The following is a 44,333-nucleotide window of genomic DNA, read 5'->3' as shown; positions in this document are numbered from 1 at the left end:
AGTGCCGGCAAGGCCGGATCCTTCAACCCGGCATCCAGTGCACGGCGCGCCTGCTGCTGCGCCTCCGCCGACCGGCCCAGTTTCTGCAACGCATAGATCTGCAGCAGGCGCAGCCGCACCACGTCCGGGCGCAACCGGACAGCTTCGCTGGACTGCTGGTAAGCCGCTTGATAGTCGCCGCGCTCGTAAGCGGCGAAGGCCTGCTCGGCGATGCGGTATGCAGCGCCGGACAACGGCAGCGGCGCATCGGCCTGCGCCAGCACCGGCGCGGCGGCCGTGGCCAGTGCCACGGCAATGACGGTGGACAGCAGCGTGGTCTTCATGCGGGCAAGGCTCCGGGAGGCGGCGACTGCAGCGCGGCCGCACGCCGGCGCTGCTCCTGCATGGCCTGGGCCACGGCCTCTTCGGTAGTGATGCCCTGCTTGACCAGGTAATCGCCAATGCGGCCATCGCGCTGCGGCTTGTACGCATCCAGTGCGATCTCGAAGCGCGCGTGGTCGATCAGGCGCATCTCCACCAGCAGGTCGCCCAGCAAGGGCACGTTGTCCAGCTGCCAGTGCTGGTCGCCGCCGATCAGGCGCAGGCCAGCGTTGATTTCGCTTTCGCGGGCGATGCTCTGTTCGATGTGTGCGCTGCGGGTTTCCTGCTTCAGCAATGCCAGCGCGTCTTCGGGCAATGGGCTGGCCACGGCCAGCCGCAGTGTCTGCTGCTGCCGCGGCGGTAGCGGCAGCATGCGCCACTGCACGCAGGCATCGGCGCTGACCGGGAATGAGCCCGCGCGCAGGTAGTCGACGTCGATGACCGCACGCGGCAGGTCGCCCTGGAAGGCGATGGCTTCGGCCAGGGTTTCATCATCCAGCCAGCCCTGGGTTAGCAGGATGCGGCCCAGCGGCTGCCGCCGGCCGGCATGCTGCTGCGCCAGCGCCTGCTGCAGCCGCTCCGGTTCCACCGCCTGCCAGGTGGTCAACAGCTCACCGAGCTGCTTGCGGGTCTGCACCAGCTGTGCCGCATCGGGGAAGTCGTGCATGGTCTTGTCCCAGACCATGCGCTTGCCGAACAGCAGGTAGGCCAGGAACACCTTCCATGCGCGGGCGGTGGCCATGAAGTTGATCATGTTGCCGACCACCATGCGCGGGATCGACATCAGCGCATGCTCCCAGCCGTACAAGCGGTTGACGAAGTAGAAGCGCTGCACGACGCGGGTCGCCAGCGCCGCCGTGGTCAGCAGCGCGACATTCATCTGCCAGGTACCGGCCTGGAACACGCTGGGGAACTGCATCGTCCACACCCCGGTCGCCTTCAACAGCCAGAACAGCAGCAACTGCAGGAAGATGAGGTAGGCGATGATGCTGACGAACGAGGTGATGATGCCCTTGCGATCGCGCGCCAACAGGTACTTGGTAGCCAGCGAACCGCGCCAGCCCAGCGACTCCCAGCTCTGCAGGCCGATGCCCAGCACCCAGCGCGCCTTCTGCCGGTACGAGGCGCGGAAGTTGTCGGGGAAGTACTCACGCACGCACAGTGCCATCTGCTGGGTGCGCTCGCGCACCGGCCCCCAGCCGAACCAAGACGGCCGGCGCACGCGAAACTGCACCGGGAAGCGGGCGAAGATCGACTGCATGCCCATGGCTGCCAGCCGCGCACCGACGTCGTAATCTTCGGTGAGGCTGTCGGTGTTGAAAGGCTGGTTGTCGGTCTGCGCGCTCAACGCCAGCAGCGCACGCCGCGAAAAGCAGGTGCCGACGCCGGCCGACGGCACCATGCCGGACACGCTCTCGCGCACCACCAGGTCCTTGGCGTGCCATTCGGCGAACTCGTCCATGTAGACACCGGCCACCAGTTCGTACCATTCGCGGTCCAGCGAGGTGACCGGCAGCTGGATCATGTCCTTGCGCGGCAGCAGGTAGTTGTAGAAGCGCAGTTCCATCGGGTGCAGCACGTCTTCGCTGTCGTGCAGGATCACCCCGGCGAACTTGATGTCGTGGCGCTTCTCGTAGTCGAAGATCGCCAGGATCAGCCAGTTCAGGCAGTCGGCCTTGCTGGTCGGTCCGTCATGCGGCACCTCCACGCGACGCAGGCGCTTGTAGCGACGGCGCATGCGCTCGACTTCGTCGATGGTCTGCTGGTCGTTGGGATAGGTGCCGACGAACACGACGTACTCGCGGTAGTCGAGCACGTTGATCATGTTCTCGACCATCTGCGCGATGACGTCGTACTCCATCCACGCCGGCACCATGATCGCCAGCGGCTGTTCCGGCCGCTGCAGCAGGTCTTCCTGGGTCAGCGGCCGGTACGCGTCGCGGCGCTTGACGGTCAGCGCGCGCCAGCTCTCGCGCACCCAGTACCAGACATCGATGAACAGATCATCGAGGCTGGAGATCAGGATCAGCACGGCCACCGCCGCCGCCGTGGTTTCGAGGGCGGCGTAGTAGTTGGCCAGCTGGATGTTCCAGAACAGACCGTCCACGGTGGATCAATGTCCTGCGTTGGCGGACTTGCGGCGGCGCACCTGGGTGACGCGGGCGGCCAGCAGCGCGAATACGATCACGCCGACCAGCAGCAGCAACCAGACCATGTGCCGTTCCCACTTCGATTGCGGATTGCCATCGTGCGCGAGGCGCGTGCCATAGGGATCCTTGCGGTCGAATTCGCGCACGACATCAGTGCCGTCAAGCACGGCAAGATCGCCGCGCAGCAACCGGAACGGTGCGCTGAACGACGGTGCCTGTGCACCGAGGTCGCTGTAGAGAACGCCCAACTGGCCGCCGGACGATCCCACCTGCACCACTGCGGCGTGATCCAGGCCGCTGACATCCAGCAGCGGTTGCGACGTGCCACCGACCCGCAGGTGGCCGTCCTTCTGGCCGGCCACATCGACACCGGCCGGTGCAACGCCGAAGGCCAGCCATGGCGCGCCCGGGCTGACCGCGGCACCGGCATCGACCACCTTCAGTTCCGACGCCTCCGGCGAGGCGCCCACTGCACTGGCCACCGCGATGACCTTGCCCAGCGAGGCCGGTGCATCCTGCAGCCAGGCGCCGGGCACGAACACCTGGTTGCCGCGTGACAGCTGGCTGCTGGCACCGACGAAATCACTGCCCAGCGAGCGCCTGGCCAGGGTCAGGTGGCTGCTGGGCAGGATCGAGACTGGATAGCCGGTCGCCGGATCGTGGCAGTAGGGGCGTGCCGGTTGGCGCAGGAAGCTGACACGGATCTCGTTGCGCGCCGACAGCGCGTAGGCCGGTACCTTGGCCACCAGCCGTTGCGGTTGGCCGTTGGCCGACAGCACCTTGCCGCCCAGCAGGTAGTCGTTGAGGTAGATCGTGGCCACCGCGCCCTGACCCGCCGCATTGGGGGCCGCCGAGACATCGATCACCACTTGCTCGGGCAGGCGGCCATCGGCCGACAGCGTGCCCAGATCGAAGCTGGCGCTGCGGTCGGCGCGGGTCACCACATCCATGGTTCCGGCGATGTTTCCGAGCCGGCTCAGCAGTACCTGGTCACCGTCCAGTTTGGGCGTTCCTGCTGCGCTGACCTGCAGGCTGCGGCCCAGCGCATAGCTGCGCCACTGTTCGGCGAACAGTCCGGCCACCTTGCCCGCTGCCGCCGGGTCGACCACCAGCGTCGGACGGCCCGCAACGGCCACCACGCTGACCGAAGCGTTGGCGGCGGGCTTCTCCAGGCCGCTCATGTCAGTACCGCGCCACGCAGCAAACGCTGCGCCCGCATCGGTGCCCGCCGCGCCGACCTGTGCGGCCAGCGCATCCAGCGCCGCGCGTACGCCGGCGCGCAATGCCTCGCTGCCGATCATCACATCGGCGGCAAGCGGCCCGCTGTCACGCAACGACAGCAGCGCCCCCACTTCGGCCAGATCCTTGATCGCGTGCACGCGTTCGCCCGTAGCCAGCGCTGCATAGGCCGGCACGCCCTGCAGGCTGGCCGGGACGCTGATGCCGGCCAGGTCGACGCTGTCGCCGACCTTGGGCAGCGCCACCACCTGCACCTGCTTGCCGCCGGCCTGCAACGCGGTACCAATGCGCCAGGCGGCATCATAGGTTGGCGCCTGCAGCGCCTTGCCCTCCACCAGCAGGCGCACCCGCGGTGGCAGCGCGCCCCAGGCCTTGGCGACGGTATCCACGGCACGCCCATCGAAGCGGTAGCTGAAGCGCGAATCCGGCGACAACCGCAGCACATTGGCCGGCGCGCTCTGGTCGGCACATTGATAGTCGGACACGATCGACCACCAGCCGACACCGACCCGCACGAAGCCGTTCTGGCGGGGTTCGCCATCGATGGCCAGCAGCTGGCTGGCATAGCCCTGGGCATCGGTGATCGAACGCGCGGCGACCGGATCGCCATCCACCGACCACAGGCCTGAAGTGCGCCCGGCGTGGCCACGCACATAGCGCCCATCGAGCTGCAGCTGCGCATCGCGGGTGGCAACGCCGGCCGGCACCGGCAGGTAGACCTCGCGCTGGCTCTCCTGCCCACTGAGTACCAGCGGTTGGCGGAAGCCGAGTTCGCGCAGGGTCATCTGCCGGCTCACCGTGCTGTCGCCGCTCCATTCTGCGAACTGGCCGGCGACGCTGTCGGCGGCGTGGGCACTGCCAACCGCGCACGACAGGACGAACGCGGCGGCGGAAACAAACAGGGGACAGCGGCCGGTGTGGCTCATGGCGTCACTTCATGGAGAGGGTGGTAGGCGGCACCGCCGCTGCGGAGACCGGGCGAGAATTCGGGAAGCGGGGCGCCACGCAAGGCGGCGACGATGCGGGCGCTGGCGCGGCCGTCGCCATAGGGACTGCCATCGGGGTCGAAACGGGTCGGCTGCGGTGGCTGTGCCAGGGCCGCATTGACCCCCTCGACGATGCGCGGGGGCGTGGTCCCGACCAGCGTCACCACACCGGCCTCGACCGCCTCCGGGCGCTCGGTGACGTCGCGCATCACCAGCACCGGCTTGGCCAATGCCGGCGCTTCTTCCTGCACGCCACCGGAGTCGGTGAGGATGACGTCGGCGCGCTGCATCAGGCGCACGAAGCGCAGGTAGTCCTGCGGCGGCACCAGGTGCACGTTGTCGAGGTTGCCCAGGTGTGCGTTGACCGGTGCCTGCACGTTCGGATTGAGGTGCACCGGGTACAGCACCTGCAGATCCGGCCGCTGGGCCAGTTCGGCCAGCGCACGGCAGATGTCCTCGAAGCCCTGGCCGAAGCTCTCGCGGCGATGGCCGGTGACCAGCAGCAGGCGGCGCCCGGGGGCGAGCATGTGGAAGGGTTCGTCAGCCTGGGCACGCAGTGCCGGATCGACATCCAGGCGCTGCACGGTCTGCTGCAGGGCATCGATGACGGTGTTGCCGGTGACCAGGATCTGACCGCCCAGATGCTCACGAGCCAGGTTGGCGCGCGAGCCGGGAGTGGGTGCATACAGCTGATGACCGACCACGTCGATCACCCGCCGGTTCATCTCCTCCGGCCATGGCCGGTTGATGTCGCCGGTGCGCAGGCCGGCCTCGACATGGCCGATCGGAATGCGGTGGTGGAACGCGGCCAGGGCGGCGGTCATCGCCGTGGTGGTATCGCCGTGCACCAGCACGCGATCCGGGCGGACCTGCGTGTAGAGCACGTCAAGCCGCTCGAACAGCCTGGAGCACAGGCCATTGAGGGTCTGGTTGGGCACCATGACATCCAGGTCATGGTCGGCGGTGATCTCGAACAGCGACATCACCTGGTCGAGCATCGCCCGGTGCTGGCCGGTGATGCAGACCACCGATTCGATGTCCGCAGCCTCGGCCAGGGCGCGCACCAGCGGCCCCATCTTGATCGCTTCCGGTCGGGTGCCGAACACCGACAGGACCTTCACCGGGGTGCTCCGGAAGGACCGTACTGGAGAATGCCAGTAGCTGTAGCCACGTCTGGATCCTTTCGGCGTTCCCGCCCAATGCCCGCAGGCAGGAGACGGTCACCTCATGAGGAAACTCCAAATTCGCGACGTCCATCACATTAGATTGATGGTACGTGCGTCGTGGCACTGATCTTCATCGTTGGAAGATCAACACGCAGTCAACGCCGCCCGTGGGACGGGCGACGTTGCGGCGGAACGCAGCAGGGACAGCCGCCCGGGCGGCCTTACTCGTACTGGATGGTGAAGGTGGCCTGGCCGTTCGCGACACCCGCACCCACCGTACCGGCCTGGGTCTGCACATAGCGCGCGCGCAGCGGCAGCGCCATGACGCTGGTCCCCGGCGCGGTGGTGCCGACGTTGATGGTCTGGCCGAAGCGCACTTCGCGCTCGGTGGTGCCAACGCGCTGGACCATCTGGATGCCGATGCGGGTGGCGCTGTTGCTGGCTGCGCTGAGCTTCAGCACACCCGGCATGTTCGAGCTGTCCTGGTCGGCATCGAGGCGGATGCCGATCTTGCTCTGGTAGGCGGCAACATTGCTGCCCTGGCAGTTCAGGCGGATCTCGAAATCACGATCGACCGCGCGCGAACCGACACCGGTGAAGGTGGTGTTGGGCACGCTGCCGAAGTCGACGGCGATGTTGCGGCTGCCGGCCTGCACTTCGCAGGTCGGGCTGACCACGGTGGTGCCCGAGCCCTTGAAGGTGGAGGTCAACACCGGGCGACCGGGGCCATCACCGTCGAAGTAGTACGTGGTGAAGCGGCCGTTCGGCGCGATCACGCCCGAGCCTGTCTGTGCCGCAGTCTTGATCAGCTGGATGCGGAACGTGCCTCCGACCAGCGAGATGGTGCTGTTGCTGGCGAAGTTGATGGTGTGCGGATAGTAGGTCTGGATCGCGCCGGAGTCGCGGTACAGGCGGATGCCCACGCCCGCCACATCGGTTTCATAGACGTTCGAGAAGCCGGCCACCGGACGCTTCTGCGCGGCGTTGACGTACTCGCCGATGGAACGGCCACCGGACCAGTCGCAGCGTGCCACGCTGTTCTGCTGGTTGATCGGTTCGCTGATCTCCTTGATCACGCCACCGACCGGCGTGCTGGGCAGGATCACGATCTGGCCCATGTCCATGGTCACGTCCTGCGCGGTGAACCAGCTGGACTGGATGCGGCACGACGCGCTGGCCTGCTGTGCCAGCAGTGCGCCACCCAGCAGTACAAGGGCCGTCAGCGCCTTGCGGCCACGGGAAGAAATCATCGGCATGCTGCCTCCAGCGGAATGAAGCCGGTCTTGGACGCATCGGCGCCCGCCGGAACCTGGTAATCGATGGTGCAGCGCTGGTCGGCACCGGCGCCCCACTCCACCAGCAGGCGGCCCTGGTTGTTTTCACTGCGCACGTACAGGCGGCCGCCCTGGCTGACCATGCCGACCGGCTGGCCCTGCTCATCCTTGACCTGTGCACCGAACGGCATGCTGCGGCCATCCGGGTTGCGTACCTGGATCAGCAACGCGTTGCCCTTGCGGGTATCGAAGCGCAGGTAGCTGATGGCACCGGCGAACGGTGCGATCGACTGGCTGGTGCTTTCCAGCTCGACGTCGTGGGCCATGCCCTGCGGATCGAGGGTGACGGTGTTGAGGCGGTACGGCGACACGTACGGCACCACGGCGTAGCCGCGGCCATCGACGCGCAGGCCCGGGGCGTTGCTGACGATCGCATCGCGCGCGCCCGGTGCCTCGACCAGCACCATGGTGTCGCCACGCTGCGGGGTGAAAGTGAAGCCGCCCGGATGCACCACCACGCTGCCGTTGGCACCGACGGAGGCCTGACGGAAATCACGCGAGTGGCTGTAGGTGGCATTCAACGCGGAGTAGCGGCTGCGGTATTCGGCATTGCCGACCGCCGTGGTGCCACCCTCGCGGGAATCGGACAGGGCCACGCCGTAGCTGAAGTTGTTGTCGACGCCGGCCGAACCGGTGATGCCGACGCGGCTGTTGTCGTAGCCACCGCGGTCGCGCACGCCCAGATCGGCACTGAACGACACCGGGTGGGTACCACGGCCCAGCGGCACGCTCATCGACAGCAGGTACTGGGTGTCGGAACGGCCGAGCACGCCTTCTTCGGTGCGCAGCGCCGAGAAGCCGTAGTTCACCGAACGCCAGGCGTTGTTGTAGCCCACCTGGTACTGCTTGGAGGTGCCGGAGCGGTCATAGAAGTCACGCACCGAACCGGTCACGTACAGCGCACCGCCACGACGGCCCAGCGGCTGGTTCAAGGTCACCTGGAACTGGCTGCGCTGGCGACCACGGGTGGTCGGATCGATGCCGCGCTTGTCCGAGTCACGGCCATACAGCGCGTCCTGCAGGCTGTAGAAACCTTCGGTCGAGTAACGGTAGGCGGCCAGGGTCAGGTTGGTGCCGGTCTCACCGATCATGTTGCTGTAGCTCAAGCGCACGCTGGCGCCGGTGTGGCTGCCGTAGTGGTCGAACGAGGTGCGTGCATGGGTGACGTCTGCCGCGAAGGCACCGACCCGCGTGGACAGGCCGACACCGTACAGCAGCGACAGGTAGCCATCGCTCAGCGCGCTGCCGCCGTACAGGGTCAGCTGGTTGCCGATGCCGCGCTGGTAGGTGCCCTGCACCAGCCAGGGTTCGTCGGCCAGCAGCTTGTTGCGCACTTGGCCGGCGGTCAGCGAGTAACGCGACACGCCTTCGCGCAGCATCTGCGGCACCGAGCCGAACGGCACCTTGAATTCGCGGCGGCGGCCATCGGCCTCGATGACGCTCACTTCCAGGTCTCCGCCGTAGCCGGTCGGGTACAGGTCATCGATGACGAAGTTGCCCGGCGAAACGGTGGAGGAGTAGATCAGCTGCTGGTTCTGGCGCACTTCGATGCGTGCGTTGGTCTCGGCGATGCCGCGCACCACCGGCGCGTAACCGCGCAGCGAATCGGGCAGCATGCGATCGTCGCTGGCCAGGCTGGCACCGCGGTAGCCGATCGAGTCGAACAGCTCGCCGGTGGTGTAGGCCTCACCGATGGTGAGCATGCCGCGCACCTGCGGGATGCCGCGCTGTGCGTAGGTGGCGATGCTCTGCCAATGGCGGCCGTCACCCTCGGACCAGGTCAGGTTGGAGTCGTGGCGGAACTGCCAGCCACCCAGGTTCAGGCCGGCATTGAGGCCGAGATAGGCACTGCGGTTGCGCTGGCCACCTTCGACACGGCTGTTGCTGTCGATGGCATTGAAGCTGTAGCCGACGAAACCGGCATTGATGCCGCGGTCCCACAGCGCCGGGTTGACGTAGCCGCGTGCCTCACGGCGCAGGAACACCTGCGGGATGCTGAGGTCGTAGCGCAGGTTGCCGCTGTCGTAGACACCATAGGCGTTGGCCATGCGCTGCTGCACCGGCACGCAGCTGGTCGTGTCGGTCGGCAGCGTCGGGTCCTGCTGCAGCAGCACGGCCTCGCTGTCCACGCCCATTTCTTCCAGCATCGGCAGCGGCAGGCAGGCGTCGACACGGCCCTGTGCATCGGCCTTGAACTGCAGGTCACGACGGCCCTGCCAGGCACCGTTGACGTAGACATCGACACGGTAACTGCCGGCCACCATCGGGTTGCCGTTGCTGAAGGCAGCCAGGTCGACCTGCTTGGCCTGGCCGGACAGGAAGCTCGAATTGAACTGGGCCGATTCCGGTGCACGCGCGTTGGCCGCACCACTCTGCGCCATCAGCGCCTGTTCGCCGAGATTGGCCGGTGCAGCCAGCGCCCATCCTGGGCAGGCCGCGCCAACAACCAGCAGGCAAAGCGCCTGATGGATCGACAATGTCAATCTGTTTCCGATCACACTGACATTCCTTCAATTCGCCGCACGGCGGCGGTGGCGGGATGCGCAGGCCCTTGGCCGGCGCGGCGCGTTCAGCTCCCGGTGCTGTCGAGGCGGACGGTGTGCTCGACCCGGCCGCCGTAATCGTTGATGGTGATGAAGCGCACCTGGTTGGTGCCCGCCGGCGCGGCGAACTCCAGGCTCTGCTTCGGCGCGACCATCGCGCCCTTGTCCTCGACGGCCTTTTCGCCGCTGCCGGTCACGGCATGCACTTCGGCCAGAGTGACGTGGAAGGGGCTCGGGTTTTCCACCCGCAGGCGGTCGCCATTGCGGGTCCAGCGCAGCGCTGCCGGTGCGTCGTTGGCGACGCCCTTCAGGCCCTGCGGCCGGTAGAAAAGCTTCAGGCGCGAACGGAACGCAACCTGCAGGTAATTCTGGTCACCACTGTCGGCGTTGTCCGGCGACGGCGGTACGTCCAGCACATTGAGCCAGAACACCGTCTCGTGATCGGTCGGCAGCTGCGCGCCGGAGAAGATCAGGCGCAGCGCCTGGCTGCGGCCCGGCTCGACGCGCGCGATCGGCGGCGTCAGCACGAACGGAGCATCGCTGGTATCGGCGGTCTGGTTGGCGTCGCCACTGTCGATCCAGGCCTGGACCAGTGCGGGCGAGTCGCCCACGTTGTCGACCTGCACGGTGACTTCGCGTGCCTGTGCCGGGTAGATCACCCGCGTGCCATTGACCACCACGCCGGCCAGTGCGTTCTGGCAGAGGGGCAGCGTGAACGCTGCCAGCAGCAGCGCCCGGGGAAAGAGTGCTTTCATCGGAAGTACTACGCTCGAGGGGTGTGGCCAAGGGCCGCGGAGCACTGGCCGGCGCGTACGCCGGCCAATGCGGGTACGGCTACGATCAGTTGTAGATGATCGTGTACTTGACGCTGCTGGTGACGTCGCCCGGGGTGGCGGCGGCAGTGGCGTAGTACTCAGCGTAGTAGTTCAGGTCGGCCGAGCCGTCGGTGCCGACGGTGACCCACTGCGAGTTGGTCTGGGCCAGGCCAGCGCCAGCCGCCTTGATCGGGAGGAACTGGTTGTTCGAGCCCAGCAGCTGCAGCTGCACGTTGGTGGCAGCGTTGGCCGAGGCCTGGTTGACCAGGCGGCCGCTGTTGAAGTCGACGGTCGAACCCGGCTCGAAGTAGGTGGCGACGTTGCCGGCGCTGCACTTGGTCAGGTTGATGGCGAACGGGGTACGGCCCGCAACGGCACCGGCGGTAGCCAGGGTGTTCTTCGACACGGTCGGCAGGGTCACGGCGAAGTCCTTGCCGCCCGGGGTCGAGATGGTGCAGGTCTTGTCGGTCACCTTGCCATTGAAGGTGATGGTGCCGTCGGCGGCGTTGGCGGCCAGCGGAGCGGCGGCCAGCATCAGAGCGGCAATGAGGTTGATCTTGTGCATTCGCTTTTACCTAACCCTACTGAAGAGATGAGAAGTAGAGGAGGAAGCAAGGAGCACTGCCGGGCTAACAAGACCCATCCTTGCGTCTCACCTGTGGCCGGACTCGGACATACCTTCCCCTGAATCCGTGACGCAAGTATATGCACAAATGTGATGAAAGTCTCATTATTTTTCTGAACGCCAATTCATTGACGCTCTAAATGTGACGTGATAGGCGGAATCTGCGCCTGGGAGGCGTGAAAGATTTGACGACGGGGCCGCCAGGTCGCGGCCGACCGTGGATGACGCGTTGAGAGGCGCGTTCGGCAGGCGCGGAAACAGGCCTTTTTCAGCCGGAAATCGCCTTATTTGATGCGCATCACTCTTTCTTGGTGATGGCCCTAGCAGATTCGGATTTGTCCTATTAAAGGCGGATCGAACCTGTCGCTAACTAGGACACACCGAACCAGAGAACGTGTCATGAGGAATTCCATTCTGCTGTGTGTGGCCCTGATGTCCGTCAGTGCGCTGGCCCAGGCCAGCAGCGGCAGCATCCGTTTCAGCGGCCGCATCGCCGAGCCGGGCTGCACGACGAACCTGTCCCAGGGTGAGCTGAGCCTGGCGGCCTGCCCGCCGTCGGCCAAGGGCTCGACGGTGGAAGTGACGGCACTGGCCGATGGCCAGGCCGCGACGCTGCGCGATGGCAAGCGCCAGGGCCAGAAGCTGTCGGTGTCGGCCAGCGCGATGCGCGCCGGCGATATCGCCTTCTCCGAGCGTTACAGCGTGCAGGCTTCGAAGCAGCAGCCGCTGCAGGGCGCCTACCTGGTGGTGGTCGACTACCTGTAAGCCGACGTATTTACGCCGGCGGCAGCTCGAAGACCTGGCGCAGGTAGGCCAGGTAGCCCGGGTCGTCGCACATGCTCTTGCCCGGCGAATCGCTGAGCTTGGCCACCGGCTGGCCGTTGCAGCGGACCATCTTGATGACGATGTTGAGCGGTGTCGGGCCCAGGTCATTGGTCAGGTGGGTGCCGACACCGAACGCGACCTGGCAGCGACCGCGGAAGTAGTCGTACAGGCGCATGACCTTGGCGATGTCGAGCCCATCGCTGAACACCAGCACCTTGCTGCGCGGATCGACCCGGCGCTGCTGGAAGTGCGCCAGCATGCGGTCACCCCAGTCGAACGGATCGCCTGAGTCATGGCGCACACCGTCGAACAGCTTGCAGAAATACATGTCGAAGTCGCGCAGGAACGCGTCCAGGCCGACCACATCGGACAACGCGATGCCGAGGTCGCCGCGGTACTCGCGCGCCCAGGATTCCAGTGCCGCCACCTGCGAATCACGCAGGCGCGGGCCGAGCGCCTGGAACGCCTGCAGGTACTCGTGGGCCATGGTGCCGTGCGGGGTCATGCCGTACAGGCGCGCGAAGTGGACGTTGCTGGTGCCGACCAGCTGCGGGCCGAGCGCGTCGCGCAGCAGCGGCAGCAGCCGGGCATGCCAGTCACGCGAGTAGCGGCGACGGCTGCCATAGTCGGCGATGCGGCATTGTTCGAAGCCGGGGGTATCGCGCAGCAGCGCGGCCTTGGCCTGCAGGCGGCGCTCGCCTTCGGCGAAGTCGGCCGTGGTGGTGTTGCGGAACCAGACTTCGTTGATGATCGCCAGCAGCGGCACTTCAAACAGGATGGTGTGCAGCCACGGGCCGGTGATGTCCAGTTCGATCTCGCCGGGCACGGCCGTCGACGCACGCAGTTGGATGTACTTGCGGTCGAGGTGGAACAGGCCGAGGAAATCGGCGAAATCCGGCTTCACGAAGCGCAGGCCACGCATGTAGTCCAGCTCCGCGTCACTGAAGCGCAGGCTGCACAGGTGGTCGATTTCTTCGTCGATCTGGTCGATGTAGCGGGCCAGGTCGATGCCGGGCGTACGGCACTTGAACCGGTACTGCACCTGGGCGCCGGGGTGCTGGTGCAGCACCGCCTGCATCATGGTGAACTTGTACAGGTCGGTGTCGAGCAGGGACTGGATGATAGGCATGGGGCGGATTATGCGCCCGGCAGGGTGAACCGGGGTGCCTCCGGCCACGCTCGGCTCACGGGGAACAGCATTGGTAGATCCACGCCATGCGTGGATGCTCCTGCGGCGCTACAACGACCTGCGCAGCAGGCGCGGCACCAGCATCGCCGCATGCGCCCAGATCGCGGCCCACACCGCAACGCGTACCGGCAGCGAGCGCTGCCTGGCCTCGAACTTCTGGAAGTAACGCCACAGCCCCCTGTGCTTGTGCCATTCCACGAAGAATGGCCGCGAACGGCTGGAGACGCCGCGCACATGGGTAACCTGCAGGTCGTTGGCGATCGCCACCACCGCGCCGGCCTCGCGTGCGCGGCGGCACAGATCCAGGTCCTCGGCATGCAGGCGGTAACCCGCATCCCAGCCACCGATGCGCTCGAACAGGGTACGCGGCATCATCAGCAGCGCACCGGACAACGCCGGCACCGGCTGCACGGCCTGGTGCGGATCGCGCGGAACCGCCAGCTTCGAACCCTTGCCCGGCGAGCGCAGCATCAGCAGGAAATCCGGATCGCGACGGCGCACCGCTTCATCGGCGTGGCCGTGCTCGTCCACCTGCTCCACGCCCAGCAGGCAATCGCCCAGCACCTCACCACGGCTGCGCAGTTCGGTCAGGGTGTCCGGCTCAATCATCAGGTCCGGGTTGATGAAGGCCAGCCATGGGCTGTGCGAGTCGGCCACGCCCTGGTTGTTGGCGGCGGCAAAGCCGGGATTGTCCGGATTGCCGACGAAGCGCACGCGCGGGTCATGGCTGGCGTGCCGCTGCACGATGTCCAGCGTGCCATCCAGCGAACCATTGTCGATCACCCGGATCTCGGCGATGTCCTGCGCCTGGCGCAGGCGCGACAGGCAGGCATCGATGGTGCTGCCACTCTGGTAGGTGACGACGATGGCGGCAATGGCTGCATTCAAACGGGAGGCTCCGGCGCGGGCGGGACGAACAGGTCGCCCTGTTCCTTCGGCATTATCGCCTGCCGCATGCGCTGCTGCAGGTCGGCACGCAGACCGTGCAGTGGATCGTGCATCAGGAAATCGGCCAGCCGCGGCACCCAGGCCGGCCAGCGCGCGGCCAGGGCCTCCAGATCGCCATCGCGGCTGACCGCCTCTCCTGCCCGGCCGACGAACGCGGTCTCGCACAACACGTTGCGCCACCCCAGGCCCGCCATGCGCAGGCTCAGGTCGACCAGCGCGGCATTCCAGCCGGCATAGCTGTCCACGTCCAGGCCACCGGCACGGCGGCGAGCGTTGCCACGTACCAGCACCGCGTGGGTGACCGCCGATGGCAGCTCCGGGTGAAGCGTCGGCAACGTGGCGCAGGTATGCGCCAGCAAGGCCGGGTCATGGGGTTCGGGATTGATCTCGCCCAGCCGTGGCCACGCCGCGGTCTCGCCGGCATTGCACCAGGGGGTCGCGGTGGCAATGGCGGCATCGCGGGCGAAGGCATCCTGCAACTGCTGCAACCAACCGGGCGACGGCACGCTGTCCGGCGCCAGCACGGCCACGTCCAGGCCATCGCAGGCGCGCAGCATCTCGTCCAGATGGGCAACCTCGCCCAGTGGGCGCGCGCGCCGGGTGTACTCGGCCTGCAGCGGCGTATGCGCCAACCAGTGCTCGACCACGGCCTGCGCACGCGGCCCTGCCTGCGCGTCATCGGCCAGCCAGACCGGGGTGCCCGGCGCGGTGCCGGCATCCAGTGCGGCCAGGCAGCGATCAAGCGCGGCATCGTCCACGCACAGCGGCAACAACACGATCGCCCCCATCCCGCCTCCGTGGTTGTCGGTGGCCACAGCGTAGCACCGGGAGGGTATCGGCCGGGTTGCACCCGGCACCCGCAGAGGCCAGAGCCAGAGCCAGAGCCGAAGCAACAGCCGGAGCAAAAGCTGGGTTCCTGGGGGGATGGCGGGGTGGGTCCGGTTGCGGGGGACGCCGTAAATACGTCCCTGTAGGCTCGGTCGCCGCATCCATGCGGCTCACGCCCCCACAACCGGACCCACCCCGCCTTCGACAGTTTTCCGCGATCTGTCGGCCCTACCTTCTGTAGAGCCGAGCCATGCTCGGCTCAGATGTTTCGGATCTCGAAATATTCGATTTCGATGGAGAGTCATCCACGCATGGCGTGGATCGTGTCGACCAAGGTCGACACCTACCAACAGCAGCAGGAAACTGTCGAAGGCGGGGCACTGTGGGTTTGCGGGGTGTGAGCCGCATGGATGCGGCGACCAAGCCTACATGGACGTATTCACGGCGTCCCCGCAAACCCACAGTGCCCCGCCATCCCTCAGTAAACCCGCTGTTGCTGTTGCTGTTGCTGTTGCCGTTGCTCCAGCTTCAGCCTCTGCGGGTGCCGGGCGCCGCCCGGCCGTAAACCCCTTACTTCTTCGCGCGCGGCTGGTTCAGCGGCTCCATCGCGCGGAAGCGCTTGCTGTACTCATCGGTCAGGTTGCGCGATTCCTGGCTGTTGCGGACGATGGTCGGGGTCAGCAGCACGATCACTTCCGAACGACGGCTGGTGCGGGTCTTCTGCCCGAACAACGCACCGACCACCGGAATCCTGCTCAGGCCCGGAATGCCGCTGCTGCCATCGGTGGCCGAGTCGGTGATCAGGCCCGCCAGCATGATGGTGTCGCCGCTCTGTACCGCCGCTTCGGTGGACAGCTTCTTGGTCGAGATGCGCGGGTTGCAGTTGCGCTCGTTCGGGTTGCAGGCGTCCGGCACGTCGGAGGCGCTGCTGACCTCCTGCACGATATCCAGGAACACCGTGCCATCGCGGGTCACGCGCGGGCGTACCTTGAGGATCACGCCCGTGTCGATGTACTGCACCGAGCTGTAGGTGCTGGTGCCCACGCCGGTGTTCACCGTGGTGGTGTTGATCGGCACCTTGTCGCCAACGTTGAGCGTGGCCTCGGCGTTGTTGCGCACGAACACCGACGGTGTCTGCAGCAGGCGCAGGTCGGTGACCTTGTCCAGCGCGCTGACCACGGCGGCCGCGTTGTGGCCGGTGAACGCCCAGCCCACGCCGTCGTTGCCGGTGACACCGCCGGCGAAGGTATTCCACGAACCGCCCGCTGCCGGCGGCAGGGTCAGGCCTGCCAGTGCGCCGGTCAGCGCGCGACCAGCCACGGCGTTGTCGAAGAACCAGTTCACGCCATACTTCAGGTCACCGGTCAGCGCGACTTCGGCCACCTGTGCCTCGATGTGCACCTGCAGCGGCATCACGTCCAGCTTCTCGATCACCTCGCGGATCGAGCGCCAGGCCTGCGGCGTCGAGCGAACCAGCAGGGTGTTGGTCTCCTCCACCGCCGACACGCCGACGCGGTCGCCCTCCACTTCCAGGCTGACACTGACGTTGCCGGGCTGTCGCTGCGGCAGGTTCAGGCTGCCGTTGCTGCTGCTACTGCCACTGCTCCCGCCCAGCGTCGAGCCGAGGGTGCTGCTGTTGTTGTCCATGCCACGATCGCCGTCACCGCCCAGCTGCGACGGGATGGCGCCCGGTGCCAGCGAGGCCGGGCCGGAGCCGCCGCGGTTGCCACTGCTGGCGAAGGCCTCGCTGAGGCGCTCGGCCAGGTCGCGTGCCTTGATGTAGCGCAGCTCGTAGGAGAACAGGCGGGCGCTGCCACCTGCGGTGTCGATGCGATCCAGCCACTGCTGGATCTGGTCCAGGTAGCGTACCTGCGGCGTGATCACCAGCACGGCGTTGGCGTTCTCCAGCGGCAGGAAACGGAACATGCCAGCACTGGGCGTCTTGCTCTCTTCGCCGAACACCTTTTCCAGGTCGGCCGCGACCTGCTCAGCCTTGCCCGACTGGATCGGGAACACGCCCACCGACATGCCCGACAACCAGTCGACGTCGAAGATCTCGACGGTGCGCAGGTAGTTTTCCAGTTCTGCGCGCGTACCACCGAGGGTGATCACGTTGCGGCCGCTGTCCACGTTGACGATGGCGTTGGGGCGCGCATACGGCTCCAGCACCTTCTTCATCTCGGTGGCCGAGATGAACTGCAGGGGGACCACGCGGACCTCGAAGCCGCGTGCGCTGGCCGCCGGCGCGGTGCTCGGCGCGACCGTGCCGGCCAGCGCCTGGTCGGCGGCGACGATGTTGTAGCGCCCACCGCTGTAGACCATGCGTGCGTTGTTCCAGCCCAGCACCATCTCCAGCAGGTTCAGCGCCTGCGCCGGCGAGACCGGCTTGGGCGTGGCCAGGGTGACCGTGCCCTGCACGCCCGGTGCGATCACGTAGTTCTGGCCAAGCATGTCACCAAGGATGGCCTTGACCACCGCATGCAGCGATTCGCCTTCGAAGTTGAAGGTGGCCTCGCCGGTGCTGGCGCCATGCAGCGCCGGTGCCGGTGCGCGCGCGGCCTCACGGTTGATCATGGTGCCGGTGCCGCGGCGGATCACCGCCTGCGGTGCGCCCTGGCTCTCGCGGGCGGCATCGGCGGCGACGTCGGCTGCCTGGCCGGCATCGGCACTGGGCGACAGGTTGCCGTTGCGCTGCACGTGCGGCGCGGACACCGTACTGCAGCCGACCAGCAGCGCGAGGGCAAAGGACCAGGGAAGAAAACGCAGGTTCATGCATTCACTCTATCGGTTGGTGCCATCGCCCGGGGGCGGCGACGGTTGTTGCTGCTGTTGCTGCAGCTGGCGGCGGCGGGCCTGGATGCGTTCGCGGATGGCCTGCATCTGCGCTTCGCTGGGACCGTTGTTGTTGGCCGGTGGTGTTTTTGCAGCTGACGCCGCAGGTGTGGGGGCATTGCCGGCGGGCGGCGTCGGTGGGGTGGCCGCGACCGGGGACGGCGCCGGCGGAGCACCCGCCGAAGGCGGCACAACGATCGCACCTGCAGGCGGTACACCGTTGGCACCGCGCAGCACCGTCGGCGGCTCACCGCCCTGGCCGTTGAACACGGCCAGTTCCAGGACCTGGTTGCCACCGGGGCCGATCACCGTCGCCTGGCGCGGCTGCAGCGCGACCAGCTGCCAGCCATCCACGGCTTCGCCGTTGAGACGCAGGCGCAGCGAGCGGTTCTGTTCGGTGGTGAAGGTGGCCATGCCGAAATCGCCGGTCAGCAGCACGCCGGTCAGGCGCAACGCGGCACTGGCCGCCGGTTCGCTGCCCCCCAGCAGATAGGGCCGCGGCCTGCGGTCTTCGGCGAATAGCGGGCGCTCACCGATCGCGCTGTAGCTGTCGGCGCTGGCCATGCGCTCGGCCGCCAGCGGCGGCAGCGATGGCAGCGATGGCGCGGCGTCGGCATCACCGTCGGCGCCCGGCAGCTGGCTGCCCAGCCCGAACACGGTTGACAGCCAGACCGCCGCCGCCCAGCCGGCCAGTGCCAGCAGGAAGCCGGTACGCAGGCTGATCTGCTCAAGCTTCATCGGCCACCTCCGGCCCTTCGGACGGGGGCGCCGGCTGGGGCGCAGGCGTGGCCTCGGCCGGCGACGTGGACGGTGCCGGTGCCGCAGCGGGTGCCGGTACCGTGCCGTCGGCGGCGGCGCCTGGCAGCAGATAGCCGGCCAGCTCGAAGGACACATCCAGGCCCAGCCCCGATTCGTTCGGCGATTGCTGGAAGCGCTGCGCGATCAGGTTGAGGTTGTCGACGAACAGGCGGGGGCTGCCGGTTTCGAGGCTGTGCAGCACGGTGGCCAGTTCGGCCACGCCGCAGCGCAGGCGCACCTGCATGGCGACGCGCACGAACTCGGCATCGCGCCGGTTGTCGGTCAGCGGCGTGCGGTTGCTGATGGTGCAGCTGCGGTTGCCCGGGCTGGCCATCGCCACCGCATCCTGCAGCCGGGCGCCCAATGCAGCGGCGGCAGCTTCGGCAGTGGCTTCGCGCAGGAAGCCTGGCCGCTGCTGCAGTGCCTCGCGGGTAGCGCGAAGGCGCTGTTCGATCTGCGGCTGCTGCTGCAGCTGCGCCTGCACGCGCGACTCGCGTTCGCGCAGGGCGGCGACATCGGCATCGATCGCACGCAGCGGCTGGGTGAACCAGGGGTGCACCAGCAGCAGATAAGCCAGGCCCAGCACTGCCAGCAGCAGTGCCAGCGCCAACCAGCGATCACGGCGTGCGCTTGGCATCGGCATCGGCCGCCTCCGGGGTCGGTGCTGCGGCCGGCAACGGCTGCAGTTCGGCGGTCATGGTGAAGCGGTCGCGGCCACTGGCCGCGCCATCGGCCTGCAGCACCCCGGTCAGGTTGACCTTGCGCCACTGCGGTGCATCCTGCAGCAGCTGCACCAGCTGCGATGCTTCGCGGCTCAGGCCGATCAGCTGCAGGTTGTTGTTCTCGATCGCCAGCTTTTCCAGGTAGGTGCCTTCCGGCAGGCGCCGGGTCAGTTCGTTCCAGATCTCCACGGTACCGGCGCGCTGGCTGCGCTGCTTCTCAAGGAATGCAGCACCATCGATCAGCGCCTGCAGCTGCGCGCGTTCGCTGGCCACGCCACGCGCGCTGCGCGCGCTGCGCTCGACCTGCGCACGCAGTTCGTCGGCGGCGGCCTGGCGGTTGTCCAGCAACTGCACCGCGGCCAGTACCAGCATCACGACGGATGCCGCTGCCAGCAGCAGGTTCCAGCGCCGCATCGGGTCTGGCCGCAATTGGCGCTGCGCGGGCGGCAGCAGGTTCACCTGCAACACGTTGCCCTGCGCATCGATGGCATCGACGCCGGCCAGCGCATCGGCCCATTGGCCCACCCGCGTGCGCCATGCTTCCAGCTGCCGCAGTGGCCACGCTACCAGTTCGACCTGCAACTGCCCTTCGCCGCCCGCGCCGAGTTCACGCACGTCATAGCTGACCTGGGACGCTTCGAACGGGGTCTGCCGGTCGATCTCGAAACCGACCACGGCACGCAGGCGGTCAGCCGCCGCGGCGGGCAGGCGCAGCGTGCGCCGCAGCACATCCGCCGCGGGCAGCAGCCACACCCGGGGCAGGCTGCGCAGGCGCGGCTCGAGTACCCGGTCCAGTTCCACCGGCGACAGCGGCCACGGCAGGCGCGCCACCACTTCGCGGCGTTCACCGGCCTCACGCCAGACCTGCAGCTGGTCGCTCTCAGGCTGCAGCAACAGGCGGGCCTGGCCCCAGCCCAACGCCCATTGCCAGCGCACCGGTACCCAGGCCAGCAGCGACTGCCGCCACCAGCGCAGGAAGCGGCCAGCACCCGGGCCGATCCGGCCCTGCACTTGCCGCAGACTGTCCTGCCACGCCGTCATCTTGCTGTCATTCCCTGCTCCCAGCGAAGCACTGTGTAGGTCCGCCCGGGAACCCCGCCCGAGCCACTGCGTACCACTGCCTGCAACACCGACCTGCGTCCACTGCTGTCGATGGCAGCGGACTCGATACTATAGGTGCCGCTGCTGCTGGCAAGCGTTGTCGTACCACCAGCGGAATCTGCATCACGCTCCTGCTGTGCGCGCTGCGCCATCACCCTGTCCGCATCCAGCCCCAGCGCGCTCAGCACCGGCGCACTGGCGAACTGCGGATCCGGCCGGGCCTGGCGGCTGTACAGGGTCAGGTGCGGCAACATCGCCCGGTACAGCGTGCCGCGCATGCCCAGCACGCGCTGCAGCTCGCCCAGGGTCTCGAAGCGCTTGTTGCGTGGGCCATAGGGCAACCCGGCTGCGGCGTAGTCCTGCGCTTCAGCACCACCGCCCGGCTGCAGCAGGCTGTCCTCGTCACGCCAGTCGATGATGGCCGCCGCCAGCTGCCGGGCCTGGGCATCGTCTTCACCCAGCGCCTTGAGGAAGGCGGCCAGCAGCGCGGCGTCGGCCAGGTTCAGGTTGATCTTGCCGTTCTCGTCCAGCACCTTGATCTCGATGCTGGCGTCGTCGAACTGCCAGCGATAGGTCCGGCCATCGGCACGCCAGGGCGCGCGCTGCGGATCGGCCGACAGGCGCAGCAGGGCATATTCGAGGCCGGCACGCGCACGTTCCTGCCCGCGTGCATCGTCATCCAGCACGCGCTGCTGCAGGTGTTCGACCCGTGCGCTCAGCGCGAATGCGCCGACCAGCGCGGTCATCAACGCGATCAGCCACAGCACCAGCACCAATGCCGCCCCAGCCTGACGCCTCATCGCGCGCCTCCGCTGCCACCGGCGCGCAGCGCCACCACCAGCGGTGGCCACGGCGCTCCACGGGCCGGCACGATCTGGATCTCCACCAGCATCGGCAGGCGGCGGGTGTCGTCCCAGCGCGGCATCCAGTCGGTCACCTGCCCAGTGCTGGCATCGATACCCCGATAGCGCAGCTGCACCGACTTCAGGTTCTCCACCAGCACCTCGGGCGGGCGCGGTGGATTCTCGGCGATGCGCTCGCCTTCCTGCAGCAGCACCAGGTCCAGCAGCAGGCGCTGTTGGCCATCGCGTCCGTCGACCTGCAGCGCGTGCAGGTAGGGGCCGCCACGGCCGAGGTAGCCGGGCAGGTCGGCGGCGAACAACATGCGTTGCTCCTCCCCCTGGAAGAAGATCGGTTCGCGGGTGGGGTCCGGAACCTCAAGCGGGGTGCGCAACGCGCCCGCCAGCTGCCTGCGAAGCAAGGACTCGACCGCGCGCATGCGTTCGCTCTCGGCGGCGATCTGCTCGCCACGCTGGCTGACCGCCATCGCCGAGCGCACGCTGGCAAAGGCCAACGCCAGGCCGCCGGCCAGCAGCACGGTGGCCAGCATCACTTCGACCAGGGTGAAACCTGCGGCGCGGCGCCTCACCGTGCATTCTCCAGGTCGGGCGGCAACAGGCGCAGGCTGCGCCAGCGCAGCTGCTCGCGCTCGCTGTCACCCCAACGCACCTGCAATTGCAGCTCTGCCAGCCATGGGGTCCCCGGTGACGAGGCCTGCACGACATTGCCAGCGCGTGGTTCCACCCACGGCTGAACCTGCAGTTCCCAGTGATAGCGCCCCTGTTCCCAGTCACCCTGCTGGCTGCCCACCTGCAGCGGTGCGTCAACGCCGGCCTCGGCCAGCAACGACTGTGCATGCAGCACCGCGCGCGTGCGCAGCTCGGCATCGCGCACCTGTTTTGCGCCGCCGGACAGGCTGCCCAGCAGCAGGGTCAACGCCAGGCCCAGCAGGGCGAAGGCGATGATCACTTCCAGCAGGGTGAAGCCACGCGCGCGCCGCTTCATTGCGCCCGCCAGGGGCCGGAGCGGACCTCACCGGTGAGCCAGCCGACGTCGACGCGCCATTCGGCGCCGTCGCGCTGCAACCGGATGCGGCCGCCGCTGGAGCCACCATCGGGATGAAATTCGATCACGCCCTGCCCCGGCGCGGTGGCCAGCTGCGCGGCGCCTTCGAACTGCACCTGCAGCTGTGCGGGCACCTCACCGTGGCGCTGGTTGGCGCCCTCCCAGCGCCGCCGCGCCGGCTCGATGACGAAGCGCTGCGGTTCGCCGCGGGCGATTGCCTGCGCGCGCACCATGCGCAGCTGGCTGGCGATGTCCTTGCCGGCGCTGCGCAGCTGCATGCCGGCGAAACCGCGCGACAGGCCAGCGGCGGTGATCAGGCCGATCGCCGCGATCAGTGCGATCACCAGCAGCATTTCCAGCAGCGACAGTCCCGCCGCGCGCCTGCCGTGCAGGCGCGGGTGGGGCAACCGGCGCGGCAGGAAATACGTCATGCGCGGTTACGGCTGGTAGCGGATGTCAGCGTCGACGCTGCTACCGCCGGCCTTGCCATCCTTGCCCAGGCTGACCAGCTCATACGGCTGGCCTTCGCCCGGTGCGCGGTATTCCAGGGCGTGGCCCCACGGGTCGTTCAGGTCGGCCGGCTTGGCGTACGGGCCGAGCCAGCCGCCAACACCGGCCGGTGCGGTCACCAGGTCATTGAGCGAGCCGGGCAGCTTGCCGGTGTCGATCTGGTAGTTGTCGATCTTGGACGCCACGGTCTGCACCTGCGCCTTGGCGATGTTGGCCTTGCCACGGTCGGCACCGCCCAGCACGCGGCTGGCGACCAGGGTCAGCACCGCGCCGATCAGCACGATGACGATGATGATTTCCAGCAGGCTCATGCCCGACTGGTTGCGCGCGGCAGTGAAGGAAAGGCGGATCGGTCGGCGACGGGCAATCATGGACGGTCCTTTCAGTTACGGAGTGTCGGGGTTGCAGGGAGTGCCATCGTCAACCGATGGCATTGGTCAGGTCGTACAGCGGCACCAGCACGGCCACGATCACCGCGCCCACCACCGAGGCCAGCACCAGGGTGATCGCCGGCACCATCGCCGCCAGCAGGCGGTCGATGCGCCGGGCACTATCCTGTTCGAAGGTGTCGGCGGCCTTCAGCAGCATGGTATCGAGGGCGCCGGATTCCTCGCCGACCTGGATCATCTGCAGGGCCAGGCGCGGGAAGCGCTTGCCGCGCGACAGTGCCAGCGACAGGCCGGCACCATTTTTCACTTCATCGGCGGCCGCTTCCACATCGGCGGCCAGCGCGCGGTTGCCCAGTACGTTGCGCGCGATGCCCAGTGCGCCCAGCAGGGGCACGCCGTTGCGCAGCAGGGTGCCCAGCGTGCGCGCCAGGCGCGCGGTCTCCAGTTCACCGACGAGACGGCCGATGCCACGGCGCTGCAGCAGCCAGCCATCCAGCGCCAGCCGGAACGCCGGTTGCCGCGCCTTGCGCTCGAAGAACAGCGCCAGCAGCGCCGGCACCACCAGCAGCAGCACCCACCAGTCGCGCACGAACAGGCCCAGCTGCAGCACCGCATTGGTGAACCACGGCAGCGCCACGTCCAGGCTCTCGTACATCTGCGCGAACTGCGGCACCACGTAGCCAAGCAGGAACAGCAGCGCACCGCCCACCACCACCAGCAGGATCGCCGGGTAGACCAGCGCGTTGATGACCTTGCCCTGCAGCGCGCGGCTGCGCTCCAGGTAGTCGGCCAGGCGTTGCAGGGTTTCATGCAGGCTGCCGCCGGCTTCGCCGGCGCGCACCATGTTCACGTAAAGGCGCGAGAACAGCCCATGCTGGCGTTCCAGCGCGGTGGACAGCGGTGCACCGCCGCGCACCACGTCGCGGATGTCGGTGATCGCGCGGCGCGATCGTTCGTCCTCGGGCAACCCCAGCAGGATCGACAGCGCGCGGTCCAGCGGCTGGCCGGCACCGAGCAGGGTCGCCAGCTGCTGGGTGAACTGCAGCAATGCAGCGCCCTGCAACGGGCGCTGCTGCAGCAGGTTGCGCCAGCTGCTGCCGCCGATCGCGCCGGCGTCGGCCAGCTGCGTCTCCATCGGCAGGTGGCCCTGGTCCTGCAGGCGCGCGATCAGCTCGGCCTCGCTGGCCGCCTCCATCTGCCCGTCGAAGACCTCACCGTGCGGATTGAGCGCCTTGTAGCGGTAGTTCGGCATGTCAGCCCCGGCGTCCTGCACGCATCAGTTTTCCTCGGTCACGCGCAGCACTTCCTCGATGGTGGTCTGTCCGCTCAGCGCCTTGGACAGGCCATCCTCGTACATGGTGCGCATGCCGGCTTCGCGGGCGATGCGCTCGATCTCGCCCATGCCATCGCGACGCATCACCGCACGCCGCAGCGCATCGTTCATCACCAGGAATTCCATGATGGTGGTACGCCCCAGGTAGCCGGTCGGCGCCAGCGCCGAGGGCTTCGGGCGGTAAAGGTGGATCGGTCCCTCCGGCTGCAGGCGGCGCAGCTCGAAGCGTTCGATCTCCTCTGGCGAGGCTGCGTAGCGTTCGGCATGGGTCGGCTCCAGCCGGCGCACCAGGCGCTGGGCGAGGATGCCGTTGATGGTCGAGGTGAGCAGGTAATCCTCCACGCCCATGTCGAGCAGGCGGGTGATGCCACCGGCCGCATTGTTGGTGTGCAGGGTGGACAGCACCAGGTGGCCGGTCAATGCCGACTGGATGGCGATGCGCGCGGTTTCCAGGTCGCGCATTTCACCGATCATGATGATGTCCGGATCCTGGCGGACGATGCTGCGCAGCGCGTTGGCGAAATCCAGGCCGATCTGCGGCTTGGCCTGGATCTGGTTGATGCCCTCGATCTGGTATTCGACCGGATCTTCCACCGTGATGATCTTGACGTCGGCGGTGTTGAGCTGGCTCAGCGCGGTGTACAGCGTGGTGGTCTTGCCCGAGCCGGTCGGGCCGGTCACCAGCAGGATGCCGTGCGGCTGTTCCAGTACCTTGCAGAACTGCGGCAGGAAGGCGTCGGTGAAGCCGAGCCGGTGGAAATCGAAGACCACCGTTTCACGGTCCAGCAGGCGCATCACCACGCTTTCGCCATGCGCGGTGGGCACGGTACTCACGCGAAGGTCCAGCTCCTTGCCCTGCACGCGCAGCATGATGCGGCCGTCCTGCGGCAGGCGGCGCTCGGCGATGTTGAGCCGGGCCATGATCTTGATGCGGCTGATCACCGCGGCGGTGAGATTGGCCGGCGGGCTCTCGCCCTCCATCAGCACGCCATCGACCCGGTAGCGGACCTTCAACCGGCTCTCGAACGGTTCGACATGGATATCCGAAGCGCGCAGTTCCACCGCACGCTGGATAACCAGGTTGACCAGACGGATCACCGGCGCTTCCGAAGCGAGGTCGCGCAGGTGCTCGATATCGTCGACCGCGCCGCCCTCGCCATCGGCGGTTTCCACGATCGCGCCCATCGCGCTGCGGCCCTGGCCGAACCAGCGCTCGACCAGGTCATCGATCTCCGCGCGCATGCCCAGCACCGGTGTCACCGGAACCCCCAGCGCCAACTGCACGGCCTGCTGCGGATAGGCATCGTGGGCATCGGCCAGCCACAGACGCACCCCGTGTTCATTCAACTCCAGCGGGCACACATGGAACTGCTTCAGGAAACGCAGCGACAGCGGTAGCCCTTCGGCCAGCGCCTGCGGCGGGGCCTCCGGCACCTGCTTGCCCTCCAGCAGCGGCAGGCCCAGCACCTCGGCGCTGGCCTGTGCCTGGTCGCGTTCAGACACCAGGCCCAGGCGCACCAGCAGGCCCAGCAGGCTGCCGCCGGCCTCGGCGTGCAGCGGCCGCGCGCGCGCCAGGTCTCCTTCCTTGAGCCGGCCGCGTGCCAGCAGCGCATCCAGGATGCGGCCTTCGGCATCGTCGGTAACGGTTGCAGCGAGCGCGTTCACGTGACTCTCCTGTCAATCGGACCGACTTTAGCAGTTAAGCCATGATTTCCGCCGCCCTGCGGCCAGCTTTCGTAAAAAGACGAAGCCCGTCACACAGGATGACGGGCCTCGGCCGTTCAACTACGACACGTCAGGCTTACTGCGTGGCGAGGATGCTCACGCCGTTGTAGGCCGCTTCGCCCACCACCTTGATGTAGTAGGTGCCTGCCACTGGCTTGTTCACCCGTACCGTTTCGGACGTGCCGGGACGGGTCGACTTGCCATCGTTGTCGCTGGCGCTCGGCTCGCGTCCCTGGGCGATGTAGACGGACACGTTGCCGGTGCCACCGTAGGTGATCACGCTGAGCTGCTTGCCAGCGGCTGCCTCGAAGCTGTACAGGCGGCTGCTGCCAGCCGTACCGTTCAGTCCCCCCACCGCGGCCTTGTTGGTCAGCGGCGTCGCCACCGGCCCGCAGCTCTCGGTGCACGGCTCTTCCAGTGCCTTGGCCAGCGCCGCCTTGGCATCGACGATGCCGGTGCCGATCGGGGTGGCGGCCGGAATGCTGACCGGGAACGGGCGCGCGGTTTCCTTCAGCAGCGTGCGCATCGCGGCGGGGGCCAGCGGATCCTTGCCCTTGGCGATCAGCGCGCTCTGCACCAGTGCAGCAACGGCAGCCACGTGCGGCGAGGCCATCGACGTGCCGCCCATGCCCATGTAGCTGTAGCTGCCTGACTCCGGCGTGGTGGCCGCATCGGAACCGGACTGCCAGACGTAGCCGCCCGGATTGCCATCGACGCTGCCGCCACCACCCGGACCGGACAGGTCCACGCGGGTGCCGTAGTTGGAGTAGTAGGTGATGCCGCCGGTGATGCGGGTGGCGCCGACGGTCACTACGCCGTCGCAACTGGCCGGACGGTACTTGGATGCGTTGTCGGTCTCGTTGCCGGCCGCCACGACCACGGTGGTGCCACGCGAGATCGCGCCATTGATCGCATCCTGGTAGGTTCCGTCACAGCTGCCACTTCCACCCAGGCTCATGTTGATGATCTCGGCCGGGTTGGCATTGGCGGGCACGCCCGCCACGGTGCCGCCGGAGGCCCAGGTGATGGCGTCGGCGATATCGGAAAGGTAGCCACCGCACTTGCCGAGCACGCGGACCGGCAGCACCTTGGCCTTGTGCGCGACACCGGCCATGCCGACGCCGTTGTTGGTCTGCTCGGCCACGGTGCCGGCCACATGGGTACCGTGCCAGGAGCTGTCCTCCGCGACGGAGCCGGTGTAGCACTCATTGTCGTTCTCGACCCAGTCGCCATAGTCCTGCGCGCCCGGCACGCGATCGTTGGTGGCACGGCGCGACGTCTCGGCGTCGCTGATGAAGTCGTAGCCTTCCAGCAGGTTGCCGACCAGGTCCGGGTGCTGCGGCAGGATGCCGGTGTCGAGCACGGCCACCACCACGCCCTCGCCCTGCGATACATCCCACGCCGACGGTGCGTTGATGCCACCGGTGGCGTTGTGCAGGTGCCACTGGTACTGCTGGTAGTACGGATCGTTCGGCGCCAGCGCCGGCTGCACGTCACCGGCGCGCAGCTCGGTGCGGCGCAGCTTCACGTCGGCTTCGGCGTACTGCACGGCCGGGTCGGCCTTCAGCTCCTTCAGCACGCGCTGCAGTTCCGCAGGCGCCAGGCGGCCCTGCAGGCGGATCAGGTCGGCACCGACGCCGAGCTTGCGCACGACCTGCGGGCCAAGCGTGCTGGCGCGGGCGGTGCCACCGGACAGGCTGGCGCGGGTCAGCGCGGACTGCACGGCGGACAGCTTGGCCGAACGGTCGTCCGCCGCAGCGGTGCCAGCACGATACTTGACGATGATGCGCTCGGCGCCCGGCTCGGCGGTGCTGGCCTGGCGCACCGGTTCACGGGTCGGCAACCCGGCGGCGTGGACGGCACCCACCGCGGTCATCGACAGCACGGCGGCGGCAAGCACATTGATGCGAAGGTTCTGCTTCTTGATCACGTCGAAATTCCTCTTCTGGGTCATGGATCGAACCAACACTGCGGCCATCATTCCTTGACGACTCCCGGCCGGCCCAGCCGGGATTGCCGTGACCTCCCCCCAGGCCCTGATTGCAGGTTTGGCGCCGGCGTGGGTGGCCGCCGGCGCAGTGGTTTGGCTTACCAGCCGAAGCCGGCACCAACGCCGACCGAGCTGTCGTCACTGCTGAAGGCACCGCCGAAGGTGACCGTGGCGCGATCGCTGATCGCACGCTGGTAGCCCAGCGACAACGCCGACTCGCCGCCCTGGAAACCGATGCCGACGCCGACCCGGTTCTGGGTGCGGATACCGGCGGCACTGGTGGCCATGTTGAGCATCGCCGCGCTCATGGCGCCCTGGCGGTCGATGCGGCGATCCATGTGGCGCAGGCGCCCGTCGATCTCGCCCTTGAACACATCGAAGCTGTCGGCGACGGCCTGCACGCGGCTGTCGGTGTAGCTGTTGGCAGTGGCCATGCCACGGTCCAGCTGGCCCTTGTTGACGGCGTCGGTGGCAGTGGTGCCGGCGGCGACGTTGGTGACCTGGCGTTCGTTGCCTTCGCTACCGACCGACACGGTGTTGGCACGATCGGCAACCGAGCCCTGGCCCAAAGCCACCGCGTTGGCAGCCGTGGCACTGGCACCCTGGCCGATGGCGGTGGACGAGGCGCCACTGGCCACTGCGCCCTCCCCCATGGCGACGGCATTGAAGCCCGTGGCCGGGGTGCCAACCGGAATCCCGGCACCGGCGGCGGCGGCCGTCGGCGTGCCCTGCACGCGTGCGGTGCTGGCCGGTGCCGCGTCGGCGGTGGCCGGTGCGTCGGCGACGCTGGCCAGTGCGCTTTCATCCAGCGAGGCACTCATCGAACGCAGGCTTGCCGTTCCCGAACGCGTGCCTCCGGCGGTGCGGCGATCGATCTCGCTGACCTTGCGGTCCAGCGCACCGAGCGCATCGCCGACGTTGCTGTAGGTGGCGCCCTGGATCACGTAGTTCGGCGCCACGAACACGCCCTGCATGCCGACGCTGGCGCCACCGCCGAGGAAGCTGGCGGCATCACTGAGCGACTGGAACAACTGCCCGCCATTGATCGCCTGGCGGCTGCCGGCGGCGATGCTGCCGGCACCGACGTTGTCGATGGTGGTGCCCTGGAAGCCGGAGAGGGTCAGGCGATCACGGCTGGCGTCGTCATAGCCGACTGCACTGGCCGCCGTGGTCTCGACCGTCGCGATGCGCGAATCGAAATCACCGACGCGGGTTTCCACTGCGCCCACGCGCTGGTTGGTGACGTTGAGCTGCGAACCGGTGACCGCATCGGTGCTGCCGGCAGCGATGCGGCCGTCGGCCACATTGACGATGCGCCGCGTGGCCGGGCCATCGGTGCCATTGCCGCCGCCGACCGAGACCACGTTGGCATCGAGCGCACGCGAACCCGCCCCCAGAGCCACCGAGTTCGCACCGGACGCGCCGGCGCTGTTGCCCAGTGCAAGCGCACCATTGCCAATGGCCATCGCGTTGGCACCCAGCGCATTGCTGCGTGCACCACTGGCAGTGGCGGCCGAACCGACCGCAGCGGCATCGCTGCCGCTGGCACTGGCGGTACCCGCACCAGTGGCCTTGACGTAGCGTGCGGTGCCATCGGCGGTCGCCGCGACCGCATCGAGCTGGCCACGATTGACTGCATCGGTGCGCTCGGTACCGGCGGCGACACGGGTGATCTGACGATCACTGGTGCTGCTGCCCACTGACACGGTGTTGGCACGATCAGCCACCGAGCCGGCACCCAGTGCGATGCTGCCGGCTGCCGACGCATTGGCGCTGACACCCACTGCGGTGGCATTCGCGCCGGTGGCCTTGCTGCCGTAGCCGACCGCCGTACCAAGCCGGCCACTGGCTTCGGCATAGCTGCCCAGCGCGGAGGCACCGTCAGCCGAGGCGTTGGCGCGGAAGCCGCTGGCCTGCGACTGCGTGCCGCTGGCCGTGGCCTGCGCACCACTGGCGGTGCTGTAGGCACCCTTGGCCTGGGCACCGGTGCCGCTGGCGCTGGCACCGAGTTCGCTGGCGCTGGCGCCGCTGCCCACCGCCACGCTGTCGACACCACTGGCCTGTGCGTTGTTGCCCAGAGCCGCGGCGTTGTTGCCGGTGGCCAGGGCATCGACGCCGACGGCGGTGGCGTTGACGGCCATGGCATTGGCTCCGCTGCCCAGCGCGGTGGCGCCGTTGCCGACGGCGTTGGCCGCGTTACCGGCGGCCAGTGCGTTGTCGCCGTCGACCAGGGCACCGGCTTCGCCGTCGGCGTTGCCGCTGGCCTGGAACTGCCGGGCAGTCCTGTCGGCAACGCTGGCAACCGCGTCCAGCTGGCCCTTGTTCACCGCGTCGGTGGCCTCGGTGCCGGCTGCCACATGCGTCACCTGGCGCTCACCGCCCGCGGTGCCCACGGCCACGGTATTGTCGCGCTCGGCCTTGGAGCCGGCGCCCAGCGCCACGCTGTTCAACCCACTGGCGGTGGCACTGGCGCCCAGTGCCGTGCCATCTGCGGCATCCGCCCACGAATTCCAGCCGATCGCGGTGGCGTAATCTTCGGTCGCCCAGGCGCCGGCACCGAAGGCCGCCGCGCCGGTGCCGCTGGCACGCGACGGGATCAAGCCGAAGAAGGTGCTGCCACCAATGGCCACGCTCTCCTCGCCACTGGCCTCGCTGGACTGGCCCACGGCCACGGCACCGGTACCGGCTGCGGCGGCACCGAAGCCGACCGCGGTGGTGTTGGCCCCGCTGGCGGCCGAGCCGTAGCCCAACGCGGTGCCGAGGCGTCCGCTCGCTTCGGCATAGCCACCGACGGCGGTGGCGCCATCGGCAGAGGCGGCACTGCGGAAGCCACTGGCCAGTGCCTGCGTGCCGCTGGCGTTGGATTCGGTGCCGGTCGCGGTGCTGTACGCACCACTGGCCTGCGCACGCGCCCCTACCGCGCTGGCGCCGAGCTCGCTGGCGCTGGCGCCGGTACCGAGCGCAAGGCTGTCTTCGCCGGTGGCCTGTGCGGTACTGCCCAGTGCTGCGGCGTTGTTGCCGGTGGCCAGCGCATCGATGCCGACCGCCGTGGCGTTGGCGGCCAGTGCATTGGCGCCGCTGCCGAGTGCGGTGGCACCGTTGCCGATGGCGTTGGCCGCATCACCGGCCGCCAGCGCGTTGTCACCCTCGACCAGGGCGCCGGTTTCACCCTCGGCGTTGCCACTGGCCTGGAACTGCCTGCTGGTCTTCTCCGCTGCTGCGGCTACGGCGTCAAGCTGGTTCTTGTTGACCGCATCATTGCCCTGCGTGCCATCGGCCACGTTGGTGATCTGGCGGGTGTTGCCAGCACCGCCTACCGACACGGTGTTGTCACGGTCCGCGATCGAATCGGCACCCAGCGCCACGCTGTTGGCAGCGCGCGATTCGGCGGCGTTGCCCAGTGCGGTGCTGTTGATGCCGCCGGACCAGGCGCCGCCACCGACGGCGGTGGAGTAATTGCCCGATGCTTCGGTGGCCAGCACGCCAAACAGCGAACCACCGACGGCGACGCTGTTGGTGCCAGTGGCCAGGCTACCCTGGCCGGTGGCGGTGCTGTAGGCACCCGACGCCTCGGAGTCGCCGCCCAGCGCCACGCTGTTGGAACCGGTGGCACTGGCGAAGTTGCCGAAAGCGGTGGCGTTGAACGCCGATGCCTGGGAATAGCCACCGATGGCGGTGCTGTAGCCACCGGTCGCTTCGGCGCCGATGCCGAACGCTGCCGACGCCGTGCCGCTGGCGACGCTTTCGCTGCCGACCGCGGTGGCGCCGCTGCCGCTGGCATTGCTGAAGTAGCCCACCGCCACGGCTTCCTCGCCGGAGGCTTCGGACAACACACCGTTGGCGGTACTGCCGGCACCACTGGCGATGCTGGCGGCACCGAACGCCGCGCTCTGCTCGCCGCTGGCTTCGCTTTCCGCACCCTGCGCGGTGGCGTACTCACCGGTCGCCTGTGCGTTGGCACCGACGGCGCTGGCGTTGGCGGCGCTGGCCAGCGCGTTGAAACCGATCGCCTGCGCGTTGTTGGCCAGCGCATTGGCACCACTGCCGAGTGCGGTGGCACCGTTGCCGATGGCGTTGGCCGCATCACCGGCGGCCAGCGCGTTGTCACCGTCCACCAGCGCACCGGCCACGTCACCGCCGCTGCCACTGGCCTGGAAGAAGCGGCTGGTGGTGGTGGCGGTACTCGCGACCGCATCCAGCTGCGCCTTGTTCACCGCATCGGTGGCCTGGGTGCCAGCGGCGACGTTGGTGATCTGCCGCTCGTTGCCGGTGCTGCCGACCGACACGCTGCGGGCGCGGTTGGCAACCGAGCCGGCGCCGAGCGCGACAGCGTTGCTGGCGCTGGCGTTGCTACCGGCCCCGAGCGCGATCGCGCTTTCACCACCGGCCACCGTGTTGGTGCCGATGGCAATGCTGTTGAGGCTGTTACCCAGCGCCTGGAAGCCCAGCGCCACGCTGTTGTCGCCATAGCCGAAGGCACCACGGCCGACTGCGGTTGAGCTGGCACCATTGGCCCAGCTGTTGTAGCCGATGGAGGTTGCGCCACTGCCGCTGGCCCATGCCGCGTTGCCGAACGCCGAGGCGTTGGTGGCGGTGGCCCATGCACCGGAACCGAAGGCGCTCGCACCACTGGCCGTGGCCCAGCTGTAGCCACCGACAGCGGTGCTGTCATCGCTGCTGGCGAAGGCGCTGTCACCGACCGCAACGGCATAGCTGCCGGTCGCACGCGACTTGCCGCCGGCCGCGAAGCTGTTGTCGCCGCTGGCCTTGGCGGCATTGCCGAACGCGCTGCTCACGGCACCGGTGGCCTGCGCACCGCTGCCGACCGCCGTGGCATCGGCAACCGCCGTGGTGCCCACCTGTTGCGCCTTTCCGTCGGCGCCGATGATCGGCTGGTTGTACTCGTCGTAGGCCTGTCCGAGGCCACCGATGGCAACACCGCCGTTGCCGGTGGCGCTGCTGTTGCGACCCACCGCCACGCTGTCATCACCGATCGCTGACGCGGCAGCGCCATGTGCAACTGCACCAGCACCGACCGCGTTGCTCGAGGAGCCGGCCGCAACCGCACCTTCGCCCTCGGCGAACGCACCGGCATCACTGCCCGCTTCGGGCTGTGCCTGGAAGAAGCGCGCGGTGCCGTCGGCGGTGCTGGCCACAGCGTCCAGCTGCGCCTTGTTCACTGCATCCGTCGCCTGCGTACCCGCGGCCACGCTGACGATCTGGCGTTCATTGCCATTGGTGCCCACGGCCACCGTATTGGCCCGATTGGAGCCCGAATAGGCGCCCAGCGCGACACTGTTTTCGGCGCCAGCGGTGGCGTAGTAGCCGATGGCCGTGCTGTCCTTGCCGATGGCCCAGGTCTGCGCGCCCAGTGCACTGGCGTTGTCGCCTGCGGCATAAGCGAAGTAACCCAGCGCGGTGGATTCCGCGCCCACTGCTTCGGTGAAGCTGCCGTTGGCCAACGAACGGTCACCACTGGCGACCGCACCGCCGCCTACCGCGGTGGAGGACACACCGCTGGCCCGCGTCTGCACATACAGGCCCATGCCCGGCACGATGTCGGCCGGGCCACCGATGGCGACGCTGCCGGCGCCGGTGGCGCTGCTCTGCGTTCCCAGGGCGGTGGCGTTGCTGCCACTGGCGGTGGCCGCCGCGCCGAAGGCCGCGCTGCCCTGCCCCGAAGCCAGCGCATTGCTGCCGACGGCAGTGGCGCTCTGCGCGATGGCGACGGCGCCCGCACCCAGTGCACTGGTGCCATTGCCGATCGCGTTGGCCGCCTCGCCGGCGGCCAGCGCATCTTCGCCTTCGGCCAGCGCACCGGCATCGCTGTTGCTGCTGCCGGTGGCCTGGAAGTGCTTGGCGGTGGCATCAGCCACGGCAGCGACGCCCTTCAACTGGGCCAGATTGACCGCATCGGTGGCTTCACTGCCCGCGGCAACGCTGGTGATCTGCCGTTCGTTGCCTGCGCTGCCGACCGCTACGCTGTTGGCGCGGACAGCTTCGGAATTCGCGCCGAGCGCGACGCTGTTGGCACCACGTGCAGTGGCGTAGTAGCCCACCGCGGTGCTCTGCGCACCGCTGGCCCAGGTCTGCGCACCGAGCGCGCTGGCATTCTCACCCGGGGCATAGGCGAAGTAGCCCACGGCGATGGATTCCGCACCGGAAGCTTCGGTCAGGCTGCCGTTGGCCACCGCACGATCACCGCTGGCGATAGCGCCGGCGCCGACCGCGGTGGCGGCTTCGCCGCTGGCCTGGGTCTGCACGAAGAAGCCCAGGCCCGGAATCAGGTCGGCCGGGCCGCCGATGGCGACGCTGCTGCTACCAGTGGCCGTACTCTGCGTACCCAGTGCGGTGGAATAGTCGCCGATGGCATTGGCGACCGCACCGAATGCGGACGACTGCGCACCGGCGGCATACGCGCCAACGCCGTAGGACGACGCCGCAAATCCACTGGCTTCGGCACTGGCGCCGACTGCGGTGCCACCGACACCTGCGCTGGTGGCGCCGGTTTCCACCGGCACGCCGCCACTGGTGATCAGCGGATTGCCATCGGCATCCACCGCAGCACCACCGACGGCGACACTGCCCGGGCCGTTGGCCTGTGCGTTGTTGCCGAACGCGGCGCTGTCCTGGCCCGACGCCAGCGCGTTGTTGCCGACGGCGGTGGCGTTCTGCGCAACGGCCGTGGCGCCGGCACCCACGGCGGTGGTGCCGTTGCCGATGGCGTTGGCCGCCTCGCCGGCCGCCAGTGCCTCGTCACCTTCGGCCAGCGCGCCGGCGTCGCTGTTGCTGCTGCCAGTGGCCTGGAAACGCTTGGCCGTGGCATCGGCCACGGCGGCCACGTTCTTCAACTGGCCGACATTGACCGCGTCGGTATCTTCAGTACCCGCAGCGACGCTGGTGATCTGCCGGGTCAGGCCATATTCGGCGGCGCCGACAGAGACGGTATCGACGCGGTCGGCCAGCGAGCCGGCGCCCAGCGCCACGCTGCCGGTGGCAACCGCCGCCGAGTTGGACCCCAGCGCGGTGCTGTACTCACCGACGGCGGTGCTGAACGCACCCACCGCGATTGATGCTTCATTGGCGGCAGTGGCGCCGCGGCCCAGTGCGGTACTGCCCGGGCCCATCGCCACGGCACCGCCACCCACGGCAGTTGCGCCATCGGCGGTGGCTTCGGACAGCGCACCCAGGGCGGTGGCCGCGCCATTCTCGCTTGCAGCGTAGGCACTGGCGCCGACGGCGGTGTCACCAAGACCGAACGCGGCAGCACTCTGCCCGACCACCACGCTGGCGTCACCGATTGCCAATGCGCCCTGGCCGAACGCGCTGGCGCCCAGGCCGGCGGCAATCGCCTGGGTACCGATGGCGGTGGTGGCATTGGCCAACGACTGCGCACCGGCGCCCGCTGCAACCGCGCCCTGCCCGTCGATCTTCGCCGCGTCGCTGTCATCACCTGCGCCATCGGCCTTGAAATAGCGGTTTCCATCTGCGGCGACATCCGCCAGCGCGGCCTGCGTGGCGCGCGCCTGCGCATCCAGCTGTGACTTGTTCACCGCATCGGTGGCCTGGGTACCAGCGGCCACGTTGGTGATCTGCCGTTCCTTGCCGGCGTCGCCGACGGACACGGTATTGGCCCGCGCTGCTTTGGAGCCAGCGCCCAGCGCCACGCTGTTGGCGGCGCTGGCATTGCTGTTGCTGCCGATCGCCACCGCGTTGCTGCCCTTGGCCGTGGCCGAGCCTTCGATCAGGCACTTTTCCAGCAGCTTGCCGCTGAACGCGACGCAGGTAGCGCTGCCGCCGATCTGCACTGACTGTGCAATGGCGGAACCGCTCATGCCCAATCCCAGTACCAGGCCCAGTGCCACCGCCAACAGCGCGGGCGTGGCCTGTGTCGTATCGCGGCGCTGGTCGACAACACCACCGCTGCTGTCGGAGGAGGCCAGTTCCGAGGCCACCACCAACTGACCCAATGCTTTGTTCCAGACCTTGCGATAAATCCGATTCATCGGTACGGCTCCTGATTGGACTGGTTTTGGGCAAAGCAACGCCACCGCCGGGCCTTGTGGCCCAACGTCCCCTGGGGGCGTTTATTCGCGTGATTTACTGCGGGGTATTGCCGAACGGCGCGCAGCGACAGAAAACCGAGCGCGTGCGCCGAGCGGTTACTGCGGAATGAATGGTTCTGAAACGGGGTTCAAGTGTTAACGGCAACTTTGCAGATCGTCAAGACTTTGACACGACAAATGCTATTGCCGTGAAGCAGTTCACCATTTCACGTGTTTATAAAAGTATTTTGTTAGGTACACGTGACGGACCGCTGGCGCATGAAAACCGATGTAACTAGCGGGCGCGACAAGGGTTTCACGCGTGCAAAGAAAAACCCGCCGACGAAGCGGCGGGTTTTTCCATACGCGGTGGCATTGCGGCCTGCGCGGAACGATGCGATCAGCCGCACCATACCCGCGCGTTGCGGAACATGCGCATCCACGGCGAATCACCCTGCCATTCCGCCGGTGCCCAGCTCAGGTTGAGCGCGCGCGGGGTACGTTCCGGGTGCGGCATCATGATGGTGACGCGGCCGTCGCTGCTGGTCAGGCCGGTGATGCCGTCCGGCGAACCGTTCGGGTTCAGCGGGTACTGGCTGGCCACCTTGCCATTGCCATCGATGTAGCGCAGCGAGACACGTGCAGCAGCCTGGTCGACGGCATTGTCGAACACGGCCTGGCCTTCACCATGCGCCACCGCCACCTGCAGGCGCGAGCCGGCCATGCCACGCAGCAGGATCGACGGCGATTCCACCACTTCCAGCAGCGCGGTGCGGGCTTCGAACTGCTCGCTGGCGTTGCGACGGAACTGCGGCCAGTGCTCGGCACCCGGAATGATGTTCTTCAGCTGGCTCATCATCTGGCAGCCGTTGCATACGCCCAGCGCGAAGCTGTCTTCGCGCGCGAAGAACGCGGCGAAGGCATCACGCAGTGCGCTGCGCTCCAGGATCGAGGTGGCCCAGCCACGGCCGGCACCGAGCACGTCGCCATAGCTGAAGCCACCACAGGCCACCAGGCCGGTGAAATCCTGCAGGGCCACGCGGCCTTCAATCAGGTCGCTCATGTGCACGTCGAAGGCACGGAAGCCGGCACGCTCGAAGGCGTTGGCCATTTCGATCTGGCCGTTGACGCCCTGCTCGCGCAGCACCGCCACGCGCGGACGCGCACCGCTGCTGATGAACGGTGCCGCCACATCCTCGTTGAGGTCAAAGCTGAGCTTCGGCTTCAGGCCCGGTGCGTTGAAGGCACGCGCGATCTCGCGCTCGGCATCGGCATTGGCCGGGTTGTCGCGGCGCTTCTGCATCGCGTGGGTGACCGACCACCAGGCATCGAACAAGGCCTCCCAGCGCCACTCGGCCAGGTTCTCGCCGCCCAGCGACACGCGCACCACCGGTGCGGTGGTTGGCTTGGCGATGCGCTGCGCGCATTCGGTCAATGCATGGCGTTCAACCAGGTCGGCAAACGCTGCACGGTCTTCGCGCGCGATCTGCACCACCGCGCCCAGTTCTTCGTTGAAGAGGCTGCGGAACGGATCGTCACCCCAGGCATCGAGGGCGATGTCCAGGCCCAGGCGCGAGGTGAAGGCCATTTCGCACAGCGCGGCGAAAGCACCGCCGTCGCTGCGGTCGTGATAGGCCAGCAGCAGGCCGGACTGGCGTGCATCGCGGATCAGCTCGAAGAAACCCCGCAGGCGCTGCGGATCGTCCAGGTCCGGGGCGGCACCGGCGAAGGCCGGCAGGTCGCCGTGGTCGGCATGCACCTGGGCCAGGATCGAACCCCCCAGGCGCTGCTTGCCGGCACCGAGGCCGATCAGCCACAGCTCGCTGTCCACCTCCCGGTCGAGCAGCGGGGTCAACTGCTGGCGCACGTCGGCGACCGGCGCGAACGCCGAGATCACCAGCGACACCGGCGACACACTCTTGTGCGCTTCACCCTGGTCGTGCCACTGCGCCTGCATTGACAGCGAGTCCTTGCCCACCGGGATGCTGATGTCCAGCTGCGGGCAGAGTTCCATGCCCACCGCCTTCACCGCGTCGTACAGCAGCGCGTCTTCGCCTGGGTGACCGGCCGCGGCCATCCAGTTCGCCGACAGCTTGATCTCATCCAGCGCATCGACCGGGGCCGCGCACAGGTTGGTCAGCGCTTCGCCCACCGCCATGCGTGCCGAAGCAGCGGCATCGAGCAGGGCCAGCGGGGTGCGCTCGCCGATCGACATCGCCTCACCGGCTACGCCGTCGAAGTCGGCCAGGGTGATTGCCACGTCGGCCACCGGCAGCTGCCACGGGCCGACCATCTGCTCGCGCGCGGTCAGGCCGCCGACGCTGCGATCACCGATGGTGACCAGGAAGTTCTTCGAGGCCACGGTCGGGTGCGCGAGCACGCGCAGGCCGGCTTCCTGCAGGTCCAGGCCACCGGTCTTCAGCGCCGGCCAGCGCGGTGCCGGCGGGTGCGCGGTATCGCGGTGCATCTTCGGCGGCTTGCCGAACAGCACGTCCATCGGCAGGTCGATCGGTGCATCGGCCGGGGTGTGGCCCGGCACGGCACCGTAGGCCACCACCAGATGTTCCTCGGCGGTGGCCACACCGACCGCAGCGAACGGGCAGCGCTCGCGGGCGCACAGCGCGGCGAACTCGGCCAGGCGTTCCTGGGCCACGCCCAGCACGTAGCGTTCCTGCGACTCGTTGCACCACAGCTGCATCGGCGACAGCGACGGATCATCGGTGGGCACCTTGCCCAGGTCGATGACACCACCGACGTTCGAGTCGTGCAGCAGTTCGGGGATGGCGTTGGACAGGCCACCGGCGCCGACGTCGTGGAAGAACTTGATCGGGTTGTTGGCGCCCATCGCCACGCAGCGGTCGATGACCTCCTGGCAGCGGCGCTCCATTTCCGGGTTGTCGCGCTGCACGCTGGCGAAGTCCAGGTCCTCGGCGCTTTCACCGGAGGCCACCGAACTGGCCGCACCGCCGCCCAGGCCGATCAGCATCGCCGGGCCACCCAGCACGATCACCGCATCACCGGCCTGCAGCGGGATCTTGTCGACCTGCACGCGGTCGATCGCGCCGAGGCCACCGGCCAGCATGATCGGCTTGTCGTAGGCGCGCACCAGATCGGCGCCTTCCGGCAGCTCGAAGCTGCGGAAGTAGCCGAGCAGGTTCGGGCGGCCGAACTCGTTGTTGAACGCGGCGCCACCGAGCGGGCCGTCGGTCATGATTTCCAGCGCCGGTGCCATGCGCGGGTTCAGCGCGCGCGGCGCCTCCCACGGCTGCGGCAATTCCGGAATGCGCAGGTGCGAGACCGAGAAGCCGGTCAGGCCCGCCTTCGGCTTGCCACCGCGGCCGGTCGCGCCTTCGTCGCGGATCTCGCCACCCGCGCCGGTCGAGGCGCCCGGGAACGGTGCGATCGCGGTTGGGTGGTTGTGGGTTTCCACCTTGATCTGGAAGGCACTGGGCACCTGCGCTTCGCGGCGGTATTCGCCACTGGCCGGATCGGGGCGATAGCGCGAGGCCGGATGGCCTTCGATCACCGCGGCATTGTCGCTGTACGCGCTGAGCGTGTGCTGCGGGGTCTGCTGGTGGGTGTTCTTGATCATCCGGAACAGCGAGCGGTCCTGCTCCTGGCCGTCGATGGTCCAGCTGGCGTTGAAGATCTTGTGGCGGCAGTGCTCGGAATTGGCCTGCGCGAACATCATCAGTTCCACGTCCGACGGCGAGCGGCCCAGCGCGGTGAAGCGTTCACGCAGGTAGTCGATCTCGTCCTGGGCCATGGCCAGGCCGAGGCGCTGGTTGGCGGCCTCCAGCTGGTCCACCGGCACGCGTTCCAGCTCGCCACGCGCCGGCGCCGAGAACAGCGCCTGGCCCTGCTCCACGGTCTCCAGCACCGACTGCGTCATCGGGTCGTGCAGCGCCTTGACCAGCGCCTGCTGAGCGTCGGCATCGGCCGGCCAGCCCTGCACGTCGATGCGCAGGCCACGTTCGACCCGGCTGACCGGCTGGCCGGCACCGCGGACCAGTTCGGTGGCCTTGCTCGACCAGGGCGACAGCGTGCCCAGGCGCGGCACCACGATGCGGCTGACTGCGCCTTCGGCCACGGCTTCGGCCTGCGGCGCCGCTTCGAGGATGCGGCACAGCGTGGTCAGGTCGGGGGCGGCGCTGCCTTCGGGCTGCACGAAGTAGACGTGCCAGGCGCCGCTGATGCGCAGGGAGGGAGCGATGGACTGCAGGCGGGATTCAAGACGTTCGCGGCGGAACGGCGACAGGGCGGGCGCGCCCTCGAGGACCATCATGTCCGGGGAACCGTAGTTGGGAAACGGGCCCGACATTGTACCGGAAGCGGGGGGTGGGCTTTGGCCGGGCGGCGCCCGGCACCCGCCGAGGCCACGGCCGAAGCAACGGCAACGGCCAAAGCAACAGCAAGAGCTGGCTTCTGTGAGCTTGCGGGGCGGTGGGAGCCAGCAGGACACGCCGTAAACCCATCCATGGGGGCTCGATGGCGCCATCCATGGCGCCAACGGTCCTGCTGGCTCCCACCACCCCGCCCCGACAGTTTCCCGCGATCTGCGGCCATGCGTGGACGCTTCCCGGTAGTGCCGGCCGCTGGCCGGCAACCAGGAAATGTCAGAAATCAGGCATTGAAGAGCGCAGCGACCGGCTTTTGCCTTTGTTTTTTTCTTCTGTCTTTCGTGGCTGGCCGCGCAGGAACCTGTCCGTGGCCGGGCGGGTGGGCTGCGCAGGGGCGTGAGCCGCATGGATGCGGCGACCGAGCTTACATGGACGTACTTGCAGCGCCCCCTACGCAGCCCACCCGCCCGGCCAACCCCCAGAAATCCGCTGTTCGCGGCAAGCCCCAGCCACGAGGGGGCTCCGCCGATGGCCGCCGACCGCGCGCCAGCGCCGCTTTCCGCCCAAATCGCCGAACCATGCGCTTGCTCACGGATTGACCACGCAATTGATGACAACGTTGTCCCCACCTGGTGCCGGACTCTCTCCCCGGCCTCCCAGGTGCCTCCGTCCGGCCCCTCCGTCGCCTTCCCGGGCGATGCCCGGACCTGCGTCACGCGCGGCGCCATCGGGGCCCGCGCGCCCTTTGATCGGAGACTCACCCATGTACGACCCGATTGTGCGCAGTGCCGAACGTTCGACCCGAAGCTGTCGTCCCCGCCATCTGGCCTGGCTGCTTGCCCTGGCCGCCGGCAGCGCCGCCCTGCCCGGCCTGGCGCAGGCTGCCAGCTGTGCCGGCGTGGCCCAGTGGGACCAGGCCAAGATCTACCGGGCCGGCGATACCCTGCAGAAAGGAGGCGTCCTCTATCGGGCGAACCAGGACATCTGGAACGCGCCACCGGACCATCCGGCCGGCGCGCCCTACTACACCAACCTCGGTGCCTGCGATGGCAGCGGCACCAACCAGCCGCCGGTGGTCAGCCTGACCTCGCCGGCCAACGGCGCCACCTTCAGTGCCGGCAGCACGGTCAACGTGACCGCCACCGCCAGCGATCCGGACGGCAGCGTCGCCAAGGTCGAATTCTTCCGCGACGGCAGCACGCTCGGCGTGGCCACCAGTGCGCCGTATGCGGCCAGCTGGACCAATGCCAGCGCCGGCAGCCACACCCTGCGTGCGGTCGCTACCGACAACAACAACGCCACCAGCAGCACCGCGACCATCACCATCACCGTCAACGCTGCCGGTGGCGATACCACCGCGCCGAGCGTGCCCGGCGGGCTGGCGGCCGGAACGCGCACTGCCAACAGCATCGCGCTCAGCTGGAGCCCATCCACCGACAACACCGGTGGCAGTGGCCTGGCCGGCTATGACGTGTACCGTAACGGAAGCCTGGTCGGTTCGCCGTCCAGTGCCAGCTATGTGGATGGGGGGCTGACCGCATCGACCACCTACCGTTACCGCGTGCGGGCGCGCGACAACGCCGGCAACGCGTCGGCGCAGGGCACCGAGATCAGCGCCACCACGCTGGCCGGTGACGGTGGCACCACCGGCAAGCGGGTCATCGGTTACTTCACGCAGTGGGGCATCTACGGCCGCAACTACCGGGTCAAGAACATCGACAGCAGCGGTTCGGCGGCGCGCCTGACCCACATCAACTACGCGTTCGGCAACGTGCGCAACAACCGCTGCGAAGTCGGCATCACCCAGCCGTCGGATCCGAACAGCGGTGCCGGTGGCGATGCCTTCGCCGACTACACCAAGGCCTTCAGTGCCGCCGAGAGTGTCAGCGGCAGCGCCGATACCTGGGACCAGCCGCTGCGCGGCAACTGGAACCAGCTCAAGCAGCTCAAGGCCAAGTACCCGAACCTGAAGGTACTGATCTCGCTGGGTGGCTGGACCTGGTCGCGCGGCTTCTCCAGCGCGGCGCGCCCGGAAAACCGCCAGGCCTTCGTTGCCTCGTGCATCGACGCCTACATCAAGGGCAACCTGCCGGTGACCGACGGTGCCGGCGGCGCCGGTGCGGCGCTGGGCGTGTTCGACGGCATCGACATCGACTGGGAATACCCGGTGGCCTGCGGCATCGAATGCGGCAAGCCGGAAGACAACGCCAACTTCACCGCGCTGATGGCCGAGTTCCGCCGCCAGCTCGATGCGGTGCGTCCGGGCCTGTTGCTGACGGTGGCGGTGGGTGCCGGCATCGACAAGATCCGCGTCACAGATCCGGCGGCGTACCACCCGTACCTGGACTACATCAACGTGATGACCTACGACTTCCACGGCGCGTGGGATGCGAAGACCAATCACCAGTCGGCGCTGTTCGATTCGCCGAATGATCCGTCCACCGGCGACCAGAAGCTGTACAACAGCAACGACGCCATCGAGGCCTTCATCAGCCGTGGCGTGCCCGCCGCCAAGCTCAACCTGGGCATCGGCTACTACGGGCGTGGCTGGACCGGCGTGGCCAATGCCAACAACGGCCTGTACCAGACCGCCAGCGGTGCCGCCCCGGGCACGTATGAAGCCGGCATCGAGGACTGGAAGGTGCTGAAGAACCTGGCGTGGCCGGGCTACACCGACAACACCGCCGGTGCCACCTGGATCTACAACGGCAGCACGCTGTGGAGCTTCGACACCCCGGCCAACATCACCCGCAAGATGGGTTACGTGAAGACCCAGGGCCTGGGCGGCGCGTTCGTCTGGGAGTTCAGCGGTGACGATGCGCAGGGCACGCTGACCAAGGCAGTCAGTGATGGCCTGAAATAAGGGAAAAGCCGGGGGCGCATTTTGCGCCCCCGGCCTCTGATCTGTAGAGCCGAGCCCATGCTCGGCTGATGTTTCCGCAGTCGAGCATGGCTCGACTCCACAATTCTGCGTCAGCGCTTGGCCGACAGCTTCTCCAACGCCGCACGCAGCTGTGCCGGCGGCAGGTAGCCGCCCAGCTGGGTGCCGTCCGGCGCGAAGATCGCCGGCGTACCATTCACGCCCAGCTGCTGGCCCAGCGCGTACTGCATCGCCACCGGATTGGTGCAGTTCCTGGCGGGAACGTTGCCGCCGCGCTTGGCGTTGGTCAGCGCCTGGCGACGATCCGCTGCACACCAGACCGAAATCATGTCGGTGTAGTCCTTGCTGCCCAGGCCCATGCGCGGGAACGCCAGGTACTCGACGGTGATGCCGTTGCGGTTGAGCTCGGCGATGTCCTGGTGCAGCTTGCGGCAGTAACCACACTCGATGTCGGTGAACACGCTGATGGTGTACTTGGCGTTCGGCGCGGCGAACACGATGCGATCGCTGTGGTTGGCCTTGGCCAGCAGGCCGCGGCGATAGCCGAGCAGGCCTTCGCTGTTGGCCGGGCCCTTGGCGCGGGTGTCGTAGGGCTGAGACTGGAACAGGTAGCGGCCGTCATCGGACACATACAGAAGCTGGCCTGAAACGACGACCTCGCGGAAGCCGGGGAACGGCGCGGCGCCAATGTAGTCCACCTGGAAACCGGGGTTCAACGCGGTCAATGCGGCGCGTACCGCCTGGTCGGCCGGCG

General features: G+C 68.2%; 27 protein-coding genes and 1 pseudogene. 2 read left to right on the top strand and 26 right to left on the bottom strand.

The features are described 5' to 3' along the window. The 8 genes and pseudogenes from N5E02_RS07685 to N5E02_RS07650 all read right to left on the bottom strand — a co-directional run. A pseudogene (locus N5E02_RS07685) lies at nucleotides 1–323 on the bottom strand (hypothetical protein); the annotation flags it as partial. Beyond that, a complete protein-coding gene (locus N5E02_RS07680; RefSeq protein ID WP_188239234.1) occupies nucleotides 320–2,467 on the bottom strand; it encodes a glycosyl transferase family protein in 2,148 nt (715 codons plus the stop codon). The gene N5E02_RS07680 and the pseudogene N5E02_RS07685, both read right to left, overlap by 4 nt. 6 nt (nucleotides 2,468–2,473) lie before the next feature. Next, nucleotides 2,474–4,675 carry a hypothetical protein gene (locus tag N5E02_RS07675; protein ID WP_279946144.1) on the bottom strand — a complete coding sequence of 734 codons (2,202 nt, stop codon included), beginning with the start codon at nucleotides 4,673–4,675 and terminating at the stop codon, nucleotides 2,474–2,476. After that, nucleotides 4,672–5,856, bottom strand: coding sequence for a UDP-N-acetylglucosamine 2-epimerase (non-hydrolyzing) (wecB, locus tag N5E02_RS07670; RefSeq protein WP_164092966.1), 1,185 nt, complete (start codon nucleotides 5,854–5,856; stop codon nucleotides 4,672–4,674). Before wecB ends, N5E02_RS07675 begins: the two co-directional genes overlap by 4 nt. Nucleotides 5,857–6,122: 266 nt before the next feature. Next, entirely contained in the window at nucleotides 6,123–7,157 is a 1,035-nt protein-coding gene (locus tag N5E02_RS07665; protein ID WP_111128421.1) for a fimbrial protein, read from the bottom strand. Next, entirely contained in the window at nucleotides 7,148–9,712 is a 2,565-nt protein-coding gene (locus N5E02_RS07660) for a fimbria/pilus outer membrane usher protein (RefSeq protein WP_139728061.1), read from the bottom strand. Before N5E02_RS07660 ends, N5E02_RS07665 begins: the two co-directional genes overlap by 10 nt. A gap of 92 nt (nucleotides 9,713–9,804) precedes the next feature. Then, nucleotides 9,805–10,533: a molecular chaperone gene (locus N5E02_RS07655; RefSeq protein WP_065186240.1), complete on the bottom strand. Its 729-nt coding sequence runs from the start codon at nucleotides 10,531–10,533 to the stop codon at nucleotides 9,805–9,807. Nucleotides 10,534–10,618: 85 nt separating this feature from the next. Further along, nucleotides 10,619–11,158 carry a fimbrial protein gene (locus N5E02_RS07650; protein ID WP_005415238.1) on the bottom strand — a complete coding sequence of 180 codons (540 nt, stop codon included), beginning with the start codon at nucleotides 11,156–11,158 and terminating at the stop codon, nucleotides 10,619–10,621. 459 nt (nucleotides 11,159–11,617) lie between these two features. On the opposite strand from N5E02_RS07650, the gene N5E02_RS07645 reads away from it, so the two are divergent. Continuing rightward, a complete protein-coding gene (locus N5E02_RS07645; protein ID WP_049414538.1) occupies nucleotides 11,618–11,983 on the top strand; it encodes a hypothetical protein in 366 nt (121 codons plus the stop codon). Between the two features lie 10 nt (nucleotides 11,984–11,993). On the opposite strand, the gene pncB is transcribed toward N5E02_RS07645, so the two are convergent. From pncB to purL, 17 genes are all read right to left on the bottom strand, one after another. Then, nucleotides 11,994–13,172: a nicotinate phosphoribosyltransferase gene (gene pncB / locus N5E02_RS07640; protein ID WP_005415236.1), complete on the bottom strand. Its 1,179-nt coding sequence runs from the start codon at nucleotides 13,170–13,172 to the stop codon at nucleotides 11,994–11,996. A 108-nt stretch (nucleotides 13,173–13,280) separates the two neighbouring features. Then, entirely contained in the window at nucleotides 13,281–14,120 is an 840-nt protein-coding gene (locus tag N5E02_RS07635; protein ID WP_065179816.1) for a glycosyltransferase family 2 protein, read from the bottom strand. Beyond that, a complete protein-coding gene (locus tag N5E02_RS07630) occupies nucleotides 14,117–14,968 on the bottom strand; it encodes a glycosyltransferase (RefSeq protein ID WP_065186242.1) in 852 nt (283 codons plus the stop codon). The genes N5E02_RS07635 and N5E02_RS07630 overlap by 4 nt, the downstream gene beginning before the upstream one ends. A gap of 610 nt (nucleotides 14,969–15,578) precedes the next feature. Next, entirely contained in the window at nucleotides 15,579–17,780 is a 2,202-nt protein-coding gene (gspD, locus tag N5E02_RS07625; protein ID WP_065186243.1) for a type II secretion system secretin GspD, read from the bottom strand. A gap of 9 nt (nucleotides 17,781–17,789) precedes the next feature. Next, entirely contained in the window at nucleotides 17,790–18,578 is a 789-nt protein-coding gene (locus N5E02_RS07620) for a general secretion pathway protein GspN (RefSeq protein WP_065186244.1), read from the bottom strand. Then, nucleotides 18,568–19,275 carry a type II secretion system protein GspM gene (gspM, locus tag N5E02_RS07615; RefSeq protein WP_231114026.1) on the bottom strand — a complete coding sequence of 236 codons (708 nt, stop codon included), beginning with the start codon at nucleotides 19,273–19,275 and terminating at the stop codon, nucleotides 18,568–18,570. Before gspM ends, N5E02_RS07620 begins: the two co-directional genes overlap by 11 nt. Continuing rightward, entirely contained in the window at nucleotides 19,256–20,401 is a 1,146-nt protein-coding gene (locus tag N5E02_RS07610) for a PilN domain-containing protein (RefSeq protein WP_065179642.1), read from the bottom strand. The genes gspM and N5E02_RS07610 overlap by 20 nt, the downstream gene beginning before the upstream one ends. Beyond that, nucleotides 20,398–21,261: a type II secretion system protein GspK gene (locus tag N5E02_RS07605; RefSeq protein ID WP_139726719.1), complete on the bottom strand. Its 864-nt coding sequence runs from the start codon at nucleotides 21,259–21,261 to the stop codon at nucleotides 20,398–20,400. Before N5E02_RS07605 ends, N5E02_RS07610 begins: the two co-directional genes overlap by 4 nt. After that, nucleotides 21,258–21,890: a type II secretion system protein J gene (locus N5E02_RS07600; RefSeq protein ID WP_053499709.1), complete on the bottom strand. Its 633-nt coding sequence runs from the start codon at nucleotides 21,888–21,890 to the stop codon at nucleotides 21,258–21,260. Before N5E02_RS07600 ends, N5E02_RS07605 begins: the two co-directional genes overlap by 4 nt. After that, nucleotides 21,887–22,306: a prepilin-type N-terminal cleavage/methylation domain-containing protein gene (locus tag N5E02_RS07595; RefSeq protein ID WP_139726717.1), complete on the bottom strand. Its 420-nt coding sequence runs from the start codon at nucleotides 22,304–22,306 to the stop codon at nucleotides 21,887–21,889. The genes N5E02_RS07600 and N5E02_RS07595 overlap by 4 nt, the downstream gene beginning before the upstream one ends. Further along, complete coding sequence (locus tag N5E02_RS07590; protein ID WP_049417201.1) at nucleotides 22,303–22,797, bottom strand: GspH/FimT family pseudopilin; 495 nt, start codon at nucleotides 22,795–22,797, stop codon at nucleotides 22,303–22,305. The genes N5E02_RS07595 and N5E02_RS07590 overlap by 4 nt, the downstream gene beginning before the upstream one ends. A 6-nt stretch (nucleotides 22,798–22,803) precedes the next feature. Next, entirely contained in the window at nucleotides 22,804–23,247 is a 444-nt protein-coding gene (gene gspG / locus N5E02_RS07585) for a type II secretion system major pseudopilin GspG (protein WP_005415225.1), read from the bottom strand. A 49-nt stretch (nucleotides 23,248–23,296) separates the two neighbouring features. Continuing rightward, nucleotides 23,297–24,517 (bottom strand): type II secretion system F family protein, encoded by a 1,221-nt coding sequence (locus N5E02_RS07580; RefSeq protein ID WP_065179640.1) that lies wholly within the window; start codon nucleotides 24,515–24,517, stop codon nucleotides 23,297–23,299. A gap of 24 nt (nucleotides 24,518–24,541) precedes the next feature. Further along, the gene (gene gspE, locus N5E02_RS07575; protein ID WP_279946142.1) at nucleotides 24,542–26,263 is read right to left on the bottom strand and encodes a type II secretion system ATPase GspE; all 1,722 of its coding nucleotides are present in this window, start codon (nucleotides 26,261–26,263) and stop codon (nucleotides 24,542–24,544) included. Between the two features lie 136 nt (nucleotides 26,264–26,399). Next, nucleotides 26,400–28,253: a S8 family serine peptidase gene (locus tag N5E02_RS07570; RefSeq protein ID WP_279946145.1), complete on the bottom strand. Its 1,854-nt coding sequence runs from the start codon at nucleotides 28,251–28,253 to the stop codon at nucleotides 26,400–26,402. 158 nt (nucleotides 28,254–28,411) lie between these two features. Further along, on the bottom strand, nucleotides 28,412–36,319 hold the full coding sequence (locus tag N5E02_RS07565) for an ESPR-type extended signal peptide-containing protein (RefSeq protein WP_279946141.1): 7,908 nt from the start codon (nucleotides 36,317–36,319) through the stop codon (nucleotides 28,412–28,414). Nucleotides 36,320–36,758: 439 nt separating this feature from the next. Further along, nucleotides 36,759–40,643: a phosphoribosylformylglycinamidine synthase gene (gene purL / locus N5E02_RS07560; protein WP_138953198.1), complete on the bottom strand. Its 3,885-nt coding sequence runs from the start codon at nucleotides 40,641–40,643 to the stop codon at nucleotides 36,759–36,761. Nucleotides 40,644–41,461: 818 nt separating this feature from the next. On the opposite strand from purL, the gene N5E02_RS07555 reads away from it, so the two are divergent. After that, complete coding sequence (locus N5E02_RS07555; protein ID WP_053500400.1) at nucleotides 41,462–43,561, top strand: glycosyl hydrolase family 18 protein; 2,100 nt, start codon at nucleotides 41,462–41,464, stop codon at nucleotides 43,559–43,561. A gap of 110 nt (nucleotides 43,562–43,671) precedes the next feature. Here the strand turns inward: N5E02_RS07555 and N5E02_RS07550 are convergent. Then, nucleotides 43,672–44,333 (bottom strand): thioredoxin fold domain-containing protein (locus tag N5E02_RS07550; RefSeq protein ID WP_279946139.1); only part of this gene is annotated, 662 nt, incomplete at its 5' end.

This window comes from Stenotrophomonas sp. GD03777 (assembly GCF_029842485.1).
Lineage (GTDB): Bacteria > Pseudomonadota > Gammaproteobacteria > Xanthomonadales > Xanthomonadaceae > Stenotrophomonas > Stenotrophomonas sepilia.
This window is presented reverse-complemented; position numbering and strand designations above follow the sequence as displayed.

Bases quoted from the DNA above. Each gene is read 5' to 3' on its own strand.
- N5E02_RS07665 (WP_111128421.1), bottom strand. From the start codon at position 7,157: ATGCCGATGATTTCTTCCCGTGGCCGCAAGGCGCTGACGGCCCTTGTA.
- gspG (WP_005415225.1), bottom strand. From the start codon at position 23,247: ATGATTGCCCGTCGCCGACCGATCCGCCTTTCCTTCACTGCCGCGCGC.
- N5E02_RS07650 (WP_005415238.1), bottom strand. From the start codon at position 11,158: ATGCACAAGATCAACCTCATTGCCGCTCTGATGCTGGCCGCCGCTCCG.
- N5E02_RS07565 (WP_279946141.1), bottom strand. From the start codon at position 36,319: ATGAATCGGATTTATCGCAAGGTCTGGAACAAAGCATTGGGTCAGTTG.
- purL (WP_138953198.1), bottom strand. From the start codon at position 40,643: ATGATGGTCCTCGAGGGCGCGCCCGCCCTGTCGCCGTTCCGCCGCGAA.
- N5E02_RS07580 (WP_065179640.1), bottom strand. From the start codon at position 24,517: ATGCCGAACTACCGCTACAAGGCGCTCAATCCGCACGGTGAGGTCTTC.
- N5E02_RS07590 (WP_049417201.1), bottom strand. From the start codon at position 22,797: ATGACGTATTTCCTGCCGCGCCGGTTGCCCCACCCGCGCCTGCACGGC.
- N5E02_RS07610 (WP_065179642.1), bottom strand. From the start codon at position 20,401: ATGACGGCGTGGCAGGACAGTCTGCGGCAAGTGCAGGGCCGGATCGGC.
- N5E02_RS07630 (WP_065186242.1), bottom strand. From the start codon at position 14,968: ATGGGGGCGATCGTGTTGTTGCCGCTGTGCGTGGACGATGCCGCGCTT.
- N5E02_RS07655 (WP_065186240.1), bottom strand. From the start codon at position 10,533: ATGAAAGCACTCTTTCCCCGGGCGCTGCTGCTGGCAGCGTTCACGCTG.
- N5E02_RS07675 (WP_279946144.1), bottom strand. From the start codon at position 4,675: ATGAGCCACACCGGCCGCTGTCCCCTGTTTGTTTCCGCCGCCGCGTTC.
- N5E02_RS07555 (WP_053500400.1), top strand. From the start codon at position 41,462: ATGTACGACCCGATTGTGCGCAGTGCCGAACGTTCGACCCGAAGCTGT.
- N5E02_RS07645 (WP_049414538.1), top strand. From the start codon at position 11,618: ATGAGGAATTCCATTCTGCTGTGTGTGGCCCTGATGTCCGTCAGTGCG.
- pncB (WP_005415236.1), bottom strand. From the start codon at position 13,172: ATGCCTATCATCCAGTCCCTGCTCGACACCGACCTGTACAAGTTCACC.
- gspD (WP_065186243.1), bottom strand. From the start codon at position 17,780: ATGAACCTGCGTTTTCTTCCCTGGTCCTTTGCCCTCGCGCTGCTGGTC.
- N5E02_RS07605 (WP_139726719.1), bottom strand. From the start codon at position 21,261: ATGAGGCGTCAGGCTGGGGCGGCATTGGTGCTGGTGCTGTGGCTGATC.
- N5E02_RS07620 (WP_065186244.1), bottom strand. From the start codon at position 18,578: ATGAAGCTTGAGCAGATCAGCCTGCGTACCGGCTTCCTGCTGGCACTG.
- gspM (WP_231114026.1), bottom strand. From the start codon at position 19,275: ATGCCAAGCGCACGCCGTGATCGCTGGTTGGCGCTGGCACTGCTGCTG.
- N5E02_RS07595 (WP_139726717.1), bottom strand. From the start codon at position 22,306: ATGAAGCGGCGCGCGCGTGGCTTCACCCTGCTGGAAGTGATCATCGCC.